This is a genomic window from Tsukamurella sp. NPDC003166, from assembly GCF_040611135.1.
Classification (GTDB): Bacteria; Actinomycetota; Actinomycetes; order Mycobacteriales; family Mycobacteriaceae; genus Tsukamurella.
The window spans coordinates 1-56,492 of the sequence record NZ_JBEXNL010000016.1; the positions used below are offsets into that span (position 1 = coordinate 1).

The following is a 56,492-nucleotide window of genomic DNA, read 5'->3' on the forward strand; positions in this document are numbered from 1 at the left end:
CGAGCGCGCTCCCCACCCCGCCCCGACCCCCCCCGCCGAGCCCCGCCGGTCACGCGCCGCCGGCGGGGCCCTCGGTCTGCCGCCGCCTGGCCCCGCCGGGCCCCCGCCGGCCCCCCCCCCGCGGGGCCCCCGCGTCCGAGTACTACCGGGTGCGCAGCTCGCGCTTGAGGATCTTTCCGGTGCCGCCCTTGGGCAGCTCGGCCAGGAGGTGGACCTCGCGCGGGTACTTGTACGCCGCCAGGCGCTCGCGGCTGAAGTCCGTCAGCGCCTCGGCATCGGCCGTCGCGCCCGGCCGGAGGACGACGAAGGCGACGACCTCCTCCCCCAGCCGGTCGTCGGGACGCCCGACGACGGCGGCCTCGACGACGTCGGGGTGGCTGTAGAGCACCTCCTCGACCTCGCGCGGGTACACGTTGTAGCCACCGCGGATCACCAGGTCCTTGAGCCGGTCGACGATGAAGAAGTAGCCGTCCTCGTCGCGGTAGCCCAGATCTCCGGTGTGCAGCCAGCCGTTCCGCAGCGCCTCCGCCGTGGCCTCGGGCCGCTTGTAATAGCCCTTCATCACGTTGTGCCCGCGGACCACGATCTCGCCGACGTTGTCGGCGCCGGGCGGGAGCTCGGCACCGTCGGGGTCGACGGCCCGCAGCTCGACGCCCCAGATCGGCTTGCCGATGGAGAGCACCTTGCGCTGTTCGGCGCTGATGTTGAAGGTCGCCGTGGACGCGGTCTCGGAGAGGCCGTAGCCCTCCAGGATCGCCAGTCCCGGGAACTTCTCCTCGAAGGCCCGGATCACGCCGCCCGGAATCGACGCACCGCCGGAGACGGCTGCGCGCAGGCTGCCCAGGTCGCGGCCCGCGGTGTCTTCGCCGAGGAGCGCCACGTACATCGTCGGGACGCCGGACAGCACCGTGACGCGACGCCGCTCGATCACGTCGACCACCGCGCCCGCCTCGAACCTCGGTACCAGGGCGACCGAACCTCCGGAGCGCACAGCAGCGTTGAGCACGCTCGACAGCCCGAAGACGTGGAACAACGGCAACGCGCCGAGCGCGACGTCGTCGTCGCGCATGCCGAACAGCTGCGGCGCGATGGTGCAGTTCATGTACAGCTCGAAGTGGGTGAGCTCGGCGCCCTTGGGGCGCCCCGTCGTGCCGGAGGTGTAGAGCAGCACGGCGGTGTCGTCGGAGCTCGTGGGGTGGATCTCCCCCGTGTCCGGCTCGGCCAGGAGCTCGGCGAAGGCCACGGCGCCCGACGGCGTCGGTGCGCCCAGCGACACCACCGCCACGTCGGCCACCCCGGCCTCCGCCGCGCCCGCCAGTGCGGCCTCGGCGGAGAAGTCGGAGGCGATGAGCAGCTTCGCGTCGCTGTCGCCCACGTGGTACGCCACCTCGCGGGCGGTGAACAGCGGGTTGAGCGGCACCATCGTCAGGCCGGCTTTGAGGATGCCGAAGTAGACCAGCACGAACTCCGGGAGGTTCGGGAGCTGCACGGCCACCTTGTCCCCCGGCGCGAGCCCGCGCGCCAGCAACGAGGCGGCGATCCGCCCCGACTGGTCGTCGACCTCGCGGTAGGTGATCTCGCGGTCGCCGAAGTACAGGGCCGGTGCATCGGGCGTCGCGGAAGCCGACTCGCGCAGCATGACCGCCAGGTTGAACGACATGTGCCTACTCCCCCGCCAGCACGCGACGCGGGACGTCGACCAGCATGGTGTCGATCTGCGCCTGCGTCACGCCGCGCTCGAGAACGTACGGGAAGACGTCCTCGAAGACGTGCGTGTAGTGCCACTGGAGCATGCCCGCCTTGACGTTCGGGTCGATCCAGTCGATGTAGCAGGACGCGTCCTGCGAGAGCACGATCTTCTCGGTGTAGCCACGGCGCACCATCTCGATGAGCGTGTCGTTGCGGGCCTCGAAGGTGGTCTCGAGGTTGATGCCGAACCGGTCGAAGCCCAGCGTGAAGCCGGCGTCGGCGAGTGCGGACAGGTGCTCGACGTCGGTGGAATCGCCGCTGTGCCCCAGCACGATCCGGCTCGGGTCCACGCCCTCCTCGTCGCACATCACCCGCTTGACCAGCAGGCCGGTCTCGGTCCCCGGGTGGGTGTGCACGGTGATCGGGACGCCTGTGGCATCGTGTGCCTTCGCCACCGCTCGCATCACTCGTTCCACGCCCTCGGTGAGTCCGTGGTGGTCGATCGCGCACTTGAGCATGCCCGCCTTCACACCGGTGTCTGCGATACCGCTCTCGATGTCGCGGACGAACATGTCCACCATGGGATCCGGGAAGTCGATCCCGGTCATCGCCGTCAGAGCCGGGCCGCGGTACATGAAGTACCGCGGCACATCGCGGTAGGTGTAGACACCCGTCGCCGCGACGATCCGCACGGGCGTGCGCTCCGCGATCCGTTGGATGCGCGGGATGTAGCGGCCGAGGCCCACCACCGTCGGATCGACGATGGTGCGCACCCCGGCGTCGTACGCCCTCTGCAACTGCGCCACCGCGTCGTCCGCGCGGGCGTCCTCGTCACCGAAGTCCTCGGGATAGTTCTGCTGGATGTCCGGGGTGAGCACGAAGACGTGCTCGTGCATCAGCGTGACGCCGAGGTCGGCGGCGTCGACGTCTCCGGTGACGGTGTGGACGGCTCCCATGGTTCCTACTTTCGACGGTGACTCGCGCTGGGGCTGGGCGGGTTTCGGTCAGGCGGGCAGGTCGATCAGGCCCGCGAGCGCGGCGCGGTGCCGGCCGGCGGTGCCCAGCCCGATCTGATCGGCCTTGGCGCGCTTGAGATACAGGTGCACCGGTGCCTCCCAGGTCATGCCGATGCCGCCGTGCAGCTGCACCGCCTCGTCCGCCGCACGCACGGCGAGGTCCGAGCAGTACGCGGCGGCCACGGCGACCGCGATGACACTCTCGGGATCCTCGGGCCCCAGTTCCGCCAGGGTGACCACGGCCGAACGGGCCGCCGCAGACGCGGACTCCACATCGGCGTACAGCTCGGCGAGCCGGTGCTTGAGCGCCTGGAAGCCGCCCACGACCCGGCCGAACTGCCTGCGCTCCTTGAGATACGCGACCGTGGTGCTCACGCACCAGCGCGCGACACCGGCCTGCTCGGCGGCCAGGAGCGCGGCTCCGGTGAGCAGGCCCGCGCGGATCGCGGCGGCACCGTCGGCCGTGAGCACGTCGCCCCGGGCTCCGTCGAGGACGACGTCGGCGAGCTGCCGCGTCATGTCCAGGGAGGAGACCGGCTCGATCCGGGTGTCCGAGGCCGGGACGGCGTACAGCGCACCGTCGGAGCCCGGAACGAGGAGCACCTCGGCACCGATCGCCCCGGCGACGGAGCGCACGGTGCCCGACAGCGCACCGTCGACGACCGGGACCGTCGGCGCCGGCCCGTGCGGGTCCGCGGAGAAGGGCACCACCAGCGCCGCGGAGCGCTCCCCGGTGGCGAGCCGGGACGCCAGGACCGACGCACCGGCGGCGAGCGCCGTCGCGGTGGCGATGCCCGCGGAGGTGAGGAAGTCCGTTGCCGCGCAGGCGGCCCCGAGCTCCTCCGCGGCGACGCCCGCCACGGCCGCACCGGCACCGGCACCGCCCAGGTCCTCGGGGACGAGCAGGCCGGCGACGCCCATCTCCGCGAGCTCGCCGTCGATCGCGGGGACCGGGGTCCCGTCGTACGCCGCGATGAGGTCCGACGGTGCCACCCGCTTCTCGAGCAGGTCGCGGACCGCGGCGCGCAGGTCGTCCTCGACATCGGTGTTCAGCAGTTGCGGTGTGAGGCTCACTTGGGCACGTCCTTCCACGGCAGGTCCTTGTCGACCCGGTGTTCCGGCGGCAGGCCCAGCACGCGCTCCGCCACGATGTTCTTGAGGATCTCGGAGGTGCCGCCCTCGATCGAGTTGCCCTTGGCTCGCAGATAGCGGTACCCCGCGTCGCGGCCGTAGAAATCGACCCGCTCGGGGCGGACCATCGCCCAGTCGCCGTACCGCAGGCCGTCCTCGCCGAGCAGCTCCAACTCCAGGCCGGAGAGCTTCTGGTTGAGCCGGGCGAAGGAGAGCTTCATCGCCGCGCCCTCCGGCCCGGGTTGCCCGGACGCGAGCTTCTGTCCCAGTCGCTGCGCCGTCACGCGAGCGACCTCGCTGTCCACCCACAGGCGGAGCAGGTCGTCGTGCAGGTCGGGCGTGCGCAGCTCGGGCCGCTCGCGCCAGGTCGTGGCGACGACGCCGATCATGCCGCTCTCGCGCCGCGACGCCCGGCCACCGATGGCGACCCGCTCGTTGTTGAGCGTGGCGTTCGCGACCTGCCACCCCTGCCCCACGGCGCCGAGGCGGTGGCCGTCCGGGATGCGGACGCCCTCGAGGAAGACCTCGTTGAACTCGGCCTCGCCGGTGATCTGCCGCAGTGGCCGCACGTCGATGCCCGGGTCGGACATGTCGCACAGGAAGTAGCTCAAGCCCTTGTGCTTCGGCAGATCCGGGTCGGTGCGGGCGACGAGGATCGCCCACTGCGCGTTGTGCGCACCCGAGGTCCACACCTTCTGGCCGGTGACGATCCAGTCGTCGCCGTCACGCACCGCGCGAGTGGCGAGGCCCGCGAGGTCGGAGCCCGCGCCGGGCTCGCTGAACAGCTGGCACCAGATCTCCTCGCCGGTCCACAGCGGCCGCAGGAAGCGGTCGATCTGCTCGGGCGTGCCGAAGGCCAGGATGGTCGGCGCGGCCATCCCGAGGCCGATCCCGTTGACGTGGCTGCGATTGTCGGGCGCGCCGGCCGCCGCGAAGCGGGCGTCCACCGCCTGCTGCAACGACCTCGACAGGCCCAGGCCGCCGCGCCCCTCGGGGTAGGCGACCCACGCCAGACCCGCGTCGTACCGGGCCCGGAGGAACTCGAGCGGATCCGTCGTGGCCGGAGGGTGCGCGGCGAGGAAGTCGTCGACCTTCCGGGCGAGTTCCTCCGGGCCCGGCGCCGTCACTGCGCCTTCTTGGCGGCGACGCGCTTGAGCTCCGCCCGGGCCAGCGAGTTCTTGTGCACCTCGTCCGGGCCGTCGGCGAATCGCAGGGTGCGGATCCCTGCGTACGCCTCGGCGAGCGAGAAGTCCTGCGAGAGACCGCCCGCGCCGTGCGCCTGGATGGCCTTGTCGAGGATCCACTGCACCGTCTGGGGGGTGGCGATCTTGATCGCCTGGATCTCCGTGTGCGCGCCACGGTTGCCCACGGTGTCCATCAGCCACGCGGTCTTGAGGACGAGCAGGCGCAACTGCTCGATCCGCACGCGGGACTCGGCGATCCAGTCGCGGATCACACCCTGCTCGGACAGCGGCTTGCCGAACGCGGTGCGCCCCGAGACCCGATCGCACATCATCTCGATCGCACGCTCGGCGACACCGATCGAACGCATGCAGTGGTGGATGCGGCCGGGCCCGAGGCGCGCCTGCGCGATGGCGAAACCGTCGCCCTCCTCGCCGATGAGGTTCGTCGCGGGGACGCGCACATCGGTGAACCGGAGCTCGGCGTGGCCGCCGTGGTTGTTGTCGTCGTAGCCGAACACCTGCATGCCGCGCAGCACCTCGAGGCCGGGGGTGTCTCGCGGCACGAGGATCTGCGACTGCTGGCGATGGCGCTCGGCATCGGGGGCGGTCTTACCCATGACGATGAAGACCGCGCAGTTCGGGTTCATCGCGCCCGTGATCCACCACTTGCGGCCGTTGATCACGTAGTCGTCGCCGTCGCGGACGATCGACAGGCCGATGTTGGTGGCATCGGAGCTGGCGACGTCGGGCTCGGTCATCGCGAAGGCGGAGCGGATGTCGCCGTTCAGCAGCGGCGTCAGCCACCTCTCCTTCTGCTCGGCGGTGCCGAATTCGTTGAGCACCTCCATGTTCCCCGTGTCGGGCGCGGCGCAGTTGAACACGGCGGGCGCGAGATGCAGGCTGCGGCCGGTGATCTCGGCGAGCGGCGCGTACTGCAGGTTGGTCAGGCCCGCACCGTTCTCGCCCGGGAGGAAGAAGTTCCAGAAGCCCCGGCTGCGGGCCTCGGCGCGCAGCTCGCCGAGCACCGGGACGCTGTCCCAGGCCCAGCGGTCATCCAGCTCGGCCAGCTGGCGGTGGAAGGTCTCCTCCGCCGGATAGACGTGGCTGTCCATGAAGTCGGCCACCTGCCCGATGAGCTCGGTGGTCTTGGCGTCGTACCCGAATTCCATGTCAGTTCTCCTTCAGTGCGTCGAGTCCGGCGTCGAGCAGCGGGTTCACGGCCTGCCCGGCCTCGGCGAAGCCCTCGCCCACGGTCTGGCCGTTGACGTAGCGGTAGTGGATGCCCTCGACGATGCCGGCGAGCTTGAAGCTCGCGAGGGCGATGTAGAAGCCGAGGTCGCCGAGGTCGCGGCTCGACCCGGCGGCGTAGCGGTCGATGATCTGCTGTTCGCTGAGGAAGCCCGGAGCCTCCGAGACATCGCTGACGGTGCCCGCGGAGATCTTCGCGAGCCGGCCGTAGACCAGCATCAGGGCGAGGTCGGTGAGCGAGTCGCCGATGGTCGCGAGCTCCCAGTCGACGACGGCGCCGGGCTCGTCCTGCGGGGTCACGAGCACGTTGTCGAGCCGGTAGTCGCCGTGCACGATTCCGGGCGTCGCGTCCGCGGGGACCCGAGCCTCGAGCGCCGAGAACAGCTCGTCGACCTTGGGCAGCTCGCGGGTGTGCGCGGCGGCGAACTGCTTGCGCCAGCGCTGCACCTGCCGGCCGAGGAAGCCCTCGGGGCGGCCGTAGTCGGCGAGACCGACGCTCGCCGGATCGACGTGGTGCAGCTCCACCAGGGTGTCCACGAGCCGCTCGGAGATCGCGCGGGTGCGGTCGGCGCCCAGCGCCTCGAGCTCGGACGCACGCCGGTAGGGCACACCGTCGATCTCGCTCATGAGGTAGAACCGAGCCCCGAGCACCTCGGGATCGTCGCAGAACGCGTACATCACGGGGACGGGCACGGCGGTACCGCCGAGCGCCGACATCATCCGGTACTCGCGGCCCATGTCGTGCGCCGTGGCCAACAGTTTGCCGACGGGCGGGCGGCGCAGGATCCAGGAGGAGGCACCGTCGGAGACGCGGTAGGTGAGGTTGGACTTGCCGCCCGCGATGAGAACGGCCGTCAGGTCCGAGCCCGCGCCCTGCACGTGCTGCGGGAGCCAGGAGCCGAGGACGTCGAGGTCGAGTCCGGGATGCTGCTGCGTCATCAGAACACCACCACCGAGACGATCTCGCCGACGCACGCCGGGCGGTCGCCGCCCTCGATCTCGATGGTCACCTTCGCGATCACCTGCTGGCCACCGCCGCCCGGGGTGACGGACAGCAGCTCGACGCCGGCGCGCACCCGGGACCCGACGGGCACCGGAGCCGGGAAGCGAACCTTGTTGCTGCCGTAGTTGACCCCCATCTTCGTGCCCTCGACGGTGTAGATCTGCCACGTCAGCATGGGGATCAGCGAGAGGGTGAGGTAGCCGTGGGCGATGGTCGTGCCGAACGGTCCGGCCTTCGCCTTCTCCGGGTCGACGTGGATCCACTGGTGATCGCCGGTCGCCTCGGCGAACATGTCGATGCGCTTCTGGTCGATCTCGACCCAGTCGCTGTAGCCGAGGTGCTCGCCAACGGCCGCCTGCAACTCCTCGAGTCCGTTGAGTACCCGCATGATGGTGTGCCCCTAGTCCTTCGGTCCGCCGGCGACGTAGACCACCTGGCCGGAGACGAAGCCTGCGCCCTCGCTCGCGAAGAAGCTGGCGGTGTGGGCGATGTCGGCGGGCAGGCCGACGCGCTGCACCGGGATCTCCTTGGCCGCAGCGGTCTTGAAGTCCTCGAACGAGACTCCCATGCGCTCCGCGGTGGCGGCGGTCATGTCCGTGGCGATGAAGCCCGGAGCGATCGCGTTGGCGGTGACGCCGAACCGACCCAGCTCCAGGGCGAGGGTCTTCGTCAGGCCCTGCATACCGGCCTTCGCGGCCGAGTAGTTGGCCTGGCCGCGGTTGCCGAGCGCCGAGGTCGACGACAGATTGACGATGCGGCCCCACCCCTCCTTGGTCTGGTACTTCTGTACCTCGCGCGACATCAGGAAGGCACCCCGCAGGTGCACGCCCATCACCGAATCCCAGTCGGAGACGGTCATCTTGAAGATCAGGTTGTCGCGGATGATGCCGGCGTTGTTGATGAGGATCGTGGGCGGGCCCAGCTCCTCGGCGACGCGGGACACCGCGGTGGTCACCCTCTCTTCGTCCGAGACATCGACGCCGACGCCGATCGCACGGCCGCCGGCGGCGGTGATCCGGTCGGCGACCTCCTGGCAGGCGGCCTCGTCGAGGTCGAGCACGGCGACGGCGTGGCCGTCGGAGGCGAGGCGGGCCGCGACCTCGGCACCGATGCCGCGGGCGGCTCCGGTCACGATGGCGATGCGCTGGGTCATGAGAACTCCTTCTGTGGGGACGTGCGGCGGGCGAGCGCGGGCACGAGGTCGGCCAGCGCGGCCCGGGTGGTTCCGGGGTCGGTGTGGAGTATTCCGACGATGCCGAGCGCTCGCGCACCGTCGAGGTTGGGCTGTGCGTCGTCGACGAACGCGGTGCGCGCCGCGGCGGCGCCGAGCCGGTCGAGGGCGACGCGATAGATCTCGGCGTCGGGCTTGCGCAGCCCCACCTCCTCCGAGATCACCACGGTCGAGAAGAGCTCCGCCAGCCGGTCGCGAGGGTACGCCGTGCCGCTCCCCCAACTGTTGGAGAGCAGCCCGACGGTGACACCCGCGTCGCGCAGGTCCGCCGCGAGCTCCCACATCGCCGGTTCCTCCCGCGCGCCGGCGAACATGCGCCGCAGCAGGCCGTCGGAGTCGACGGGGGCGCCGCTGCGGGTACTCAGTGCGGCGGCGAACAGGACGTCGAAGTCCGCCTCGGGCAGCGCCCCCGTCTCCAACCGGTGGATGGGGCTGTCCGCCCGGGCGTCCCGGCCGAGCCAGGCCTTGAGGGTCGCCGTGAACGACGCGGGCACGATGTCCTCCGCTGAGAGCCACGCCTGTATCGGGCCGCGCATGGGCACGGTCAGGACGCCGCCGAAGTCGAACAGGACGGCGTCGATCTCGCGTCCGGCGGCGGCGTCGACCTCGCGGCCGCTCACCGGTCCGCCTGGTAGACGACGCGGCCCACAGTGGTGCCGTCGGCGAGGCGCTGCAGCCCGTCGGGCACCTCGTCGAAGGAGAGCCGTTCGCTCACCAGCGGATTCACCAGCCCCTTGTCGGCGAGCGCGGTCAGCTCGGTATGGCACTGCTGGATGGCGGCGGGGTCGTACGCGTTGTACAACCCCCAGTGCAGCCCCACGATCGAGTAGTTCTTGATGAGGGCGTGGTTCAGCGCGGCCTCCTGGATGGTGCCGCCGGCGAAACCGATGATGAGGATCCGGCCCTCGAAGGCGATGCACTTGGTGGAGCGCTGGTACGTGTCGCCGCCGACCGGGTCGTAGATCACGTCGGCGCCGCGGCCGCCGGTCTCGGCCTTGACCACCTCCACGAAGTCCTGGGTGTGCCGGTCGATCACGATGTCGGCGCCCAGCGCGCGGGCGACCTCCGCCTTGGCCTCGCCGCCGACGACGCCGATGACCTTCGCGCCGGCCGCCTTGCCGAGTTGGATCGCCGCGCTACCGACGCCGCCGGCCGCCGCGTGGACCAGCAGCGTCTCACCGGGCTGCAGGTGCGCCCTGCGATGGAGGCCGAACCAGCCGGTCTGATAGCCGATGAACAGCGAGGACGCCTGCGCGTCGTCCAGCGATGCCGGGGCCGCGAAGGTCTGTGCTGCGTTCAACACCGCGTACTCCGCGAACCCGCCGGCGGGCAGCGCCGCGCCGCCGAGGACGCGGTCGCCCACGGCGAAACCGTCGACGCCCTCGCCGAGCGCGGTGATCTCGCCGCACAGCTCGACGCCCGGCGTGAACGGAAGGTCCGGCTTGACCTGGTAGAGGCCGCGACACATGAGCACATCGGGGAAGTTCGCCGCCGTCGCGAAGGTGCGCACCACGACCTGGCCCGCGGCGGGTGCGGGCGTCGGGAGGTCCGCCTCGCGCAGCACCGCGAGCGGCTCGCCCAGTTCCTGTACCTGCCAAGCCCTCATCGCTCGTTCTCCTTCGTCTCGAACCGCTGCTGCAGCTTGTTCATGCCGTGCAACCACTTGTCCGTGGCGGTCGCGCGGGCGGCGTAGTAGCCCGCCACCTCGGGGTGCGGGAGGATCAGGAAGTCGTCGCCGCCGAGCGCGTCGACGGCCAGGGTCGCGACGTCACCGGGGTCCAGCGCGCTGTCGTGGCTGAGCAGCTCCTCCAGTTCGCCGGAGCGCTCGAGCATTCCGGTGCGGACCCCCTGGGGGCAGATCGCCTGCACCACGACGCCCTGATGGCGGTAGGTCACCGACAGCCATTCGGCGAAGGCCACGGCCGCGTGCTTGGTGACCGAGTACGCGGGGGCACCGATCATCGTGAGCAGGCCCGCTGCCGAGGCGGTGACCACGAACCGCCCCTCGCCCGCAGCTACCCATTCCGGGACCAGCAGACGGGCGGCGCGCACGTGCGCCATCACGTTGACGTCGAGCGAGAGCGCCCACTCGGACTCGGGCGTGTCGAGACCGCGACCGCGATCCACGCCCGCGTTCGCGTACCAGGCGTCGATCGTGCCGAGCTCGCGACGGGCGGTCGCGATGAGAGCGGCGACGCCCTCCTCAGAGGCCGCGTCACCGGTCACGGCGTGCGCCGTGCCGCCGGCCGCCGCGATCTCGGCGACGGTGCGCGCGGCACCGTCCGCATCGATGTCGGAGGCCACGACGCGGGCGCCGCGGGCGGCGAGCTCCCGTGCCAGCGCCGCACCGATGCCGTTGCCGGCGCCGGTGACGACGACGCCGCGGCCGTTGGGATCGAAGGCGGGCATGGTCTAGACCCCCCCGGTGAGCAGGACGCCGCCGTCGACGGTGAGCGTCTGACCGGTCATCCAGGCGGCGTCGTCCGAGAGCAGGAAGGCGACGACCGAGCCGATGTCGTCGGGCACGCCGAGCCGCTTGAGCGGGTACGCCGCGGAGACCTGCTCCTCCCGGCCCTCGTACAGGGCCTCGGCGAAGCGGGTCTTCACGACGGCCGGCGCGACCGCGTTGACGCGGATGTCCGGGCCGAGCTCGACGGCGAGCTCCTCGGTGAGGTGGATGACGGCGGCCTTGGTGACGCCGTAGAAGGCGATGCCGGGCGCGGGGCGCAGTCCGGCGACCGAGCCGACGTTGACGATCGCGCCGCCGTGCTCCTTCTGCCACGCCGCGTAGACCTTCTTGGTCCAGGACAGGGTCGAGAGCACGTTGACCTCGAAGATCTTGCGCGCCGCGTCGGTGTCCAGGTCCATGAGCGGGCCGTAGACCGGGTTGATGCCGGTGTTGTTGACGAAGAAGTCCGCGCTGCCGAAGGTCTCGATCGCGGCGGCGATCGCCTGGTCCTGGTGCTCCGCGTCGTCGCCCGAGCCGGCCACCGCGACCGCGACCTCCGGGCCGCCCAGTTCGGCGACGGCGGCGTCGAGCGCCTCCCGCTTGCGGGCCGTGATGACGACCTTCGCACCGTCGGCCACCAGCCGCTGAGCGATGGCCAGGCCGATACCCCGGCTGGCTCCCGTGATGATTGCGGTCTTCCCGGCGAATCGGGTCATGCTGCACACCTTCCGTTCAAACTGACTAAGCGCTCGCTTAGTTTGTAGCTTAGGACACACCTCGCACGATGACGACCCCTCCGGAGTACGCAGCTCTGTGACTCTTCTCACACAGTACTGAACGCGCTCGCCGCAGGCCCCCGGAAACGACGGGGCGGCCCGCGCGAAAGGCACGGGCCGCCCCAGAGCGGTTCAGCGGCGGATCAGCTGAGCCGCTCGATGATCATCGCCATGCCCTGGCCGCCGCCGACGCACATCGTCTCGAGGCCGAACTGCTTGTCGTGCCACTGCAGCGAGTTGATGAGCGTGCTGGTGATCCGCGCACCCGTCATGCCGAACGGGTGACCGACGGCGATCGCGCCGCCGTTGACGTTCACCTTGTCGGCGTCGATGCCCAGGTCGCGGACCGACGGGATCACCTGCGCCGCGAAGGCCTCGTTGACCTCCATCAGGTCGATGTCGCCGATGGACAGGCCCGCGCGCTGCAGCGCCTGCTTCGACGCCTCGACGGGGCCCAGCCCCATGATCTCGGGCGAGAGGCCCGTGACGCCGGTGGAGACGATACGGGCGAGCGGCGTGAGGCCCAGCGCCTTGGCCTTGGTGTCCGACATGATCAAGACCGCGGCGGCACCGTCGTTGAGCGGGCAGCAGTTGCCGGCCGTGACGGTGCCGTCCGGACGGAAGACGGGCTTGAGCCCGGCGATGCCCTCGTAGGTGACGCCTGCACGCGGCCCGTCGTCGGTGCTGACGACGGTGCCGTCGGCGAGCGTGACGGGGGTGATGTCCTTGGCCCAGAAGCCCGAGGCGATGGCGGCCTCGGCGCGGTTCTGGCTGCGCACACCCCACTCGTCCTGGTCGTGGCGGCTGACGTTCTTGAACTGAGCGACGTTCTCCGCGGTCTGCCCCATGGCGATGTAGACATCGGGCAGGAGGCCGTTCTCGCGCGGATCGACCCAGGTCTGCCCACCGGCGGCGAAGGTCGCGGTGCGCGCCTCGGCGTCGGCGAACAGGGCGTTCTTGGTGTCCGGCAGACCGTCGGCGTTGCCCTTGATGTAGCGGCTCACGGTCTCGACGCCGCCCGAGAGGAAGACGTCCCCCTCGCCCGCCTTGATGGCATGGAAGGCCATCCGGGTGGTCTGCAGGCTCGAGCTGCAGTACCGGTTGACGGTGACTCCGGGCAGATGATCGAGACCGGCCTCGACGGCCACGACACGGGCGATGTTGAAGCCCGACTCACCGGCCGGCTGGCCGCATCCGAACATCAGGTCGTCGATGTCGCGCGGGTCCAGCTCCGGAACTTTGGCCAGCGCGGCACGCACCATCTGGACCGACAGGTCGTCCGGTCGGACATCCTTCAGGGAGCCCTTCGCGGCGCGGCCGATGGGCGACCGCGCGGTGGAGACGATGACGGCTTCGGGCATGTGAGACCTCCGAGTTCGAACCATAAGTAACTAAGCGCTCGCTTAGCGGTGTAGCATCCACTCTGCACCACTACGTCGCGAGCGTCAATCCGCCCGCCGCTGTGGTCCCGTTCACAATAGGCAGACCACTGCGCGGTGGCACACCCGGAAGGGAAGACGATGACCGAACCCGACGCACCGTCCCGCGCGGACGCCACCCGGGCCCGCCTGCTGGCGGCCGCCGCGGCCGCCTTCGCCGAACGTGGATTCCACGGCACCACCACCCGCGACATCGCCGCAGCGGCAGGCATGAGCCCCGCCGCCGTGTACGTGCACTACAAGTCCAAAGAGCAACTGCTACATCAACTCTCGAAGGTCGGACACCAGCGGATCATCGAAGCGATCGACGACGTCGACGACGCCGCGGACTCCCCCGCCGACCGGCTGGCCCGCGCCGTCCGCGCATTCGCCACCCACCACGCGACCGCGCACACCAGCGTGCGCGTCGTCAACTACGAACTCGACGCCCTCACCGAGGAGCACCGCGCCGAGATCGGCGCCCTGCGCCGCGAGATCACCCGGCGCATGCGCGCGATCGTGGACGCCGGCGTCGCCGACGGCTCGTTCGACACCCCCGATCCGCGGATGGCGACGATCGCCGTCCTGTCCAGCGGTATCGACATCGGCCGCTGGTACCACGACGGCGGCGAGATCACCCCGGAGCAGATCGGCGACTTCTACGCCGACCTGGCCCTGCGCACCGTCGGTGCAACGACACTGGACACACAGCAGTAGAACCGAAGGAGAACACCATGCTGCGCACCATCTACACCGAGGACCACGAGGCCTTCCGCGACACGCTTCGCTCGTTCATCGAGGCGGAGGTCGTTCCCCACTACGAGGAGTGGTACGCGAACGGGATCGTGCCGAAGGAGTTCTACCGCAAGCTCGGCGAGCTGGGCGTGTTCGGCATCGAGGTGCCCGAGGAGTTCGGCGGCGCCGGCGAGCACACCTTCAAGTACGAGGCGATCATCGCCGAGGAATGCGCCCGGGCGGGCGTGTCCTTCGGCGGCAGCGGTGTGCACGTCAACCTCTGCCTGCCCTACCTGATGAAGTACTGCACCCAGGAGCAGAAGGAGCGCTGGCTGCCCGGCTTCGTCGAGGGCACCAACATGTTCGCCATCGCCATGACCGAGCCCGGCACCGGCTCGGACCTGGCCGGCATGAAGAGCACCGCCAAACTGTCCGAGGACGGCACCCACTACGTGCTCAACGGCTCCAAGACCTTCATCACCGGTGGCGTCAACGCCGACCGCGTGATCGTGTGCGCACGCACCTCGCCCGCCACCGCGGAGGACCGCCGCTACGGCATCTCCCTGTTCGTGGTCGACACCACGCTGCCCGGCTACGAGGTGGGCCGCAAGCTCGACAAGTTGGGCCTGAAGGTCTCGGACACGGCGGAGCTGTCGTTCACCGATGTCAAGGTGCCTACCTCGGACCTGCTCGGCGAGGAGAACCAGGGCTTCGGCTACCTCGGCCAGAACCTGCCGCAGGAGCGCCTGTCGATCGCCAACGGCGCGTACGCCCAGGCCAAGGCCGCGATCGCGTTCGCGCAGGACTACACGCAGCAGCGCAACATCTTCGGCAAGCCGGTGGCCTCGTTCCAGAACACCAAGTTCGAGCTCGCGGCGTGCAAGGCGAAGCTCGACGCGATGGAATCCAGCGTGGACCGCGGCATCGAGCTGCACGACGCCGGCAAGCTGACCGCCGCCGACGCCGCCTCGCTCAAGCTGTTCTGCACCGAGGCCGCGTCCGACATCATCGACCGTTGCCTGCAGCTGCACGGCGGCTACGGCTACATGAACGAGTACCCGATCGCCCGCCTCTACGCCGACAACCGCGTCAACCGCATCTACGGCGGCACGTCCGAGGTGATGAAGACGATCATCGCCAAAGACATGGGGCTGTAGCGACGCCTGTGCGCCGCGGTGCTTGACTGAGCGCATGGACCTGCTGATCGGCCTGGTCGCGGTCGCGCTCTTCGGGGCCGCGGTGTGGAACGTGCGGCGTACCGGGCCGGGCTCCGAGCGCATGCTCGGCACCGCCCGGTACGCGCGCGCGTGGGTGCGGGCGAGTCCCGTCGCCGCCCTCATGTGGCTGGTCGTGATGGCCAACACCGTGATGCTGCTCGGGCTGCCGCGCAGCCTCGGCGAGCAGGTCCTCGAGGCCCACAGCACCAATCTCGATCAGTTCGGTTCGCACCCACTGCAGTCGCTGGTCACCTCCGCGCTGTGGATCGATCCCGTCGACATCCCGTTCGTCACGCTGATGACCCTGGTGGTGCTCGGCCCCGCCGAGCGGTGGCTGGGCCATGTGGGGATGCCCGCCGTGTACTTCGCCGGCAGCGCGACCGCCTCGCTGATCTCGGTACTGTCCGCGAACCGGCTTCTCGCGCACGGGATCATCACCGACGACCTCGACGTGCAGGGCATGATCGACGTGGGTGTGAGTTACGGCAGCCTCTGCCTGGCCGGGCTCATGGTCTACCGGATCACGGCGTGGCGCTGGCGCGCAGCGGCGATGGTCGCCCTACCGATCCTGGTGCAGCTGACCATGCCCTTCTTCGGGCTCTACTCCACCCTCGGGCACCTGCGCGCGGTCCTGCTCGGCTACCTGCTCTACCCCGTGACCCGGATCCCGTCGATCCGCCGCCGCACCGCGAACTGGACGTGGCGGTTCCGGGTCACCAGACCTTGACCCGGTCCTTCGGATCGAGCCACTCGCCGTCGCCCGCGCGGACCCCGAAGGTGTCCGCGAACGCGCCGACATTCTTGACCACCTGGTTCGACCGGAACTCGTTGGGCGCGTGCGGATCCGTCGCCAAGGACTGGATCGCCGCGGCCTGCCGGGCCTTGTTGCGCCAGATCCGTCCCCAGCTCAGGAACAGGGGCGTCAGGTCCGGCCCGGACGCCGGTGCCGCACTGCCCGACGGTGCCGCGCTCGGCCCCGCACTCGCCGACGGTGCGATGCTCGCCCTGGCGGCCCCCTCGGTCCCGGCGTCGCGGTTGGCGACGGCGATCCGGTAGGCGGCCACGGCGATCGACAGGCCGCCGAGGTCGGCGAGGTTCTCCCCCACCGTGAGCGACCCGTTGACCTTGTTCTCCGGCGGGAGGCCCGCCGGCACGAGTGCGTCGTACTGCGCGATGAGCGCCTTCGTCCGCTTCTCGAACTCCGTCCGGTCGGCCGGCTCCCACCAGTCCTTGAGGTTGCCGTCACCGTCGTACTTGGCCCCCTGGTCGTCGAAGGCATGACCGATCTCGTGCCCGATCACCGCGCCGATCCCGCCGTAGTTGACCGCGGGCTGCGCATCCGGGGAGAAGAACGGCGACTGCAGGATCGCCGCCGGGAAGACGATCTCGTTCATACCGGGGTTGTAGTAGGCGTTGACCGTCTGCGGCGTCATCAGCCACTCGCCCTTGTCCACCGGCTTGGCGAGCTTCGCGAGCTGGTAGGCGTTGTCGAACTCGCCGGACGCGCGGACGTTGTCGACGATCGATCTCGAGTCCGTCCTCAGGTCCGCGTAGTCGCGCCACTGATCGGGATAGCCGATCTTGGTGCGGATCTTCTCCAGTTTCGCCGCTGCGGCCCGCCGGGTGGCCGGCGTCATCCAGTCGAGGTCCTCGAAGCTGGCGCGGTAGGCGCTGCGCAGGTTGCCCACCAGCTGCTCGGCCTGCTTCTTCGCGTCGGCGGGGAAGTGCTTCTTGACGTACAGCTCCCCCAGCGCCTCGCCGAGGGCGCCCTCGACCACCGCCACGCCGCGCTTCCACCGATCACGCTGCTGCTCCACGCCGCTCAGCGCCGTCGAATAGAACTCGAAGTTGGCCGTCACGATCGGCGCGGCGAGATAGGCGGCGTAGGCCCGCACTACCTGGATCCGGGCGTGGTCCTTGAGGGTGCTCAGGTCGGTGTCCGCCCACAGCTTGGCCGCCGAGGTGAGGAAGCTCGGCTGCGCCACGACGACGTTCTTCGCGTCGTCGGCCTTGATCCCCACGGCCCTCTGCCACCGGTCCCAGTCGTACCCGGGCGCCAGCTTGCCCAGGTCCTGCCACGGGTGCGGGTTGTAGGTCGCGGTGGCGTCGCGGGACCGGACCCGGTCCCAATGCCCCTTGGCCACCGACGTTTCGAAGGCGAGCACGCGAGCGGCGATGCCGGGCGGGTCCGATAGGCCCGCCAGCGAGGCGACCTTCTCGAGATAGGCGCGGTACTTGTCGCGCACCTCGGCGTACTTGGCGTCCCGGTAGTACGCCTCGTCGGGCAGGCCGATGCCGGACTGCACCAGATTGAGCACGTACTTCGACGAGTCCTTCTGGTCGGTGTCGACGTAGTAACCGACGAGCCCGGCCACACCCTGCTTCTGGTGCGCGCCGCTCACGTCGAGCAGCGCGTCCTTGTCGGCGGCCTTGTCGATCGCCTCGAGATCGGGCTTGATCGGATCGGCGCCCGCCGCATCGATCCGGGCCGTGTCCATGAACGAGTCGTACACGTCGCGGATCTTCGCCTCGGCGCTGCGCGTGCGCGGATCCTTGATGCTCTCGATGATGGTCCTGAGCTGGTCGAGCGCCCGGTCGGACAGGTCGGTGAAGGTGTTGAACGATGCCTTGTCCGCCGGAATCGTGAAGCCCTCGTACCACGCGCCGTTGACGTGCCGGAACAGGTCGTCCTGCGGCCGTACGCCCGGGGCGACGCCCGAGAGATCCGGGCCGGTCAGGGGACGCGGCGGGGCGGCGGAGGTCGACGGTCCGCCGCCCGGCCCGGTGACGCCGCAGGCGGCGAGCACGCCGGCACCCGCCAGCACGCCGAACCCGGCGAGGAAGCGCCGGCGGTCGAACCCGGGCCGGCCGAACGGGTCCCGGTCCGTGCGATGCGGGTGGGCGTGATCGAAGGCATCGTCGCTACGCATACCCGCATCTAACCCGATCCCCCGCCAGGATGTGCGACGGACTAACCACCCGATCCGGTCTCGGCCGCCTGCGGACGCGCGTCCCGCGAGGTCACGACGATGGCGATCACGACGAGTGCGATTCCGACCGCCTCGATCCAGCCCGGGCGCTGGCCCAGCATCACCGCGCCGACGCCGGTCGCCGTGACCGGCAGCAGTGCGAGCAGCAACGCGAACCGCGCTCGGCCGACCCGTCCCAGCACCACCTGGTCCAGGACGTACGGGACCACCGAGCTGAGCAGGCCGAGGCCCAGCCCCAGGCCCCACACCTCCCAGTGCAGGAAGGATCCGGAGCGACTGAGCAGATCGGGGGCCAGACCGGGCACGGCCAGCACCACCGCACCGGCCGCCAGCCCCACGCCGAGCCCCTCGATGCCGCCGCCGGCGTCCGCGACGCGCTTGCCGATCACGATGTACCCGGCCCAGAGGGCCGCCGCGAGCAGCGCGAACCCGACGCCGACGGCACCGTCGGGTCCGGACACCGTACCGATGTTCACGCCCGCCACGCACACCACCCCGATCAGCGCCGCCGCGGCGGCGAGCAGGTCGACGGTGCGCCGCGACCCGGCGACGGCGACGGAGATCGGCCCGAGGAACTCGATCGCGACGGCGGTACCGAGGTCGATGTGCGCGATCGCCTCGTAGAAGGCCATGTTCATGAGCACCGTCACCGTGCCGAACAGGGCGGCGACACGCAGGCGCGCGGCGGACCAGTCCCGGCGGCGAGGTCGCAGCGCGACCAGCAGGATCACGCCCGCCCCCGCGCCGCGCAACCACGCCACCGCGACGGGCGAGAGCGTCTCGAACAGGCCGACGCCGAGCGATGCGCCCACGTACTGGCTGATCGCCCCGATCACGAACATCGCGGGGATCAACAGCGGCGTCACATCGCCCAGCCTAGGGGCCCGCTCAACCGGTTCTGTTCACCCTCGGAGAACATGCCGCCCACCTCCCGGATGCGGTGGAACAAATCGGTACCCTCGAACGTATAAAGAGATGTAAGAACGGTTCACCTAGGAACGGAGGAATCATGACGAACACTGTCACTTCAGAGGCCCCCGCGGGCGATGCCTTCGCTCCCCTCACCGCGTCCGATCGCTGCGATCGCTGCGCGGCGGCCGCCCAGGTCCGAGCGGTTCTCCCGTCGGGCTTCGAGCTGCTGTTCTGCGGCCATCACTTCACGGAGCACCGGGCGAAGCTCGATGCGCAGGGCGCGACCGTCGTCGGCGAGCCCCTCGCCGTGTAGTCGTCGCACCGGCCGAAGGCGCCGCGCATCCGCCCTACTTCCGAAGGCGCCGCGCATCCGCCCTACTTCCGGATGCGCGGCGCCTCCGTCGTTCCCGGGGTCACTTCCAGGTGCGCAGTGCTGCGATGCGCTCGCGCAGCTGATCGGCCGAGGCCATCGCGGTCACCGGGCCACCGAGCCTGCTACGCAGTTCGTTGTGCACCACGCCGTGGGGCTTGCCCGTGCGGTGGTGGTGCATGGCGACCAGCGAGTTGAGTTCGCGGCGCAGCGCCGAGAGCTGCGCGCCGGCGGTAGCCCGCTCCTCGGCCTCGGGCGGCGGCGCGGGCCGCTCCTCGGCCACCGACCGCCCGTCGACCTGTTCCTTCTGCCGCTGCTGCAGCAGCGCACGCATCTGCTCCGCGTCGAGCAGGCCCGGCAGCCCCAGGTAGTCGGCCTCTTCGTCGCTGCCGGCGAAGGTCGCGGTGCCGTACGAGGATCCGTCGTAGATGAGCTGGTCGAGCTCGGCGTCGGCGTGCAGCGAGACGAAGGCCTTCTCCTCCTCGCCGGGCTCGTCCTTCTGCTTGTTGGCGTCGATGAGCAGCGCGTCCTCGAGCCCGTCGGACTCCCGGTGCGGCTTGCCGAGCACGTGGTCGCGCTGCTCCTCCAGCTTGGCCGCGAGGTCGAGCAGGACGGGCACCGACGGCAGGAACACGCTCGCCGTCTCGCCGGGCACGCGCAGTCGCACGAAGCGCCCGATGGCCTGGGCGAAGAACAGCGGGGTCGACGCGCTCGTGGCGTAGACGCCCACGGCGAGCCGCGGGACGTCGACGCCCTCGGACACCATGCGCACGGCGACCATCCACTTGTCGGTGCCCTCGGAGAACGCCGAGATCCGCTTGGACGCCGTCGGATCGTCGGAGAGCACCACGGTGACCTTCTCGCCGCTGATCTCCTCGAGCAGCTCGGCGTAGTCGCGGGCGGTCGACTGATCGGTAGCGATCACGAGGCCGCCCGCGTCGGGCATCGCCCGACGGAGCTGATCGAGCCGGGTGTTCGCGGCCTGCAGCACCGCGGGGATCCAGTCGCCGTGCGGGTCGAGCGCCGTGCGCCAGGCGCGCCCCGTCTGCTCCTTGCTGAGCGGCTCGCCCAGTCGCGCCGTGAACTCCTCGCCGGCGCTGGTGCGCCAGCTGGCCTGGCCCGAGTAGGCCAGGAACACGACGGGGCGCACGACCCCGTCGGCGAGCGCGTCCGAATAGCCGTACACGTGGTCGGCCTTGGAGCGCTGGCCGCCGCCGACCTCCGGCTCGTAGGTCACGAACGGGATCGGGTTGTCGTCGCTGCGGAACGGAGTACCCGTCAGCGCGAGCCGCCGAGTGGCGCCCTCGAAAGCCTCGCGCACGCCCTCGCCCCAGCTCTTGGCGTCGCCCGCGTGGTGGATCTCGTCGAGGATGACCAGGGTCTTGTAAGCGGTGGTGCGCGCGTGGTGCTTGTACGGATGCATGCCGACCTGGGCGTAGGTGATCACCACCCCGTCGAAGTCCGACGAGGTACTACCGCCCGAGTTGGTGAAGTTCGGGTCGAGGTTGATGCCGCTCCGCGCGGCGGCCTCGGCCCACTGGTACTTCAGGTGCTCCGTGGGCGCGACCACCGTGACGCGCTCGACGGTGCGATCGGCGAGCAGCTCGGAGGCCACGCGCAGCGCGAAGGTCGTCTTACCGGCACCCGGCGTCGCCACGGCGAGGAAGTCCTGCGGCTTCGCGGACAGGTACTTCGTGAGCGCACGGCGCTGCCAGACACGAAGTGAAACCGCCATCGAGAAACGCACCCCTAAACCGCGAAGAGAAGCCCGCCCGGCAGGTGTTGCGAGCGCGGGCGGGTCGATCGTGAACCCTGAAGGAGTCTACTCGCAACACGCGCCGATCCCGGTTCCGGCGTGATCGGCCCCGGTGCGGAAGACTGGACCTCGATGGACGACGCAGAGGGACCGGCTCCGGGCCGGCAGCAGGGTCCCGCGCAGAACGCGGGGCCGGTCGATCCTGGGCCGCACACGCGTGACCTGGACCGGCCGCGGCGCGCCCCGCTGCACCTGCGCACGTGGGCCGTGGTGCGGGACATGCCCGCCGTGCTGTGGCGCACCGTCGTCAAGTCCTGGGACGATTCGATCGTCGGGCACAGCGCCCAGGCCGCCTTCTGGACCACGCTGTCGCTGGCGCCGCTGCTCCTGGCGCTGATGGGCCTCATCGGCTACGTCGCGACCTGGTTCGGGCCGGACACCATCGGCGTGATCCACGACCGGATCATCTCCTTCGGTCTGCGGGTGTTCACGCCCAACGTGGTCGACGAGATCATCCGCCCCATGGTCGACGGGGTGCTCCAACAGGGCCGCGGCGATGTCGCGTCGGTCGGCTTCATCCTGGCGCTGTGGGCCGGGTCGTCCGCGCTGTCCTCGTACGTCGACTCGATCAACATGGCCCACGACCAGCACACGGTCCGCAATCCCGTGTTCCAGCGGCTGTTCGCCCTGCTGCTCTACGTCGAGTTCCTGGTGATCGCGGTGTTCACGCTGCCGCTGGTGGCGCTGGGGCCGACCTTCATCGTCAAGTACATCCCGACGTCGTGGCATCCGGCGGTCGCACAGATCATCGACTTCGGGTACCTGCCCTTCGTCGTGCTGATGCTGGTCGGCGGGCTGGCGCTGCTCTACCGGCAGGCGCTTCCCCGCCCGCTGCCCTGGTACCGGCACCTGCCGGGGGCCGCGCTCGCCGCGCTCATCTTCCTGGTCGCATCGACGGGACTGCGGGTCTACCTGTCGTTCATCGCGTCGGGGCGGGGCATCTCGTACGGCGCGCTCGCGACCCCGATCGCATTCCTGCTATTCACGTTCTTCCTCGGCTTCGCCGTGATGGTGGGCGCCGAGTTCAACGCCGCGCTGCAGGACCGCTGGCCCGCGCGCGAGATCCGCACCGACCAGCTGCGCGACTGGGTGGTCGAACAGATCAAGGAGGTCGGCGCCGACCCCGGCAGGGTCGCCGCGGAGGGTCTGCGCCGCGCCACCGATCCGATCCGCCGGCGGCAGCGTCCCGATCCCGAGCCGGAGCGGCCCGCGCCGCCCCGCCCGGCGCCCCGGGTCGGGCCCCGCTGACAGGAGCGCTTCTCCGGGGGTTCGCGGGGCGGAGCCCCCGAGGGCTACTTCTTCATGCGGTCGTAGATCTTCTTGCACTCGGGACACACGGGCGAGCCGGGCTTCGCCGACTTGGTGACGGGGAAGGTCTCCCCGCACAGGGCCACCACGTAATTGCCCATCACGGCCGACTCCGCGATCTTGTTCTTCCGCACGTAGTGGAAGAACTTGGGTGCGTCGTCGTCGTTGCCGGTGTCGGCGTCGACATCGACGTCCGGCTTCTCCAGGGTCTTAGTGCTCATGACTTTCATTCTGCCAGGCGCGGTGGGACGATCGAAGGGTGGGAAATCAGGAGGACGGCACGTACGTCATCACCGACGCGGAGGAGTCGTACGAGGATCAGTACCGGCGCCGCGTGCGGCGCTACCTCATGATCATGGCCATCCGCATCCCCGCGCTCGTCATCTCCGCCTGGATCTACTCGGCGACCGGCAACTGGGTCGTCGCGCTCGCGGTGCTGGCCGGGTCGATCCCGATCCCCTGGATCGCGGTGATCCGCGCGAACGACCGGCCCCGCAAGCGCAAGGGCGCACCGGACCGGTTCACCCGCCGCAGGCTGGACCGCCTCGCGCTGCAGGGTCACCCGATCACGACGCTCCCGGGACACGGCGAGTAGGTGCACCTCTCCCCCGCCCTGGTACCCCTGTGCCGGCGGCTCGGCCCCGTGCTGGCCGCCGCCGACTTCGCGGAATCCACCGTCTCCCAGCGCCTGGGAGCGGCGTACGGCTGCCTCTCGCGGGGCGAGCCCGGCCCCGTCGAGGCCGCGGCGCCGGGCGACGCGCCCCTCGACGTCATGATCAGATTGTTCCTCGCCGCGGCGCCCGTGCCCCGTCCACAGGTCGACGGTGCCCTCACCCCGGTCACCGTCGACGAGGCGGTCGAGGCCGGGCTGCTCGAGCCCGACCCGGACGATCCGTCCCGCGTGCGCGCGGCGCTGAGCCTGCGGCCGCTGGACCTGCCGGACGGGCCGCAGTGGTTCGTCTCCGATCTCGACGGCCTGATGCGTCCGCACCCGCAGCACCGCGAGCACGTGCTCGGGGTGGGACACGCCTCCCAGTCCCTGCTGCGGGCCACGCCCCGCGGGCCCGTGGGCACCGTCCTCGACCTGGGGACGGGCTGCGGCGTGCACGCGTGCGCCGCCGCGCGGTTCGCGGGCACCGTGACGGCCACCGATGTCAGCGAGCGAGCCGCGGGTTTCGCCGCGGCGTCGGCGGCCTTGAACGGCGTCGACGTCGAGGTTCTGACCGGCGACTGGTTCGCGCCGGTCGCGGGGCGCACTTTCGACCTGCTGCTCGCGAATCCCCCGTTCGTCGTGGGCGAGGGCCGCGTCGACCACACCTACCGGGATTCGGGCCTCGACCTCGACGGCGCCTCCGAGCTGGTGGTGCGCGGCGCGCCGTCGCACCTGGCGGACGGTGGGACGGCCGCCCTGCTCGCGTCCTGGGTGCACCGTGACGACGAGGCCTGGCAGGCGCGCGTGGCGTCCTGGCTCCCGTCCGAGGGCGTCGCCGCGTGGGTGCTCCAGCGCGACGTGGCCGACCCCGCGCTGTACGTGGGCACCTGGCTCCGGGACGAGGGGCTCGACCCGCGGGTCGGCGAGGGCCGCGCGAAGTCCGATCGGTGGCTCGCGCACCTCGCGGACGCGGCGGTGACCGGCATCGGCTTCGGGTTCGTGTTCCTGCGGTCGATCGACGGCCCGTCCGAGGTGGTGTGCGAGGAGCTCTCGCATCCGTTCGACGATCCGCTGGGCGACGAGGTACCCGCACACTTCGCCCGGATGACGCGGCTCCGGGACCTCGATGTGGACGCCGCGCGACCGCTGCTCGGCGACGACGTGGCCCTCGAGCGCGTGTCCGTCAGCGGTGACGAGGGCTGGGACGAGGTGGCGGTGCGGGTCACCCGGATGTCGGGCCCTCGCTGGACCCACGAGATCGACGACGCCGGCGCCCGGCTGCTCGCGGGCTGCCGTGGGGAGCTCACGACCGAGGACCTGGTGATCCTGCTCGAGGCCGCTACCGGCGCGGACGATCTGGCCGAACCGGCCCGCCGCCTGCTCGCGGATCTCCACCGGCACGGCTTCGTAACCTTCCTCTAAGCAACTTCTCAGAACACCTCTGTGTTTTCGCAGGTCAGAGGATCCGGGCTCGGGAACTCTGCGCGCCCGCCGTCCGTTGAACCTCATGTACCGGCGAACAGGAGGCAGCCACATGGCACACCGCGTCAACACCGCTAGCACCGCCCGCCCCGCTGATCGGGTGCGGCCCCCGCTGACCGAGGCCGATCTCGATGCCCAGAGCCCCGCCGCGGATCTGGTGCGGGTGTACCTGAACGGCATCGGCCGCACCGCTCTGCTGACCGCGGAGGACGAGGTCGAGCTGGCCAAGCGGATCGAGGCCGGGCTCTACGCCCAGCATCTGCTGGCCACCAAGAAGCGGATGGCGGCGTCGAAGAAGCGCGACCTGGCGTTCATCGTCCGCGACGGGCAGTCCGCCCGCCAGCACCTGCTGGAGGCGAACCTGCGCCTGGTGGTGTCGCTGGCCAAGCGCTACACGGGCCGCGGCATGCCCCTGCTGGACCTGATCCAGGAGGGCAACCTCGGACTCATCCGCGCGATGGAGAAGTTCGACTACGCCAAGGGCTTCAAGTTCTCGACCTACGCCACGTGGTGGATCCGTCAGGCCATCACGCGCGGCATGGCCGACCAGTCCCGCACCATCCGCCTGCCCGTCCACCTCGTGGAGCAGGTGAACAAGCTGGCCCGCATCCGCCGCGAGCTGCATCAGCAGCTGGGCCGCGAGGCCACCGACGCCGAGCTGGCCGCAGAGTCGGGCATCCCGGCCGAGAAGATCGCCGACCTGATGGACCACTCGCGGGACCCGGTCAGCCTCGACATGCCCGTCGGCTCCGACGAGGAGGCGCCCCTGGGCGACTTCATCGAGGATGCGGAGGCCGCCTCCGCCGAGTCGGCCGTCATCTCGCGGCTCATGCACAGCGACGTCCGCTCCGTGCTCGCCACCCTCGACGAGCGCGAGCAGCAGGTCATCCGCCTGCGCTACGGCCTCGACGACGGTCAGCCGCGCACGCTCGACCAGATCGGCAAGCTGTTCGGCCTCTCCCGCGAGCGCGTGCGCCAGATCGAGCGCGAGGTCATGAGCAAGCTCCGCAACGGCGAGCGTGCGGACCGCCTGCGCGCGTACGCGAGCTAGGAACCAGCACGGAAGGAACCGCGTCGGCTGCTACAGCCGGCGCGGTTCCGCTTGTTGGGTGAGCATGTCGTCGGCGTGGCCGATGCGGACTAGACCGGAGAGCAGCGCGATGCCGTCGGGCGTCGCGAGGATCGGCTGGCAGTCGATGCTGCGGATCTCGGGAACCTCGTACGCGAGGGCGGCGAGCCGGATCAGGATGTCGGTCAGCGCGGCGACGTCCACGCCCTGCCCGCCCCCGTAACCCTCGAGGAGCGGCGCCGAGCGCGGCGCCGAGATCAGATCGTTCGCGGCGGCGTAGGTCAGCGGCAACAGGCGATAGGCGCGGTCGCCCAGCAGTTCCGGTACGGCGCCGCTGAGCCCGAAGGAGATCATCTGCCCCAGCCGGGCGTCGTTCTGGTAGCCGAAGGCGCACCCGATGCCCTTGGGCGCCATCCGCTGCACGTGCAGGGTGCTCTCCCCGGTCTGCTCCTGCAACGCGACGAAGGCCTCGGCCACCGCATCCGGCTTCCGGAGGTCGAGGCGCACCGCCGCGAGGTCCGCTCGCAGCCGCCAATGATCGCCCATCGCCTTGACCGCCACGGGATAACCCAGCCGCTCCGCGGCCGCGATCGCGTTCGCGGCGCTCGAGGCCACCTCGAAGGGCACCACATCGACTCCGTAGAGCGCGAGCAACTCCGCACTGCGTTCGAAGCTCAGCGTGACGGATCCGTGCTCGGTCTCATTGGACGGCAGCCACTCCCGGACGAGGGTGCGGGCGGCGTGGGAGTCGGTCCCCCACGGCCGGGCCAGATCCGAGTCGGGCCGCGCCCGCCATTGCGCGTACCGCCACCCGTGCGCGAGGACACGGGCGGCACGCTCCGGCTCGGGGTACGCCGGGACCGAGCCCCGGACCCGCCGACCGTCCTCGTCCGTGGCCGCGAGCAGTTCGGTGACGCCGTCGAACGCGAGGAAGGTCGAGACGATCGGCTTGATCTGCCGGCGCGATGCGTCCAGCAGAACCGCGGCGTGCGCCTCGGCCTGCGCCTCGACGGGCGGGACGAAGACGGCGATGATCGCGTCGACCGCGTCGTCATCGAGCGCCGCGTCGATCGCCGCCCCGAACTGCTCCGGCGTGGCGGCGGCACCGAGGTCGACCGGCTGCGCCACGTCGAGTCCCTCTCGTCGGCCGGTGTGCGTCGCGAGCACCCCGAGAGCGGTGGAGTTCCCGATCACCGCGACCTTCGGGCCGGCAGGCAAAGGCTGGTAGCCGAAGAAGGTCGCGCAGTCGAACAGTTCGGGGATCGAGTCCACTTGGACCACACCCGAATTCTCGAAGAGAGCCTCAGCGCCGCGCCGGCGCCGCTCGGGGTCGAGGCCGCCCTGATAGATGGCCACGATCGGCTTCTGCCGCGCGAGGCGGCGCGCGATCCTGCCGAACTTGCGCGGATTGCCGAAGCTTTCCAGGTAGAGCAGCACGACCTCGGTCTTGTCGTCGGTGTCCCAGTACTGCAGGACGTCGTTGCCGGACATGTCCGCGCGGTTGCCCGCGGAGACGAAGGTCGTGAGCCCGACGCCGCGCTTCGCCGCGGTGTCGAGGATCGCGATCCCGAGGGCCCCGGACTGGCAGAAGAAGCCCACGTTCCCGGCGCCCGGGACCACCGGCGCCAGGGTCGCGTTGAGCCGGACCTGGTCGTCGGTGTTGACCACACCGAGGGCGCTCGGGCCGATGAGCCGCATGCCGTGCGAGCGCACGGCCGTGCGGAGACGGAACTCGGCTTCACTTCCCGCGCGCCCGGCATCGGAGAAGCCCGTCGAGACGACCAGCAGCGTCCGCACGTCTTTCGCGAGGCAGTCGTCCAGGACCTGTTCGACGTTCTCCGCGGGCACCGCGACGACCGCGAGGTCGACCTGATCGGGGATGTCGCGCACCGACTGATAGGCGCGGACCCCCGCGACCGACCGGCGGTCCCGGTGCACCGGGAACACCGGGCCGGTGAAGCCACCGTCCAGCAGGTTCCGAAGCACGGCGTGGCCGACCTTCCCCGGGGTCGTGGACGCGCCGATCACCGCGATCGATGAGGGCTGCAAGGCGTTGCGGACGCTCCGCGCCTCCGAGGCCAGCTCCCGCGCATTGCGGACGGCGACCAGCGCCTCGGTCGGATCGATGTCGAACTCCACGTGCACGACGCTGCCGTCGAAGTTCCGGCTGAGCTCGTATCCCGCAGCCTTGAAGACGTTGACCATGTATCGGTTCTCGGCCAGCACTTCCGCCTCGAAGCGATGGAATCCGCACTCCGCGGCCGCGCCCGCCAGATGCTCGAGGAGGATCGGGCCCAGCCCTCGTCCCTGGTGCTCGTCGGCGACGACGAAGGCCACCTCCGCCGAAGTCGGCTTGCCCATCTCGGCGAGGCCCTCGTACAGGCCGACCGCGATGATCCTCCCGCCCAGGAGCGCCAGCAGACACACCCTGCTCTGATAGTCGACCGTGGTCATCCGTGCCACGTCGCGGGCCGGCATCACCGGGTAGGGGCCGAAGTACCGCAGGTACCGCGTCCGTTCGGACAGCCCGGCGTGGAACTCGACGATGGCGTCGGCGTCGTCGGGCACGACGGGCCGAAGGTGCACGACACCGCCGTCGGAGGCGAGCACGTCCGCGACCCAGTGCGCGGGGAACTCGTACGGCCCGGGCGCCTGCAGGACCGGTGCCGGGAAGGGATCGGTGGACGGTCCGGACGGGAACAGCGGGCTGTCGTCGGTCACGAGCATCCTCCGGGTCGAGGCGTGGCAGGGCGATGTGCGACGGGCATGAGGTCAGTCACGGGGATCCTCGGGGTCGAGTCCTGGAGCGGCGAAGAGCGGCAGGAGCGTCACGTCAGTCACGAGGATCCTCGGGGTCGAGTCCGTGGAGGGGGAATACAGCGGACCGCGCGCGGGCGATGAAGCGGTCGGCGGCAGCCTCCGTCGGCGCGACGCTGGGGTCGTACGAGGAGGGCTCCCACGGGGTGAAGGCGGTCGCCCCACCCTCGCCCATGGTCTCCGGTGGCGCACCGACGACGCCGACCTGGTCTCCTGGCACGTTCGCTGCGAGGTCCCGCCATTCCTGCGGGATCGGGGTCGCGGGGTCGATGTCGACGCCGACCACGGCTCCGATGAGGTGGGTCCACACGCGGGGCACGACGTCCACGAGCCGGTACCCGCCGCCGCCGACGGCGAGCCACCGGCCGTCGCACAGCTCGTCGGCGAGGTCGCGCATCGCGAGGATGGCGGCGCGCTGCCCGTCGACGGTGAGCGAGAGATCGGTGAGCGGGTCCGCCGCGTGCGAATCACAGCCGCACTGGCTCACGACGAGCTGAGGCCGGAACTCACGGAGGACGGAGGGGACGACGGCGTGGAAGGCGCGGAGCCACAGGCCGTCGGGACAGAAGGCGGGCACGGGGATGTTGACGACGGTGCCGCGGGCCTCGGGCCCGCCGAGCTCGGTCGGGTAGCCGGTGTTGGGCCACAGGTACTGGGGGTCCTCGTGCAGGGAGACGGTGAGCACGCGCGGGTCGTTCCAGAACTGGGCCTGCACCCCGTCGCCGTGATGGGCGTCCACGTCGATGTAGGCGATCCGGTCGAAGCCGTTGTCGAGCAGCCAGGAGATCGCGATGGCGGCGTCGTTGTAGATGCAGAACCCCGACGCGTGCGAGCGCATCGCGTGGTGCATCCCGCCGGCGATGTTGACGGCGCGCGTGGTGTGGCCGGAGGCGATCGCCTTGGCGCCGGTGAGGGTGGAGCCGACCAGGCTGGCCGCCGCCTCGTGCATGCGGAGGAAGATCGGATTGTCGTCGTTGCCGAGGCCGTAGCCGCTGAGGTCGATCCGCGAGCGGCCGGAGCCCGCGACGCGCACGGCCGCCAGGTAGTCGTCGGTGTGGGCGCGGCCCAGTTCGATCGGGTCGAAGCTCGCGGGCGTCACCACTTCGACGCCGTCGAGCACGCCGAGCATGCGCGAGAGCTCCATCGTCAGGCGCAGCCGCACCGGGTCCATCGGGTGGGAGTGGGAGAACCGGTAGTCGAGTACCGAGGGGTCCCAGACCACCTGGGAGTCGGGGAACCGTGCCATGAGTCACGACCCTAGTCGTTGCCCTCCTGCGCCGCTTCGAAGTTAGGTAACCTTAAGTACGGGGGACGGGAGCCCGTCTCGGCTAAGCTCAACGTTGACGAGAAGGAGCTGGACACGTGAACGATCTGGTGGACACCACCGAGATGTACCTGCGGACCATCTACGAGCTCGAGGAGGAGGGCGTCGTGCCTCTCCGGGCGCGGATCGCGGAGCGTCTCGAGCAGAGTGGTCCCACGGTGTCGCAGACCGTGCAGCGCATGGAGCGCGACGGGCTCGTCCGGGTGGCGGGCGATCGCCACCTCGAACTCAGCGAGAAGGGCCGGCAGCTCGCGATCGCGGTGATGCGCAAGCACCGGCTCGCCGAGCGGCTGCTGGTGGACGTCATCGGGCTGCAGTGGGAGAACGTGCACGCCGAGGCGTGCCGCTGGGAGCACGTGATGAGCGAGGACGTGGAACGCCGCCTGCTCGACGTGCTGGGCAACCCCACCACTTCGCCCTACGGCAACCCGATCCCGGGCCTGGCCGAGCTGGGCGTCACCGTCGGCCGGGAGCCCGTGCGGCCCGCGCGCCTGACCGACCTGCCGCAGGGCGGCCCGGCCGCCGTGGTGATCAAGCGGCTCGCCGAGCACGTGCAGGCGGACACCGACCTCATCGCACGTTTCCGCGAGGCCGGCGTGGTGCCGGACGCACGCGTCTCGGTCACCGTCCAGCGCGGTGCGGTCGTCATCTCGGTGGCGGGGCACGAGGACTTCGAGCTGCCCGACGAGATGGCTCACGCCGTCTTCGTCGAGGCGGTCTAGGCAGCCGTGCAGCTCCTGGTGACCGGCGGCGCCGGCTACGTGGGCAGCGTGTGCACGCAGGTGTTGCTCGAGCGCGGCCACGAGGTCACGGTGATCGACGACCTCAGCACCGGCAACCGCGACGCCGTGCCGGCGGGCGCGACCTTCGTCGAGGGCGACGTGGCGCAGGCCGCGCGCCCCGTGCTCGCCGACGGCGAGTTCGACGGTGTTCTGCACTTCGCCGCCAAGTCCCTGGTGGGCGAGTCCGTGTCGCATCCGCACATGTACTGGCAGGGCAACGTCGTGACCACCCTGTCGCTGCTCGACGCCATGCTGGCCGCCGGCGTGCCCCGCCTGGTGTTCTCGTCGACGGCCGCCACCTACGGCGAGCCGGAGACAGTCCCGATCACCGAGGACACCCGCACCGCCCCCACCAACACCTACGGCGCGACGAAGCTCGCGATCGACGCGGCGATCACGTCGTACGCCACCGCGTACGGTCTCGCGGCCGTCTCGCTGCGGTATTTCAACGTGGCCGGTAGCTACGGGGGGTTCGGCGAGAACCGCGAGGTCGAAACCCATCTGATCCCGCTCGTGTTGCAGACCGCGCTGGGCCAGCGCAAGGACATCGCGGTGTTCGGCGCGGACTACCCGACCGCAGACGGCACGGCGGTCCGCGACTACGTGCACGTCAAGGACCTGGCCGAGGCGCACCTGCTGGCGTTGGACCACGCGCGGCAGGGCGAGCACGACGTGTTCAACCTCGGTTCGGGCGCGGGCTTCTCGGTACGCCAGGTGATCGACACCTGCCGGGAGGTCACCGGCCGGGACATCCCCGAGGTCGCCGCGGACCGGCGTGCCGGTGATCCGGCGGTGCTCGTGGCGTCGTCGCAGCGCGCAGTCGACGAGCTGGGCTGGCGACCCCAACACACCGACCTGCGCGGCATCGTCGCCGATGCCTGGGCGTACACCCAGGCCCTGGGCGACCGTGCGCACGCGGCCCGCCGCGCCTGACGCTCACCCCGCCAGCGGGAACTCCGCGTCCCGCGGTGGCAGCTCGACGCCGAGCCGGCGGGCCATCGCGACCCCCAGTTCGGCCGCCTCGGACATCTCGGACGGGTGCAGTCCGGCTCCGAAGGCCGTCGCCAGCAACTGCGCGGCCCGGTAGCCACGGTCCGCGGCCAGCGCGGCGTCGAGCGCGATGCCCGTGAGGGGACCGTCGCCGCGGAGATAGCCCGATGCCGCGACGAGCGTGGCCGCGGCCGCCCGTGGCGTGCCGCGCAGCCGCCGTGCGAGTTCCGCGAACAGCAGCCGCGCTTCGTCGGCGATCACGGTGAGCGCCAACGCCATCGCGGCGTCGCGCACCTGCAGGTCGAGCAGCGCGCCGCCGAGTAGCGCGACATCGGCATCGGTGAGCTCGGTCGATCGTTGGCCCGTCGCCGCCGCGACGACCGCCGCGAGCAGTTCCCCGGGATCGTCGTCCGCCTCGAACGCTGCGGCGTCCCGGCATCGATCGGCGACCACGCCCGGCCCCTCCTCGGCGAGCAGATCGGTGAGCGCCGCCCGCGAGCGGTGCACCGTGCGGCCGTCGACCAGCGCGGCCAGCATCACCGGCGAGCTCTCCGGGTCCGGGACCGCGCCGCTCTCGCCGTGCCTGCACACCCAGCGCTCCCCCGCTGCCACCCGGGGCAGCAGCATCACGTCCTCGATCTCGAGGTCGGGCTCCGCGAGGCTCCGGGAGCGGGCGTGCTGCTGCAGCACCTGCAGGAGCGCGGGGGTGGCCCGGACCAGCGGTCGGTCGTCGACCACCACGCAGAACACGCGGTCGGCACCCTGGATCCGGAGCAGGCGCACCGCCTCCCCGAGGTGCCGGCGGCAGTCCTTGCGCAGATCACCGGCTCTGGTGAGCCCCAGGTCGATGCGTGCGGTGGCACCGATCCGCCCCGTCACCTCGTCGTGTGCGAGCAGCACCACCGAGCGGTCCGGATAGAACCCCAGGAGGGCGGGAATGGCGGCGAGCAGGTCGCCGACGGAGTCGATCTTCATGGCCGTGGTCGTGCGTTGATTCGTCATGCGGGGAATGCTCGCGGAGACCGGCGACGGGTTCCGGCACCCGCGCGGCACTGCTCCCCACTGTGGTTATGAAACGTTCCGTGCGCTGCGATTCGTCCACAGGACCGCCCGTACCGGACACCACCGGCCGGGCGACCGACACGCCGCATCCGAGCGGGCTACTGTGAACCGCGTGATCGGCTTACCGCGGTTCTCGGACCGCACCCGGGACTGGTTCCTCAGCGGCATGTCCGAACGGGCGGGAACGCACGTCGGCCCCCACGCGAGCGACGCGGAGCATCCGCAGCCGTGGTGGAAGGTCATGTGCTTGACCGGCGTCGACTACTTTTCGACCCTCGGCTACCAGCCGGCCATCGCGTTCATCGCGGCCGGCGTCGTCTCGCCGATCGCCACGCTCGTGCTGATCGCACTGACGCTGTTCGGCGCGCTGCCGGTGTACAAGCGGGTCTCGCGCGAGAGCTTCAACGGTTCCGGCTCGCTGGCGATGTTCGAGCGGCTCCTGCCCTGGTGGGGCGGCAAGCTGTTCGTGCTCGTGCTGCTGGGCTTCGCGGCCACCGACTTCATCATCACGATCACGCTCTCGTCCTCGGACGCCGCCGAGCACATCGTCGAGAACCCGCTCGTCCCCTCGTTCTTCCACGGCGCGAACATCCCGATCACGCTGGGCCTGGTATTCCTCCTGGGGCTGGTCTTCCTCAAGGGGTTCCGCGAGGCGATCGGCACCGCGGTGGTGCTGGTGACTGTTTACCTCGCACTCAACGTCGTGACGATCGTCGTCGCGCTGTGGCACGTCGCCGAGCGGCCGCAGCGGATCGTCGACTGGCAGGACCTGCTGTGGGCGCAGCACTCGAACCCGCTCATGGTGATCGCGGTGGCCCTGGTGGTGTTCCCGAAGCTCGCGCTCGGCCTGTCCGGGTTCGAGACCGGGGTCGCCGTGATGCCGCAGATCAAGGGCGACCCGAACGACGCGCCCGAGTACCCGGCGAAGCGCATCCGGGACACCGGACGCCTCCTCACCACCGCGGCCGTCATCATGAGCGTGCTGCTCGCGACGTCCAGTTTCGCGACCACGATCCTCATCCCGGCGAAGGAGTTCGAGCCCGACGGCAAGGCCAACGGCCGCGCCCTCGCCTGGCTCGCGCACGAGTACCTCGGCAACGGCTTCGGCACCGTCTACGACGTCTCGACGGTGGCCATCCTGTGGTTCGCGGGCGCGTCCGCGATGGCCGGCCTGCTCAACCTGGTGCCGCGCTACCTGCCGCGCTACGGGATGGCACCGCGGTGGGCCTCCGCCGTCCGGCCGCTGGTCGTGGTGCTCACGGTGATCGCCCTGGTCATCGTCCTGATCTTCGAGGCGGACGTGAACGCCCAGGGCGGCGCCTACGCGACCGGCGTCCTCGTCCTCATGACCTCGGCCGCCATCGCCGTGACGATCTCGGCCCGGCGCAAACGGCAGACCGTCGCGACCTGGGCCTTCGGGCTCATCTCCGCGGTCTTCGTCTACACGACGATCGACAACGTCATCGAGCGGCCCGACGGCGTGCGGATCGCGGCGCTGTTCATCCTCGCCATCGCGGTGGTCTCCATCGGCTCGCGCGTGCGCCGCTCGTTCGAGCTCCGCGCCTCGTCGATCACCTTCGACGAGAAGGCCCTCGAATTCATCCGCGACGACGCCGCCGCCCAGCACGCCATCCGCATCGTCTCGCACGAGCCCGACGTGGACACCAAGAAGGAGTACCGCGACAAGGTCCGCGCCGAGCGTAAGTTCGGCCACATCCCCGGCCGCTCGCGGGTGATCCTGCTCGAGGTGTGGCCGCGCGACTCCTCGGACTTCGAGGAGGACCTGGAGGTGCGCGGCATCGAGAAGTTCGGGTACCGCCTGCTCAAGGTCCGTTCGGGCAGCATCGCGAACACCGTCGCGGCCGTGCTCCTGTACATCCGCGACGAAACCGGCGTGGTGCCCGAGGTCTACTTCCAGTGGTCGGAGATGAACCCCGTGCTCAACATGGGCAAGTACCTCGTGGAGGGCTCGGGCGAGGTGGCCGCGGTCTGCCACGAGGTGCTCCGGCAGGCCGAGCACGACGCCAAGCGCCGCCCGACGGTGCACGTGTCGTAGGGCGGACCGGGGCGCCCGCGCCGCACATCGACCCCTCACGCCTCGTAGCGCGGACCGGGGCGCCCACGCCGCACATCGACCCCTCACGCCTCGTAGGCGGACCGGGGCGTCAGGGCCGGTAGGCGAAGGGCAGTTCGTGGTGCGACACGGGCAGCGTCTCGATCCGCATCCACGGGTAGCGCTGCCGCACGGTGCGAGCCAGGGCGGCACCGTCGTGGTACCGACTGCGCAGCGCGAGGACGACGGTGACCCCGCCGGGCAGGTCCTCGAGCGCACGCAGGTCGACGGGGCGCGGCCGCTTCGGCGGCGCGTACGCCGGTCGGGGGCCGTCGGCGGCGGCTGCTGCGAGCCGACCGAGCGCGGCGGTGGGCGGCCAGTGCCCGCGCGTCTCCCAGACCGCGTGCGCGCGCTGCCGGCCTCTCGACGGTGCCAACAGCACCGGTACCGCCCGGAGCAGGGCACTCGGCAGCATGCGGGCGAACACGTCGGTGGGGTCGAGCAGGGTCAGTGACCGGACGCTCTCCGGCCGGGCGAGCGCGCACGCCACGGCGATCTGCGCGCCGTAGGAGTGCGCCAGTACGTCCGCGGACGACGCCCCGACACCGTCGAGCACCTCGACGATCCAGCCCGGCCAGTCGCCCCGCGAGCGGAAGGCGCGCCGCTGCGTTCCGCCGGCGTCGCCCGGCAGGTCGGGGGCGATCACCCGGAACCGCCGCGACAGATCCGCGGCCTGCGCGAACCAGACGGCCGCGGTGTCGCCCCCGCCCGGCAGGCACAACAGCGGCGGCGCATCGTCCGGCCCGCAGGTCAGCACCCGGGTCCGGGCCAGCGCACCGTCGACGGTGACCCGCCGCACCGGCACTCCCCAGTCCCGGACCACCGCGTCGTACGCGGCCTCGAGGTCGTCGCCCACGACATTCCTCTCGATCATCGAGATACTTCACGATCAAGCTACCTGATAGATTCGCGCCGTGAGCGACAACGAGCACCTCGTGCACGCCCTGCGCGCCGCGGCAGTGCGCTGGGACGACGAGATCTCGGCCTTCGGCGCGCGGCACGCGCTGGGCGGCACCGACGTGCGCGCCCTCGTCACGCTGCTAGACCTCGAACGCGCAGGAGAATCCGCCACTCCGGGCATCCTCGGGTCCCACCTGGGCCTGAGCTCGGCGGCGTGCACCGCGCTCGTCGACCGGCTCGCCGCGGCGCGCCTCGTCGCCCGCACGCCGGACCCGACGGACCGGCGCCGCGTGCGGCTCGCAGTCACCGATCGAGCGCGCACACTCGGGGAGGGGTTCTTCGGTGCCTTCCTCGGCCCGATCCGGGCCGCGGCCGCCGCCCTCTCCCCCGCCGAGGCCGAGGTGGTGGCGCGTTTCCTGGCGTCGACGAATCCGCCGTGAGCAGAAACACGCGACGGCGGGGAATCGGGACAACTGTCGGGAAGTTGTTCCTCTGTGAAAAACTGATGGTTCCTCCTGGCGGAGGAGCACGGTGACGGAGGTAGTGGCATGGACGAGCAGTCCCACATGTACGAGCTGGAGTTCCCGGGTCCCACGGTGTCGGACACCGACGGCAACGGGCCCGTGCTGGTGCACGCGCTGGACGGCTACGCCGACGCGGGGCACGCCCTGGGGCTGCTGCGCAAGCACCTCAAGCAGAACCTCTCCGCGGAGCTGGTCGCGTCCTTCGACGTCGACGAGCTGATCGACTACCGCTCGCGCCGCCCCTCCATGACCTTCGAGGACGGATTCACCGGCGTCGAGGAGCCCGAGCTCAATCTCTACGCGATCCGCGACACCGCGGGCAAGCCCTTCCTGCTGCTCGCCGGCGCCGAGCCGGACCTGCGCTGGAACGGCTTCGTCGGCGCCGTCGCGGGTCTCGCCGAGCGATTCGGCGTGCGCACCGTCGTCGGGTTGCACGCGATCCCCATGGCGGTCCCGCACACCCGTCCGGTGCCGGTCACGGCGCACGGCAACAACCCCGACCTGCGCGAGGGGCTGCGGTCCTGGGACGGCACGATGCGCCTGCCCGGAAGCGCCGCCGGCATGCTCGAACTGCGGATGGCCGACAAGGGATACGACACCGTCGGCCTGTCGGTCCACGTGCCGCACTACTTGGCGCAGAACGACTACCCGGAGGCCGTGCTCGGCATGCTGGGCGCGCTGCGCAGTACGGTCGGGCTCGACCTGCCCGACGGTGACCTCCCCGTCGAGGCCGCCGGGCTGCGCGAGCAGATCGACGCGCAGGTCTCGTCCAGTGCCGAGATCTCGTCGGTCGTGGAGACCCTCGAGCAGCAGTACGACGAGGCCGTCGCGCAGCCGCGCGAGTTGCTCATCGCCGACGGCGAGGCGATCCCGACGGGTGACGACCTGGCGAGTGAGTTCGAGGCCTTCCTCGCGGAGCAGGCCGGCGACGAGGGCGAGAACGGCACGAATCCGTGACCGCGGTGCGCCGGCGGACGGCGCTGATCCATGGTCACCGTCGGGCGTACCGGATGGGCGGCAGCGGGCCCGCGCTCCTGCTGATCCACGGCATGGCCGACAACTCCTCGACCTTCGAGCCGCTGTTCGAGCGGCTCGCCGAGCACTACACCGTGATCGCTCCCGACCTCCTCGGGCACGGGGACTCCGACCGGCCGCGCGCCGACTACTCGCTGCCCGCGTTCGCCAACGCGATGCGCGATCTCCTGCTCTACCTGGGCGTCGAGCGGGCCACGCTGGTCGGCCACTCCCTCGGCGGCGGGATCGCCGGCCAGTTCACCTACCAGTTCCCGGAGATGGTCGAACGGCTCGTCTTCGTCAACACCGGCGGCGTGACCCGATCGGTCTCCCCGGTACTGCGCGCGGTCTCGCTGCCGCTCTCGGAGGTCGCGATCCGCTCGCTGGCGCTGCCGGGAGTGCTGCCGGTCACCAATGCGGCCCTGGGGCTCCTCGGCCGGGTCCCGCTGAAACTGTTCGTCGACAACGCGGAATGCGCCCGGGTCCTCACGGGCCTGCCGCACGCGGGGACACCGCGCGCCTTCGCGCGCACACTGCGGGCGGTCGTCGACCCGTCGGGCCAGGTCGTGACGATGCTGGACCGTACCTACATCGCGGATTCGGTGCCCGTTCTCGTGGTGTGGGGTTCCGACGACCCGATCATCCCCGTCGACCACGCGCACCTACTGCACGCCGCGCTGCCCGCCTCGCGCCTGGAGGTGTTCGACGGTGCCGGCCACTTCCCGTTCCGCACGGATCCGGAGCGGTTCGTGCGCGTCCTCACCGAGTTCGTCGATTCGACGGTGCCCGCCCGCCTCACGCAGGACGACCTGCAGACCGCGCTGCGCCGCGACCGCGACCTCGACGCCGAGGTCCAGATCGAAACGCCCGCGTAACCGGCGACGCCGCCGCGCGTAACGCGGGCGGCGCACACTTCACAGCGCAGTGCAGTCGCTGTGAGGAGGCCGTGATGAGTCCAGAGATCCTGCCGTTCCGGGCGCGTCCGTACGCGCCCGACCTGTGCTTCGCCACGATCCACGGGCACCGTCGGGCCTACCGGATAGGCGGCAGCGGCCCCGCGCTGCTGCTCCTGCACGGCATCGGGGACAACTCCCTGGTCTGGGAACCGGTGATGGGCCGATTGACCGACCGGTTCACCGTGATCGCACCGGACCTGTTGGGGCACGGCCTCTCCGACCGGCCGCGCGCAGACTACTCGGTTGCCGCGTTCGCCAACGGGATGCGGGACCTGCTGTGCTACCTGGGCATCGACCGGGTGACGATCGTGGGCCACTCCCTGGGCGGCGGTGTGGCCGGCCAGTTCTCGTACCAGTACCCGGAGATGGTCGAGCGGATCGCGTTCGTGGCGCCCGGCGGTGTGGATCACGACGTCTCGCCGCTCCTGCGCCTGCTGTCGCTACCGTTCGCCGAGCAGGTCGTCGCACTCACCGCCCTTCCGGGCGCGAAGCAGGTCCTGGCAGGCGTGCTGCTCGCGACCGCCGCACTGCCGGGCCCCCTGCGCGCCGACGCGGTGCAGCTACGTCGCGCCCTCGACCGGATGCCGAACACCGCCTCCCCGCACGCCTTCTCGCGCACGCTGCGGTCGGTGGTCGACCTCCGCGGTCAGGTCGTCACGATGCGCGATCGGTGCTACCTGACCGCACGGGTACCCACCCTGATCGCCTGGGGCGCGGACGATTCGATCATCCCGTCGGCCCACGCCGAGGTGCTGCGCGCGGCGCTGCCCGAGGCACGGGTGGAGGTGTTCGACGGCGTCGGGCACTTCCCGATGACGGAGGCACCGGACCGGTTCCTCGACGTGCTCACCGACTTCCTGGCATCGACCGAACCCGCCCGCCTGGCGCGGGCGCACCTCCGCGACGGCCTGCGGGCGGCGGCGGGCGTCACCGTCGTCCCGCCCGCGCGGGAGCTGGGCTGAACAGCCGCGATGACGGTCCGTAGAATCAGATGAGTGAACCTCACCGACCTGCTCCCGTCCGACCCGACGGCGGATGCGGTCTTCGAGGCCTTCCTCGACTGGACCACCGGCCGTGGCATCGAGCTCTACCCCGCGCAGGAGGAGGCGCTGATCGCGGCATGCTCCGGTGCGAACGTCATCGTCGCCACTCCCACCGGTTCCGGGAAGTCCCTGGTCGCAATGGGCGCCCAGTTCGCGGCGCTCGCGCAGGGCCGGCGCACGTACTACACCGCGCCGATCAAGGCGCTGGTCAGCGAGAAGTTCTTCGCCCTCTGTGAGGTCTTCGGCACCGAGAACGTGGGCATGGTGACCGGCGACGCCGCAGTCAACGCCGACGCGCCGATCGTGTGCGCCACCGCCGAGATCGTGGCGAACCTCGCGCTGCGCGAGGGGAAGGACTCGGACATCGCGCAGGTGGTGATGGACGAGTTCCACTACTACTCGGAGCCCGACCGCGGCTGGGCGTGGCAGGTGCCGCTGATCGAACTGCCGCACGCGCAGTTCGTCCTCATGTCGGCGACGCTCGGCGACACGTCCTTCTTCGAGGAGGACCTCACGCGCCGTACCGGCCGGGAGACCGTGCTCGTCGCGGGTGCGGAACGCCCGGTACCGCTGCACTTCTCGTACTCCACCATGGCGATCCAGGACCAGATCGTCGAGCTGGTCACCACGCACCAGGCGCCGGTCTACGTGGTGCACTTCACGCAGCAGGCCGCGGCCGAACGTGCACAGGCACTGATGTCGTTGCCACTGGCGAGCAAGGAGCAGAAGGCGGAGATCGCGGAGGCGATCGGCGACTTCCAGTTCACCACGGGCTTCGGCAAGACCCTCTCGCGCCTGATCCGGTCCGGTATCGGGGTGCACCACGCGGGCATGCTCCCCCGCTACCGACGCCTCGTGGAGAAGCTCGCCCAGGAGGGCCTGCTCAAGGTGATCTGCGGCACGGACACGCTCGGTGTCGGCATCAACGTGCCGATCCGCACCGTCTACCTGACGGGCCTGACCAAGTTCGACGGTACGCGGACCCGCCACCTGCGCGCCCGCGAGTTCCACCAGATCGCCGGCCGCGCGGGCCGCGCCGGCTACGACACGATGGGCACCGTCGTGGTCGCGGCACCGGATCACGAGATCGAGAACGCGCGCCGCGAGGCGAAGGCCGGCGGGGATCCGGCGAAGCTCAAGCGCGTTCAGCGCCGCAAGCCGCCGGAGGGCTTCGTCTCCTGGGGGAAGGCCACCTTCGAGAAGCTGGTCGCCGCGGATCCGGAGCCGCTCACTTCCCGCTTCTCCGTGACCAATTCGATGCTGCTCAACGTGATCGCGCGGCCGGAGAACTGCTTCTCCTCGATGCGGCACCTGCTGGAGGACAACCACGAGTCCCGACGGAATCAGTTGCGCCACATCCGCACCGCGATCACCCTGTTCCGCGGGCTCCAGTCCGGCGGCGTGGTGGACAAGCTCGCCGAGCCCGACGAGTTCGGCCGGCACGTGCGGCTCACCGTCGACCTGCAGCCCGATTTCGCGCTGAACCAGCCCCTTGCGCCCTTCGCGCTCGCCGCACTGGAGCTGCTCGACCCCGAGGAGTCCGACTACGCCCTCGACGTCATCTCAGTGATCGAGTCGGTGCTCGACGATCCGCGGCCCGTGTTGCGCGCTCAGCAGAACGCCGCACGAGGCGCGGCCGTCGCGGAGATGAAGGCGGACGGTATCGACTACGACGAGCGGATGGCGCTGCTCGAGGACGTGACCTACCCGAAGCCCCTCGAGGACGTGCTCGTGCCCGCGTTCGCGACCTACGCGGCGGGCCACGCGTGGGTGACGCAGTTCGAGCTGTCGCCGAAGTCCGTGGTGCGCGAGATGATCGAGCGCGCGATGACCTTCAACGACCTGGTCTCGAAGTACCAGCTCGGCCGCTCCGAAGGGGCCGTGCTCCGGTACCTGTCGGACGCCTTCAAGACGCTGCGGCACACCGTCCCGGAGGCGGCGCGCACGCCGGAACTCGAGGACTACATCGCCTGGTTGGGCGCCCTCGTACGGTACGTGGACAGTTCGCTCGTCGACGAGTGGGAGGAGATGACCTCGCCGGATCCGGTGAAGGCGCACGCCTCCGCGCCGGAGATCGGACGGTCCACCTCGCTGACCGCCGACGAGCGCGCCTTCGCGGTCATGGTGCGCAACGCCCTGTTCCGGCGCGTGCAGCTCGTCGCCGAGGAGGAGTACGACCTGCTGGACGCGATGGACCCCGGCGTCGACTGGTACGCCGCTTTCGACGACTACTACGAGGACTACGACGACATCGAGACGGGCGCCGACGCCCGTGGGCCGCAGCTGTTCTCGCTCGACACCTCCATGCCCCGCGCGTGGAAGGTGCGGCAGACGATCGCCGATCCCGACGGCGACCACGGCTGGGCCATCACCGCCGTCGTCGACCTGCCGGCGTCCGACGAGCGCGGCGATGTCGTGCTCGTGGACGTCGAGGTCGTCTCGGGCTGAGTCAGAGCGCACCCAGGTATCGCAGCACGGCGAGCACCCGCCGGTGGTCGCTGTCCGCGGGCGGTAGGTCCAGCTTCGCAAGGATGCTGTTGATGTGCTTGGCGACGGCGCGCTCCGTGATCACGAGCGATGCCGCGATCCCGGCGTTCGAGCGCCCACTCGCCATCTGCTCCAACACCTCCCGCTCACGCGGCGTGAGCCGGGTCAGTGGATCGCGGTCGCGCCGCACCAGCAGCTGCGCGACGACCTCGGGGTCGAGGGCCGTTCCGCCTGCGGCGACCCGGCGCAGCGCCTCGGCGAACTCCTCGACGTCCGCCACGCGCTGTTTGAGCAGGTACCCCACACCCGCGGTCTCGGTCGCCAGGAGCTCGCCCGCGTAGCGCTCCTCGACGTACTGGGACAGCAGCACGACCGCGGTGCCGGGCAACTCGCGCCGGATCTCCAGGGCTGCGCGGACCCCCTCGTCGCGGAAGCCCGGAGGCATTCGCACGTCGACGACGGCGATGTCGGGCCGATGCCGCTCCACGGCTGCGATCAGCGCCGCCCCGTCGCCGACCTCGGCAACGACATCGAATCCCGCGTACCCGAGCACCTGCACCAGGCCCACGCGCAACAGGACCGAGTCCTCGGCGATCACCGCGCGCACGGGAGCTCCGCCCGCACCGTGGTCGGGCCGCCCGGTGGGCTGGTGACGCGCAGGTGCCCGTCGACCGACGCCGTCCTCCGGGCCAGCCCTGCCAGCCCGGTCCCGCGGGACGGGTCCGCGCCGCCGACGCCGTCGTCCTCGACAGTCACGACGATCGCCTTCGGGCCGCCGTCGACGACGACACCCGCGCGGGTGGCGTGCGCGTGCTTGATCACATTGGTGAGGGTCTCGGAGACCACGAAGTAGGCGACCGCCTCGACCGCCGGAGTGGGCCGGTACGGCAGCCGCACCGTCAGGTCGACGGGGATCGCCGCGGTCCCGGCGAGTCCGGACAGCGCGGCGTCGAGGCCGCGGTCCTCGAGGACCGGCGGGTGCAGGCCGCGCACGAGGTGCCCGAGCTCGGCGATCGCGAGCTTCGCCTGGTCGTGCGCGTCGTCGAGGACCACTCGGGCAGGCTCGGATAGGTCGGCCAACGTGGCGCGCGCGACGCCGAGGTTCACGGCGAGGGAGACGAGGCGCTGCTGCACACCGTCGTGCAGGTCCCGTTCGAGTCGCCGGCGTTCGGCGTCGGCGGCCTCGACCACGCCCGCCCGGCTCTCGGTGAGGTCTTCCACGCGCCTGCTGAGCCGCTCGCCGCTACCGGGGCCGAGAAGGACTGCCGCACAACGGGCATCGACGACGGGTAGCAACGGCGTCGCCCACCACAGCAGCGCGCCGCCGGCGGCAGCGGCGACCGTCCACGCGCACGCCTCCCAGACGGTGTGCGGGAGCCCGCCGGCGGGACGCACCCACATCCAGAGCAGGCTCGTACCGCCGACGACCACGAGCAGCCACCCGACGATCACGGCGAGCAATGCCAGCAGGAGCAGCGGACCGACCACGACGTGGTGGGCCAGCTGCCGCACCCGCGCCGCGGATCGCCACACCCGCTCGTCGCGCGACGGCGGGATCACGACGCCGACGCGGGCGAGCCGGGACCGGTGCACGCGGGTGAGGACGGGCGAGGCGATCACCGGCGCGACGACGGGGACGGACAGGAGTGCAACGGTGACGACCGGCAGCTCCGCGGGGAGCGATACCCAGGGGGCGACGACCACGGTCACCACCGCGGCGTGCAGCGGCATCGCGGCGGCGGTGTTGAGCCAGGCGGAACGGGACATGACCTCACCGTATGTCCGCCGCGGCGACCGCGACCAGCATGCTGGCATCCCAGTTCCGGAGGACGCGGGCGTCACCGTCGAGAGGCGTACTGGCACCGGCGAGATCCGGCGCTCCCACGGCGAGGCTGGGGGGACAGTCGTTTCCGTCGAAGGAGCCATATCGTGATCACCCCGTCCACGACCCGGAGCCCCGCCACCAGCACGCCCGTCCGCATCGCGCCCGTTCGCGTCCGCCCCCGTGGACGTGGGGTCGCCGCCGTCCTGCTCGCCGCGGGTGCCGCGCTGACGCCGTGGCTGATCGTTCTCGGCGCGACTCTGCCGGCCACCATCACGGTGCGGCACTGGCCACTCGCGTGGGTGGGTCTCGACGCGCTGGAGGCCCTGGGACTGCTGACGACGGGCGCGCTCCTGCTCCGCGGCGCCTCGCGTGCGCGGCAGGCCGCCGCGGCGACGAGCACGCTCCTCGTCGCCGACGCCTGGTTCGACGTGACGACCGCGGCCGCCGGGAGTGAGTTCGCCGTCGCGCTCGCGATGGCGGCGTGCGCGGAACTCCCGCTCGCCGCGGTGTGCGCCGGGATCGCGGTGCGGCGCGGCGACACCTATCCGGAGATGTGCCGGTCCAGTGCCTCGAGCGACTGATCGAGGTACTCCGGCGGGAAGGGTGGCATCGGGACCTGGTCGCGGAAGGCCTGCGGAGTATCGGTCCAGTCGTAAGTGAGCGTCACGTCGGTACCCGCCCCCGACGGTGCGAGGTCGTAGCGCCACCACCAGCCGCCGGCCTGCCACTGCCCCTCCCGGCTGGTGCCGGGCGACCACCCGATACTGCGGTCGCGCTCGAACGCGTCGACCCGGTTCTCGATGACGTAGTCGCCGCCCGCGAGGTCGAGGTACATGTTCATCGCGAACATCTGACCTGCGTGGTCGATCGGCGCGGTGTCGATCGCGTCACGGACCCAGTCGGTCGGCTCGGCGTGCTGGTGCGCGGTCGGATCCGCCAACACGGCGAACACCCGCTCGGGCGGCGCGGCGAAGGTACGGGTGCGGGAGAAACGTTCGGTCATGATGCGCCCACTCTCTGCAGGATTGCTCGGCGCGCGACGGCCTCACGCGTCATGTTCACAGCGTACACATGGCGCGTCGGGGCCGCAGGCGTTCGACCGACGAATCCGGTCGAGTTCAGTCGCGGCGGGCGCGATCCTCGTGCAGCGACTTCACACGCCGCTCCTCACGCAACACGACCTGGTAGCTCGCGCGTTCCGTCGCGAGCCACTCCGGGGCCGCCGCGATGATCGCGTCGATCTGCGCGGTGGTCAGCGCGTCCTCGACCCCGCTCCGCGCCAGGCCGGCGATCGACACGCCCAGCTTGGCCGCGACCAGATTCTTGGGATGCGGGCCGTGCTTGCGCAGATCGGTCAGCCACTGCGGCGGATCCGCCTGCAGCGCAGCGAGCTCCGCACGGGTGATGGACGTCTCCTGGAACGCCGGCGGCGTCGCGGGCAGGTAGACGTCCAACTTCTTCGCCGCGGTCGCCGGTTTCATGGACTGCGCGTTCTGCCTGCTCATGACCGTCAGCCTATCGGTAACCTCCTTGCGTGACCTCCTCGCTCCCGCCGGTCCTGCGGCTCGGCTACGTCCCCGGCGCCACACCCGCCAAATGGGCCCGCATCTGGGGCGAGCGCCGCCCGGACGTCCGGCTCGAGCTCGTGCCCGTCGAGGCGGGGAGCGCAGCGGACGCGGTGCGGGAGGGCATCGTCGACCTGGCGCTGCTGCGCCTGCCCGCCGACACGACCGGGCTCTCCGTGATCGCTCTCTACGAGGAACAGGTGGTCGCGGTCGTGCCGCAGGAGCACCACACCGCGGCGGCCGACGAACTCACCGCCGCCGACCTCGACGGTGAGCCGACCCTTCTGCCGCTCGACGACGCGCTGTGCTGGGACGGCGCCCCCGGCGCGCCGATCGAGCACCGGCCCGAGACCACCGCGGACGCCGTCGAACTCGTCGCTGCCGGCCTGGGCGTGCTGATCGCGCCGCAGTCATTGGCGCGTCTGCACCACCGCAAGGACCTGACCTACCGGCCCATCGCGGACGCCCCGCCCTCCCCCGTCGTGCTGGCCTTCCCCGCCGGCGAGCAGCCCGACGCGGTCGCGGAGTTCATCGGCGTCGTCCGCGGCCGGAGGGCGGGTTCCTCACGGGGACAGGCGGAACCCGCTCCCAAGCGCACGGCCCGGGAGAAGACGCTGGCCAAGCAGGCGGCGCGCGCAGCCGCCGGGAAGAAATCGACGGGGTCGAAGGGCAAGCCCGGCAAGCGGACCCGCCGCTGAGCTCAGTCCAGGGCCTCGATCCACTCATCGACGGTGACCACCTCGGCCTGCCGCGGGAACACCTTGCGCATGAGCACGCGGTGCACTTCCGGATCGTGATCGGCGCAGGCGTCGAACAATACCGTCAGGCCGTAGTCGAGGTCCCCGGCGTAGCGGACCGTCGAGAGGACGACGCCGCTGGTCGAGATGCCCGCCAGCACCAGGTGATCGGCCTGCAAGCCGCGCAGCACCACGTCGAGGTCGCTGCCGCTGAAGGCGCCGAACCGCCGCTTGATCACCACCGGCTCCCCCGGCAGCGGCGCCACCTCGGGGACGATCGCCGTGAGCGGTGACACCTCCGTCATGGAGTCGCCGCCCTCGCGGATCATCGCGAAAGCCCGGTTGGTGGGCGGGATCTCGGGATAGTCGGGCCGGAACGCGACTCGCACGTGGACCACCGGGATGCCCCGGTCCCGCGCAGCGGACAGGGCCCGCGCGGCCGCGGCGACCGCGCCCTGGCCCGCCCGCTCGGCACCGTCGACGATGCCTCTCTGAAAGTCCATGAGGATGAGGACGGAGCGCTGGTTCACCATGGGCCCAGGCTAGCGCTCAGCGCAGCGCCTCGAGGTCGACGGTGACCGGGAACGGCGCCGTCGCGCCGAAGACGCCGGTGACCTCCGAAGCCTCGTACGCACCGTCGACCAGGGTGAGTGCCTCGATCCGCACGACGTCATCGGCGAGATCGACGATCCAGTAGTGCGCGATCCCCGCCTCGGCGTACTCGTGCCGCTTCATCACCCGGTCGGTGCGGCGCGTACCCGGCGAGAGCACCTCGACGGCGAGTACGACATCCGCGCCGGAGATCCTGGCGGTCACCCCGGCGCGCACCACGACCACGTCGGGGGCGCGCACCGTTGCCGGAGTGCGTGCATCGAGCACCACGTCGACCTCCGGATAGACGTCGAACCGCTCCGGCGCCGCGGCGTCGAGCGCTGTGAACAACCGCCCACCCGCACGTTGATGGGCGGGTACCGGCTTCGGCGACACGATCAGGACCCCCTCCTGAAGCTCCGCGTGCGACGTCGAGTCCTCCCCCAAGGCGTCCCACTCCGCCAACGAGAGGAGGTGCGGGCGGGTCGCAGCGGTCATCGCCCGATCCTACGCCCGGTCGTGCGATGTCACGGGGCCGATTCTCCCGCCGAGCGGGCGATCTCGGCGAGCCGCGTGAATCCCTCGGTCTTGGCACTGGAAGCCCGGTAGGCGAGGCCGATCCGCCGCCCCGGGGCCGGCGCGGCGAAGCGCGCGACGGCCAGGTCCGTGCCCCGGAGCTCGACGGCGACCGCGGGCTCCGGCAGCAGGGTGACGCCCAGGCCGCCGGACACGCACTGCACGATCGTGGCCAGCGAAGCGGCCCGCGTATCGCCGATGACGCCGACGCCGGACTCGGCCTGGCGGCACAGGTCGAGCGCCTGATCGCGCAGGCAGTGCCCCTCGTCGAGCAGCAGCAGCGGCAGGCCGGAAAGGTCGTCCGCCGTCAGGTCGTCGCGGCCGGCGAGCGGATGCCCGGGCGGCACGACGAGGACGAACTCCTCGTCGTAGAGCGGGATCTCGGCGATCGACGCGCTGTGCACGGGGAGCGCCACCACGGCCACGTCGATGCGGCCGGACCGCAGCGCGTCGAGCAGCCGGGCCGTCTGGTCCTCGACGACGGTGACCGCCAGCTCGTCGGTCTCCGCGCGCAGCAGCGGCAGCAGACGGGGCAGGCGGTAGGGCGCCACCGTCGGGATCATGCCGATGCGCAGCGTGCCGCGCAGTTCCCCGGTGAGCCCCGCCGCCGAACTCACCAGCTCCGCCGCGGAGGCGACGATCCCGGAGGCCTGCTCCAGCAGCGCCATACCGGCCTCGGTGATGAGCACCTTGCGGGTACTGCGCTCGACCAGCTGCACCCCGAGGCCCGCCTCCAGCGAGGCGAGCGCCTGCGACAGCGAGGGCTGGCTCACGCCCAGCGACGTGGCGGCCGTACCGAAGTGACGCGAACGCGCCACCGCGACGAAGGCACGCAGCTGCGCGAGGGTCGGCTGATAAGGCTGATCGGACATACCTATCAGTCTACGGCCGTCCATCACCTTTGCCTTCACACCCCGGACGCCCTGACGTCACGGCCGCCACGCGCCCGCCTGCTGGCGCGTCGCATGGTTGAGTCGGTTCCAGAGGTTGATCTGTCCGATCGCGAGCACGAGACCCGCGAGCTGGGCGGCGTCGAACTCGTCGGCCGCGGCCTCCCAGAGCTCGTCCGGGACCGCGTCGGACGCCCCGGCGAGCGCCGTGAGCTCCTCGGTCATCTCCAGGGCGATCCGCTCGGCGTCCGAGAAGTACGGCGTGTGCCGCCAGGCGCCGACGGCGAACAGCTTGTCGTCCGACGCGCCGTGCTTGCGTGCCGTGCGCCAGTGCCCGTCGAGGCAGGTGCTGCACCCGTTGAGCTGGCTGGCGCGCATGTTGACCAGCTCCAGTAGCTCCGGCGACAGCCCCGTCTCAGCCACCACCGCGCCGAGCTTCATCAGCGCGTCCATCGCTCCGGGCAGCGCCATCGCGGGGTTCGTCATCCGTGCGGTCATGATGTTCTCCTTCGGTCGCTCACAATCGGGGCGATCGCCCCGTCATCCCTATGACGAACCGACCACGAAGGATGTGACAGATGGACGCCGACGACTTCGAAACCGCCCGGCCGAGGCTCGTGGCGGTGGCCACCCGGATGCTCGGCTCGGCCGCCGACGCCGAGGACGCCGTGCAGGAGGCGTGGCTGCGGGCCGACCGCGCCGACGGCACCGTCGACAACCCGACCGCATGGCTGACCACCGTGGTCTCCCGGATCTGCCTCGACCGCCTGCGCGCCCGGCGCGACACGGCGCCGCTCGACGAGGTGGAGCCGGCGGATCCCGCGCCGGGGCCCGACGCGCAGGCGGAACTCGCGGAGTCCGTCGGCGCCGCCCTGGGCGCCGTCCTCGACGACCTCGCTCCCGCCGAGCGGGTCGCCTTCGTCCTGCACGACGTGTTCGCCGTGCCCTTCGACGATGTGGCGGCGGTCCTCGGCAAGAGCCCGGCGGGAACCCGCCAGCTGGCCAGCCGGGCGCGCCGCCGGGTGGCCGGCGCTCCCCGGCCCGACGCCGCCCGCGCGGACGCCGTCCGTGCCTTCCTCGCGGCGTCGCGCGACGGGGACTTCACCGCGCTCGTCGACCTGTTGGACCCGGACGCGGTGTTCCGGACCCACGCCGACGACGCCCCCTCGACGGTGCTGTCGGGCGCGCCCGCGATCGCCGAGGCCTTCCTGTTCAAGGCGAAGACGGCGCTCGTCGCGCTGGTGGACGGCCTCGTCGGGTACACCGTGCGGCTGCCCGGTGCGCCCGGCTACCTCCTGCTCGGGGACGTGACCTTCACCGCCGAGGGCCGCATCGCCGCCCTCGACGTCACGCTGCGCGCCGACGAGGTGGCGGGCAGCGAGGTCGTCCCCCTCTGACCCGGATACGACGGTGCCCGCCCCCGAAAGCCGGGGACGGGCACCGTCGAACGCGTGAACCTAGTGGTCGATGGCCTTCTCGACACCGACACCGGTGAGCGAGCGCACCTCCATCTCGACCGCCTTGTCCGTGAGATCGGCGTCGGGCTTGCCGAGGAAGGTACCGATGATCGCGAGGCCGAAGCCGATCGGAATGGAGATCAGGCCCGGGTTCGAGAGTGGGAACCAGTGGAAGTCGAGCGACTTGAACATCGACTTATCACCGGCTCCTGAAACCGCTGGCGAGAAGATGATCAGGACGATGGCCGAGATCAGGCCGCCGTACATCGAGAGCACGGCACCGGTCGTGTTGAACTTCCGCCAGAACAGCGAGAAGAGGATCGTGGGCAGGTTGGCCGACGCCGCGACGGCGAATGCGAGCGCCACGAGGAAGGCGATGTTCTGCCCCATCGCACCGATGCCCAGGATGATCGACGCGATGCCGATGACGACCACCGTGATGCGCGAGACCCGCACCTGCGCCTCCTCGGAGGCCTTGCCGCGCTTGATGACGCCGTTGTAGATGTCGTGGGCGAGGCTCGCCGAGGCCGTGATCGCGAGGCCCGCGACCACCGCGAGGATGGTGGCGAAGGCGACCGCCGAGATGACGGCCATCAGGATCGTGCCGCCGAGCGAATAGGCCAGCAGCGGCGCGGCGGCGTTCTCCCTGCCGGGCGCCTTCGCGATCACGTCCTGGCCGACGAACGCCGCGGCGCCGAACCCCAGGACCAGGGTGAAGATGTAGAACGCGCCGATCAGGCCGATCGCCCAGGTGACCGAGCGGCGGGCCTCCTTGGCGGTGGGCACGGTGTAGAAGCGCATGAGCACGTGCGGCAGGCCGGCGGTACCCAGGACGAGCGCCAGCGCGAGCGAGATGAAGTCGAGCTTGGTGGTCTCGGTCTTGCCGTACTTGAGGCCGGGCTCGATGATCTTCTCGCCGACGGCCTCCTTCGCGCCGGTCTTGGCGTTGGTGACGGTGCCGTCCATGGCCTTCTGCAGCAGGTCCGAGAAATTGCCCTTCACCGCGGCCAGCACCATGAGGGTCATGAGCAGGGCGCCGCCGACGAGCAGGACGGCCTTGACCATCTGCACGTACGTGGTGCCCTTCATGCCGCCGACGAGCACGTAGACGATCATCAGCACGCCGACCACCGCGACAACGACGGACTGGCCGGTGGTGCCCTTGATGTTGAGCAGGAGCGAAACGAGGCCGCCCGCGCCCGCCATCTGCGCGATCAGGTAGAACAGCGACACCGTCAGCGTCGCGAGGGCGGCGGCCATGCGCACGGGCCGCTGCTTGAGCCGGAAGCTCAGCACATCGGCCATGGTGAACTTGCCGACGTTGCGCAGCCGCTCGGCGACCAGCAGCAGCGCGACGAGCCACGCGACGAGGAAGCCGATCGAGTAGAGGAAGCCGTCGTAGCCCTGGACGGCGATGGCGCCGCAGATGCCGAGGAAGCTGGCGGCGGAGAGGTAGTCGCCGGCGATGGCGAAACCGTTCTGCGGTCCGGTGAACGTGGCACCGCCGGTGTAGAAGTCGGTGGCCTTCTTGGTGGTCCGGCTGGCGCGGATAACCAGGCCCATCGTCAGGCCGATGAACAGCAGGAAGATGATGATGTTGAGCGTGGTCGAGCCGACCTGCTGGCCGACCTCGATCTTCCGGGGATCGAACGCGAGGATATCGGTCACTTCGACTCTCCCTTGTCCAGCGCGACGCCGCCGCCGTCGCCCTTGAGGTCGGCCTCGATGTGCTGACGGAGATCCGTCGCGATCGGGTCGATGGTCCTGTTCGCGAACCGCACGTACGCCCAGGTGATGGCGAAGGTGGTGACGAACTGGCCGAGCCCCATCACGAGCGCGACATTGATGTTGCCGAACAACTTCTGGCTCATGAAGCCGTGCGCGTAGGTGGCCAGCAGCACGTACAGGACGTACCAGAGCAGGAAGGCCACGGAGATCGGGATCACGAACGACGCCAGCCTGCGGCGGAGTTCGCGGAATTCCTTGCTGTCGTAGGCGCGCTGATAGACCGCAGCCGTATCCTCTTCGTTCACGAGCGGAAGTGTGTCATGGACCACATTCATCAGGGGTTTGAATGGTCAACAAACCGCAATGCAACCCCCTGCAACCCGCCATCGGTGGATCACCGCTCCGTCAGGCGTCGAGGGCCCTCCGCGTTGCGGCCGCGATCTCGGCGACCTGCTCGTCGGTGGTGACGAAGGACGGCGAGTACTGGAGCGTGCCGAGCCCTGCCGCTCGACCCGACACGCCCTGGGCGCGAAGCTTCTTCACCATCGCCATCGCCTCCGCGGGTTCGTGCAACTGCACACCCGCCACGGCGCCGACGCCGCCGCGGACCTGCTCGACCTTCGGGTGATCGGCGAGCGTCGAGAGCTCGCGGAGCAACGTGTCCTGCAGGCGCAGCGCCTCGGCCACGAGGTTCTCCCGCTCCATGATGTCGAGGACCGCCATCGCGGCGGCCGCGGCGGCCGCGTGCCCGCCGTAGGTGTACCCGTGGCGCCACCACACCCCACCGGCGTAGAAGGGCTCCGCCACGTGCGGAGCGACGAACAGCGCGCCCATCGGGATGTAGCCGCTGGTGAGCCCCTTCGCCGTGGTCATCAGGTCCGGCTGCAGGTCGAACCGGCTCGACGCGAACCACGCGCCGCCGATCCGGCCGAAGCCCGTGATCACCTCGTCCGCGATGAACAGCACGTCGTGCTCGCGGCAGATGTCCCGGACCTCGCGCAGGTAGCCCTCCGGCGGCGGGAGCAGGCCACCGGCGCCGATCACCGGCTCCGCGACGAAGGCCGCGATCGAGTCCGCACCCACCCGTTCGATGAGCCCGAGCAGTTCCTTCGCATCGTCCCACGCGATCGTCGCGGTGTCGTCGAACAGCACGCCGCCGTAGCCCTCGGCGTTCACCGGAATGCCGCCGAGCGAGGTGCCTCCGACGTGCATGCCGTGATAGGCGTTCGACCGCCCGACGATGAGCTTCTTCTCGGGCCGGCCCTTCTCCTGCCAGTACCGCCGAGCGAGCTTGATCGCCGAGTCCACCGAGTCGGAACCGCCGGAGGTGAAGAAGACCTTGCTCTCCGGCACCGGCGCGAAGTCCTGCAGGCGATCGGCCAGCGCCACCGTCGTGTCCGTGGCTGCGTCGCCGAACCCGGTCACGTGCGCGACCTTGAGCAGCTGCTCGCGCACCGCGTCGGCCACCTCGGCGCGTCCGTGCCCGACGTTGGCGAACCACAGGCCCGCGGTCGCGTCGAGATAGCGATTGCCGTCGGTGTCGAAGACGTACGAGCCCTCGCCGCGGGCGAAGACGAACGCGCCGTCGCGCTGGACGGCGCCCATGTCGGCGAAGCCGTGCCAGAGTGCCGATGAGGTCGTGGGTCCCTGTCCGCTCATAGGCATAAACTAGAGCAAATGAGTGAACGGGAGACGCGTACGGCACCATGCGGCGCAGACGAGGCGCAGCTCCGCCCTTCCACGAAGCGCGACCTGTACGCCGCCCTCGGCACCGACGCCGCGCCCGCCGTCACCCTCCGGGACGAGACGCGGCTGCGGGGCAAGCTGAAGCGCGCCAAGGACTCCGACCTCCCACGGCTGGCGCGCGACGTGGACGCCGCACGGGAGCGGTACGCGGTCCGCGCCGCGGCCGTCCCCGCGATCGTCTACCCGGAGAACCTGCCGGTCAGCGCCCGCCGCGACGAGATCGCGAGGGCCATCGCCGAGAACCAGGTGATCATCCTGGCCGGCGAGACCGGCTCGGGGAAGACCACCCAGCTCCCGAAGATCTGCCTCGAACTCGGCCGTGGGGTGCGCGGCATGATCGGCCATACCCAGCCCCGGCGCCTCGCCGCCCGCTCCGTCGCCGAGCGCATCGCGGCGGAGACGGGGACCGAGCTGGGCGACACCGTCGGGTACGCCGTCCGGTTCACCGACAAGGTCTCGCCGAAGACCTCCGTCAAGCTCATGACCGACGGCATCCTGCTGCGCGAGCTCACGCGCGACCGGCTGCTGCGCGACTACGACACGATCATCATCGACGAGGCGCACGAGCGCAGCCTCAACATCGACTTCCTGCTCGGCTACCTGCGGCAGATCCTCCCCCGCCGGCCCGATCTCAAGGTGATCGTCACGTCCGCGACCATCGAGCCCGAGCGGTTCGCCACCCACTTCGCGGGGCCCGACGGTGCGCCCGCCCCCGTCATCGAGGTCAGCGGCCGCACCTACCCGGTGGAGATCCGGTACCGGCCGCTCGAGGACCTCACGGACGAGGGGGACGAGCCCGCCGATCAGGTGACCGGCATCGTGCACGCCGTCGACGAGCTGTCACGGGAGGCGCCGGGCGACGTGCTGGTCTTCCTTTCCGGCGAGCGCGAGATCCGCGACGCCGCTGAGGCGCTGCAGGCGAGATACGGTCCTGGCGGTTCCGCCGGTCGACACGGCTCCGCCGTGGAGATCCTGCCGCTCTACGCGCGGCTGTCCTCCGCCGAGCAGCACCGAGTGTTCGCCCCGCACACCGGACGCCGGATCGTGCTGTCCACCAACGTCGCCGAGACCTCGCTCACTGTGCCCGGCATCAAGTACGTGGTGGACACCGGCACCGCGCGCATCTCCCGCTACTCGACGCGCACGAAGGTCCAGCGGCTGCCGATCGAGCCGGTCTCGCAGGCCTCGGCGCAGCAGCGCTCCGGCCGTTGCGGCCGCACGTCGGACGGCATCGCGATCCGCCTGTACTCCGAGGACGACTTCGACGCACGCCCCGTCTACACCGATCCCGAGATCCTCCGCACGAACCTCGCATCGGTCATCCTCTCGATGACAGCGCTCGAGCTCGGCGAGGTCTCCGCCTTCCCGTTCGTCCAGCCGCCGGACGAGCGTGCGGTCCGCGACGGGACGGCCCTGCTCGACGAGCTGGGAGCGCTCGAGGACGCCGCCCCCGGGCACAAGAAGCTCACGACGGTGGGCCGGCAACTGGCCGACCTCCCGGTCGATCCGCGGATGGCCCGGATGCTGGTGGCCGCCCGCGAGTTCGGCGTGCTGGCTGAGGTGCTGGTCATCGTCGCGGGCCTGTCGATCCAGGACGTGCGGGAACGGCCCGCCGAGCACCGTCAGGCGGCGGACGCCCAGCACGCCCGCTTCGCCGATCCCACCTCCGATTTCCTGTCCTACCTGAACCTGTGGCGCCACCTCGGTGAGCGCCGCGCCGAGCTGAGCTCGAGCGCGTTCCGCCGCGAGTGCCAGCGCGAGTTCCTGCACTACGTGCGGATCCGCGAATGGCAGGACCTGCAGGGTCAGCTCCGGCAGATCTGCCGCGACCTCGGCTGGAAGCTGGACTCGCTGGGGCGCGAGCCGGCACCGTCGCCGGACCTGATCCACCAGGCGATGCTGGCCGGCCTGCTGTCCCAGATCGGGCTGCGCGAACCGGACGGCAGGGAGTTCCTGGGCGCACGGGGCGCGAAGTTCCTCGTCTTCCCCGGATCGGCGCTGTCGAAGAAGCCGCCCCGGTTCGTCATGGCCGGCGAGCTCGTGGAGACCTCGCGATTGTTCGCGCGGACCGTCGCCAAGATCGAGCCCGAGTGGGCCGAGAAGCTGGCCGGGCCACTCGCCAAGCACCACTACTCCGAGCCGCACTGGTCCACCAAGCGGGAGGCCGTACTGGCCAAGGAGCGGGTCACGCTCTTCGGCGTGCCGCTGGTCGCCGACCGCACCGTGAACTACGGCCGGATCGACCCGGTCGTGGCCCGCGACCTGTTCCTGCGGCACGCGTTGGTCCAGGGCGAATGGCGCACCCGGCACCGGTTCTTCGCACGCAACCGCGCGCTGCTCGACGACGCCGAGTACCTCGAGGACAAGGCGCGCCGCCGCGACCTCGTGATCGACGAGGACGGGCTGTTCGCCTTCTACGACCGCAGGGTGCCGGAGGGCATCGTCTCCGCCCGCCACTTCGATGCGTGGTGGAAGAAGGCCTCGCGCGCCGATCCCGCTCTGCTCGACTTCACCGCGGAGGACCTGCTCGCCGACGGCGCCGCCGAGGTCACGGCCGACGCGTACCCCACGACGTGGTTGCAGGGCCGCGTCGAGGTGCCGCTGAAGTACCGCTTCGAGCCGGGCGCCACCGACGACGGAGTGACGGCGCGGATCCCGGTCAAGGATCTGGCGACGGTGCGCGCAGACGGCTTCGAGTGGCTGGTGCCCGCGATGCGCGAGGAGCTCGCGACGGCGCTGATCAAGTCGCTGCCGAAACAGCTCCGCCGCGAGGTCGTGCCCGCGCCCGATTTCGCCGCGGCCGCCCTCGCGCGACTCACCCCGCGCGCGGAGCCGCTCGCCGACGGGCTCGCGCGGGAGCTGACCCAGTTGTCCGGCACGGTGATCCGTGCCGAGGACTTCTCCCCTACCGCATTGCCGGACCACCTGCGGGTGACCTTCGTGGTGATCGGTGATGACGGCCGCGAGCTCGGTTCCGGCAAGGACCTCGACGCGCTCAAGCGACGGCTCGGGGCGGCCGTGCAGGAGGACCTGTCGAGCCGCGCGGGCGCCTACGAGCGCGCTCCCGCCCGGGAGTGGACCGCGGCCACGCTCGGCGACGTTCCGCGCACCATCGACACGGAACTCCGGGGCAGCCGCGTGACCGGGTTCGGCACCCTCTATCCCGACGGTGACCGCGCCGGCGTCCGGGTGGTCGCCAACGAGCCGGACCAGCTGGCCCTGATGGGGGCGGGCCTCGACGTGCTGCTGTCGAACGCGCTGCCCACGGCGCACAAGTCGGTACTGCAGTCGGTCGGGCAGCGGGACCGGCTGGCGCTGTCGCAGAGCCCGTATCCGACGCCGATGGACCTGGTGGCCGACTGCCGCCGGCGCGCCATCAGCGATCTCCGGGCGCGCGCGGGCCTCGCGTGGACCCCCGAGGAGTTCACAGCCCTGACCGCGTCCGTGCGCGCCGACCTGGGCGCCACGGTGCAGCAGTACTTCGCGGACGTCGCGGCGGCCGTGGCGACCGCGACGGAGGTGCGCGGCGCGATCGCCTCGGCACCGCCCGCGCTCCGCGATGCCGCAGACGACATCGCCGAGCAGTTGGACGGGCTGCTGTTCCCCGGCTTCGTGGCCGCGACGCCCGGCGTGCATCTGCGGCACCTGCCTCGGTACACGGCCGGGGCC

The 56,492-nt window shown here is 70.9% G+C and carries 52 protein-coding genes (1 of these 52 running past the window's edge); 20 read left to right on the top strand and 32 right to left on the bottom strand.

Annotated features, from left to right (window positions below; all coding sequences use genetic code 11):
* Window positions 1-142 precede the first annotated feature (142 nt).
* The 13 genes from ABZX10_RS17080 to ABZX10_RS17140 form a co-directional block, all read right to left on the bottom strand.
* Window positions 143-1,660, bottom strand: coding sequence for a long-chain fatty acid--CoA ligase (locus tag ABZX10_RS17080; RefSeq protein WP_355542293.1), 1,518 nt, complete (start codon window positions 1,658-1,660; stop codon window positions 143-145).
* Between the two features lie 4 nt (window positions 1,661-1,664).
* Window positions 1,665-2,645, bottom strand: coding sequence for a phosphotriesterase-related protein (locus tag ABZX10_RS17085; protein ID WP_355542296.1), 981 nt, complete (start codon window positions 2,643-2,645; stop codon window positions 1,665-1,667).
* 48 nt (window positions 2,646-2,693) lie between these two features.
* The gene (locus ABZX10_RS17090) at window positions 2,694-3,779 is read right to left on the bottom strand and encodes an acyl-CoA dehydrogenase family protein (protein ID WP_355542299.1); all 1,086 of its coding nucleotides are present in this window, start codon (window positions 3,777-3,779) and stop codon (window positions 2,694-2,696) included.
* Window positions 3,776-4,963, bottom strand: a complete 1,188-nt coding sequence (locus ABZX10_RS17095) for an acyl-CoA dehydrogenase family protein (protein ID WP_355542302.1) — start codon at window positions 4,961-4,963, stop codon at window positions 3,776-3,778. The genes ABZX10_RS17090 and ABZX10_RS17095 overlap by 4 nt, the downstream gene beginning before the upstream one ends.
* Window positions 4,960-6,189, bottom strand: a complete 1,230-nt coding sequence (locus ABZX10_RS17100) for an acyl-CoA dehydrogenase family protein (RefSeq protein WP_355542305.1) — start codon at window positions 6,187-6,189, stop codon at window positions 4,960-4,962. Before ABZX10_RS17100 ends, ABZX10_RS17095 begins: the two co-directional genes overlap by 4 nt.
* Window position 6,190: 1 nt before the next feature.
* Window positions 6,191-7,207 carry a phosphotransferase family protein gene (locus ABZX10_RS17105; protein ID WP_355542308.1) on the bottom strand — a complete coding sequence of 339 codons (1,017 nt, stop codon included), beginning with the start codon at window positions 7,205-7,207 and terminating at the stop codon, window positions 6,191-6,193.
* Entirely contained in the window at window positions 7,207-7,659 is a 453-nt protein-coding gene (locus ABZX10_RS17110) for a MaoC family dehydratase (RefSeq protein ID WP_355542311.1), read from the bottom strand. The genes ABZX10_RS17105 and ABZX10_RS17110 overlap by 1 nt, the downstream gene beginning before the upstream one ends.
* Before the next feature lie 12 nt (window positions 7,660-7,671).
* Entirely contained in the window at window positions 7,672-8,424 is a 753-nt protein-coding gene (locus tag ABZX10_RS17115) for an SDR family oxidoreductase (RefSeq protein WP_355542314.1), read from the bottom strand.
* Complete coding sequence (locus ABZX10_RS17120) at window positions 8,421-9,122, bottom strand: HAD family phosphatase (RefSeq protein WP_355542317.1); 702 nt, start codon at window positions 9,120-9,122, stop codon at window positions 8,421-8,423. Before ABZX10_RS17120 ends, ABZX10_RS17115 begins: the two co-directional genes overlap by 4 nt.
* Window positions 9,119-10,108, bottom strand: a complete 990-nt coding sequence (locus ABZX10_RS17125) for an NADPH:quinone oxidoreductase family protein (RefSeq protein ID WP_355542320.1) — start codon at window positions 10,106-10,108, stop codon at window positions 9,119-9,121. The genes ABZX10_RS17120 and ABZX10_RS17125 overlap by 4 nt, the downstream gene beginning before the upstream one ends.
* Window positions 10,105-10,911 (bottom strand): SDR family oxidoreductase, encoded by an 807-nt coding sequence (locus ABZX10_RS17130; RefSeq protein ID WP_355542323.1) that lies wholly within the window; start codon window positions 10,909-10,911, stop codon window positions 10,105-10,107. Before ABZX10_RS17130 ends, ABZX10_RS17125 begins: the two co-directional genes overlap by 4 nt.
* Before the next feature lie 3 nt (window positions 10,912-10,914).
* The gene (locus ABZX10_RS17135; protein ID WP_355542326.1) at window positions 10,915-11,667 is read right to left on the bottom strand and encodes an SDR family oxidoreductase; all 753 of its coding nucleotides are present in this window, start codon (window positions 11,665-11,667) and stop codon (window positions 10,915-10,917) included.
* Window positions 11,668-11,870: 203 nt separating this feature from the next.
* The gene (locus ABZX10_RS17140; RefSeq protein WP_355542329.1) at window positions 11,871-13,088 is read right to left on the bottom strand and encodes an acetyl-CoA C-acetyltransferase; all 1,218 of its coding nucleotides are present in this window, start codon (window positions 13,086-13,088) and stop codon (window positions 11,871-11,873) included.
* A 159-nt stretch (window positions 13,089-13,247) separates the two neighbouring features.
* On the opposite strand from ABZX10_RS17140, the gene ABZX10_RS17145 reads away from it, so the two are divergent.
* From ABZX10_RS17145 to ABZX10_RS17155, 3 genes are read left to right on the top strand one after another with little or no spacing between them, the layout of a single operon-like run.
* Window positions 13,248-13,862 carry a TetR family transcriptional regulator gene (locus ABZX10_RS17145; RefSeq protein ID WP_355542332.1) on the top strand — a complete coding sequence of 205 codons (615 nt, stop codon included), beginning with the start codon at window positions 13,248-13,250 and terminating at the stop codon, window positions 13,860-13,862.
* Window positions 13,863-13,879: 17 nt separating this feature from the next.
* Window positions 13,880-15,037 (top strand): acyl-CoA dehydrogenase family protein, encoded by a 1,158-nt coding sequence (locus ABZX10_RS17150; RefSeq protein WP_355542335.1) that lies wholly within the window; start codon window positions 13,880-13,882, stop codon window positions 15,035-15,037.
* A 34-nt stretch (window positions 15,038-15,071) separates the two neighbouring features.
* Complete coding sequence (locus ABZX10_RS17155) at window positions 15,072-15,824, top strand: rhomboid-like protein (RefSeq protein ID WP_355542338.1); 753 nt, start codon at window positions 15,072-15,074, stop codon at window positions 15,822-15,824.
* On the opposite strand, the gene ABZX10_RS17160 is transcribed toward ABZX10_RS17155, so the two are convergent.
* Window positions 15,811-18,027, bottom strand: a complete 2,217-nt coding sequence (locus ABZX10_RS17160; RefSeq protein WP_355542341.1) for a M13-type metalloendopeptidase — start codon at window positions 18,025-18,027, stop codon at window positions 15,811-15,813. The two genes, ABZX10_RS17155 and ABZX10_RS17160, sit on opposite strands and share 14 nt — an antisense overlap.
* Before the next feature lie 41 nt (window positions 18,028-18,068).
* Window positions 18,069-18,953, bottom strand: a complete 885-nt coding sequence (locus ABZX10_RS17165) for an EamA family transporter (RefSeq protein ID WP_355542344.1) — start codon at window positions 18,951-18,953, stop codon at window positions 18,069-18,071.
* A gap of 143 nt (window positions 18,954-19,096) precedes the next feature.
* On the opposite strand from ABZX10_RS17165, the gene ABZX10_RS17170 reads away from it, so the two are divergent.
* On the top strand, window positions 19,097-19,312 hold the full coding sequence (locus ABZX10_RS17170; RefSeq protein ID WP_355542348.1) for a hypothetical protein: 216 nt from the start codon (window positions 19,097-19,099) through the stop codon (window positions 19,310-19,312).
* A gap of 100 nt (window positions 19,313-19,412) precedes the next feature.
* Here ABZX10_RS17170 and ABZX10_RS17175 read toward each other — a convergent pair whose 3' ends face one another.
* Window positions 19,413-21,104 carry a DEAD/DEAH box helicase gene (locus tag ABZX10_RS17175; protein WP_355542351.1) on the bottom strand — a complete coding sequence of 564 codons (1,692 nt, stop codon included), beginning with the start codon at window positions 21,102-21,104 and terminating at the stop codon, window positions 19,413-19,415.
* A 153-nt stretch (window positions 21,105-21,257) separates the two neighbouring features.
* Between ABZX10_RS17175 and ABZX10_RS17180 the strand changes: the two genes are divergently transcribed.
* Window positions 21,258-22,433 (top strand): YihY/virulence factor BrkB family protein, encoded by a 1,176-nt coding sequence (locus tag ABZX10_RS17180; RefSeq protein ID WP_355542354.1) that lies wholly within the window; start codon window positions 21,258-21,260, stop codon window positions 22,431-22,433.
* Between the two features lie 44 nt (window positions 22,434-22,477).
* Here the strand turns inward: ABZX10_RS17180 and ABZX10_RS17185 are convergent, their stop codons facing one another.
* Entirely contained in the window at window positions 22,478-22,714 is a 237-nt protein-coding gene (locus ABZX10_RS17185; protein WP_068572741.1) for a DUF3039 domain-containing protein, read from the bottom strand.
* 38 nt (window positions 22,715-22,752) lie between these two features.
* On the opposite strand from ABZX10_RS17185, the gene ABZX10_RS17190 reads away from it, so the two are divergent.
* From ABZX10_RS17190 to ABZX10_RS17200, 3 genes are all read left to right on the top strand, one after another.
* Window positions 22,753-23,088 (top strand): DUF3099 domain-containing protein, encoded by a 336-nt coding sequence (locus ABZX10_RS17190; protein WP_355542358.1) that lies wholly within the window; start codon window positions 22,753-22,755, stop codon window positions 23,086-23,088.
* Complete coding sequence (locus ABZX10_RS17195; protein WP_355542361.1) at window positions 23,089-24,567, top strand: methyltransferase; 1,479 nt, start codon at window positions 23,089-23,091, stop codon at window positions 24,565-24,567.
* Between the two features lie 112 nt (window positions 24,568-24,679).
* A complete protein-coding gene (locus tag ABZX10_RS17200; RefSeq protein ID WP_355542364.1) occupies window positions 24,680-25,678 on the top strand; it encodes a sigma-70 family RNA polymerase sigma factor in 999 nt (332 codons plus the stop codon).
* A 30-nt stretch (window positions 25,679-25,708) separates the two neighbouring features.
* On the opposite strand, the gene ABZX10_RS17205 is transcribed toward ABZX10_RS17200, so the two are convergent.
* Window positions 25,709-28,354, bottom strand: a complete 2,646-nt coding sequence (locus tag ABZX10_RS17205; RefSeq protein ID WP_355542582.1) for a GNAT family N-acetyltransferase — start codon at window positions 28,352-28,354, stop codon at window positions 25,709-25,711.
* Between the two features lie 175 nt (window positions 28,355-28,529).
* Window positions 28,530-29,759 carry an acetoin utilization protein AcuC gene (locus ABZX10_RS17210; protein ID WP_355542367.1) on the bottom strand — a complete coding sequence of 410 codons (1,230 nt, stop codon included), beginning with the start codon at window positions 29,757-29,759 and terminating at the stop codon, window positions 28,530-28,532.
* Window positions 29,760-29,875: 116 nt separating this feature from the next.
* Between ABZX10_RS17210 and ABZX10_RS17215 the strand changes: the two genes are divergently transcribed.
* Complete coding sequence (locus tag ABZX10_RS17215) at window positions 29,876-30,559, top strand: iron dependent repressor, metal binding and dimerization domain protein (protein WP_355542370.1); 684 nt, start codon at window positions 29,876-29,878, stop codon at window positions 30,557-30,559.
* Window positions 30,560-30,565: 6 nt separating this feature from the next.
* Window positions 30,566-31,552: a UDP-glucose 4-epimerase GalE gene (gene galE, locus ABZX10_RS17220; protein ID WP_355542373.1), complete on the top strand. Its 987-nt coding sequence runs from the start codon at window positions 30,566-30,568 to the stop codon at window positions 31,550-31,552.
* Window positions 31,553-31,555: 3 nt separating this feature from the next.
* Here the strand turns inward: galE and ABZX10_RS17225 are convergent, their stop codons facing one another.
* Complete coding sequence (locus ABZX10_RS17225; RefSeq protein WP_355542376.1) at window positions 31,556-32,611, bottom strand: DUF4192 domain-containing protein; 1,056 nt, start codon at window positions 32,609-32,611, stop codon at window positions 31,556-31,558.
* A 226-nt stretch (window positions 32,612-32,837) separates the two neighbouring features.
* Between ABZX10_RS17225 and ABZX10_RS17230 the strand changes: the two genes are divergently transcribed.
* Entirely contained in the window at window positions 32,838-34,727 is a 1,890-nt protein-coding gene (locus tag ABZX10_RS17230; RefSeq protein ID WP_355542585.1) for an amino acid transporter, read from the top strand.
* A gap of 109 nt (window positions 34,728-34,836) precedes the next feature.
* Here the strand turns inward: ABZX10_RS17230 and ABZX10_RS17235 are convergent, their stop codons facing one another.
* Window positions 34,837-35,658: an alpha/beta fold hydrolase gene (locus ABZX10_RS17235; protein ID WP_355542379.1), complete on the bottom strand. Its 822-nt coding sequence runs from the start codon at window positions 35,656-35,658 to the stop codon at window positions 34,837-34,839.
* A gap of 40 nt (window positions 35,659-35,698) precedes the next feature.
* Between ABZX10_RS17235 and ABZX10_RS17240 the strand changes: the two genes are divergently transcribed.
* The 5 genes from ABZX10_RS17240 to ABZX10_RS17260 all read left to right on the top strand — a co-directional run bounded on the left by ABZX10_RS17240 (window position 35,699) and on the right by ABZX10_RS17260 (window position 41,669).
* Window positions 35,699-36,124 (top strand): MarR family transcriptional regulator, encoded by a 426-nt coding sequence (locus ABZX10_RS17240; RefSeq protein ID WP_355542382.1) that lies wholly within the window; start codon window positions 35,699-35,701, stop codon window positions 36,122-36,124.
* 108 nt (window positions 36,125-36,232) lie between these two features.
* On the top strand, window positions 36,233-37,165 hold the full coding sequence (locus ABZX10_RS17245; RefSeq protein WP_355542385.1) for a PAC2 family protein: 933 nt from the start codon (window positions 36,233-36,235) through the stop codon (window positions 37,163-37,165).
* Between the two features lie 53 nt (window positions 37,166-37,218).
* Window positions 37,219-38,097 carry an alpha/beta hydrolase gene (locus ABZX10_RS17250; protein ID WP_355542588.1) on the top strand — a complete coding sequence of 293 codons (879 nt, stop codon included), beginning with the start codon at window positions 37,219-37,221 and terminating at the stop codon, window positions 38,095-38,097.
* 74 nt (window positions 38,098-38,171) lie between these two features.
* Window positions 38,172-39,140, top strand: coding sequence for an alpha/beta hydrolase (locus ABZX10_RS17255; RefSeq protein WP_355542388.1), 969 nt, complete (start codon window positions 38,172-38,174; stop codon window positions 39,138-39,140).
* Window positions 39,141-39,173: 33 nt separating this feature from the next.
* A complete protein-coding gene (locus ABZX10_RS17260; RefSeq protein WP_355542391.1) occupies window positions 39,174-41,669 on the top strand; it encodes a DUF3516 domain-containing protein in 2,496 nt (831 codons plus the stop codon).
* A gap of 1 nt (window position 41,670) precedes the next feature.
* On the opposite strand, the gene ABZX10_RS17265 is transcribed toward ABZX10_RS17260, so the two are convergent.
* Together ABZX10_RS17265 and ABZX10_RS17270 are read right to left on the bottom strand one after the other, a co-directional pair.
* Window positions 41,671-42,315: a response regulator transcription factor gene (locus ABZX10_RS17265; protein WP_355542394.1), complete on the bottom strand. Its 645-nt coding sequence runs from the start codon at window positions 42,313-42,315 to the stop codon at window positions 41,671-41,673.
* The gene (locus tag ABZX10_RS17270) at window positions 42,303-43,475 is read right to left on the bottom strand and encodes a histidine kinase (protein ID WP_355542397.1); all 1,173 of its coding nucleotides are present in this window, start codon (window positions 43,473-43,475) and stop codon (window positions 42,303-42,305) included. The genes ABZX10_RS17265 and ABZX10_RS17270 overlap by 13 nt, the downstream gene beginning before the upstream one ends.
* A 162-nt stretch (window positions 43,476-43,637) precedes the next feature.
* On the opposite strand from ABZX10_RS17270, the gene ABZX10_RS17275 reads away from it, so the two are divergent.
* Complete coding sequence (locus tag ABZX10_RS17275) at window positions 43,638-44,114, top strand: hypothetical protein (protein ID WP_355542400.1); 477 nt, start codon at window positions 43,638-43,640, stop codon at window positions 44,112-44,114.
* On the opposite strand, the gene ABZX10_RS17280 is transcribed toward ABZX10_RS17275, so the two are convergent.
* Both ABZX10_RS17280 and ABZX10_RS17285 read right to left on the bottom strand, forming a co-directional pair.
* The gene (locus tag ABZX10_RS17280; protein ID WP_355542403.1) at window positions 44,075-44,536 is read right to left on the bottom strand and encodes an SRPBCC family protein; all 462 of its coding nucleotides are present in this window, start codon (window positions 44,534-44,536) and stop codon (window positions 44,075-44,077) included. The genes ABZX10_RS17275 and ABZX10_RS17280 overlap by 40 nt on opposite strands.
* A gap of 115 nt (window positions 44,537-44,651) precedes the next feature.
* Window positions 44,652-45,038, bottom strand: coding sequence for a DUF5997 family protein (locus tag ABZX10_RS17285; protein ID WP_355542406.1), 387 nt, complete (start codon window positions 45,036-45,038; stop codon window positions 44,652-44,654).
* A 29-nt stretch (window positions 45,039-45,067) separates the two neighbouring features.
* On the opposite strand from ABZX10_RS17285, the gene ABZX10_RS17290 reads away from it, so the two are divergent.
* Window positions 45,068-45,796 carry a LysR family transcriptional regulator substrate-binding protein gene (locus ABZX10_RS17290; RefSeq protein ID WP_355542409.1) on the top strand — a complete coding sequence of 243 codons (729 nt, stop codon included), beginning with the start codon at window positions 45,068-45,070 and terminating at the stop codon, window positions 45,794-45,796.
* A gap of 2 nt (window positions 45,797-45,798) precedes the next feature.
* Here the strand turns inward: ABZX10_RS17290 and ABZX10_RS17295 are convergent, their stop codons facing one another.
* The 4 genes from ABZX10_RS17295 to ABZX10_RS17310 are packed head-to-tail and all read right to left on the bottom strand — an operon-like array spanning window position 45,799 to window position 48,390.
* Window positions 45,799-46,368 carry a cysteine hydrolase gene (locus tag ABZX10_RS17295; RefSeq protein ID WP_355542412.1) on the bottom strand — a complete coding sequence of 190 codons (570 nt, stop codon included), beginning with the start codon at window positions 46,366-46,368 and terminating at the stop codon, window positions 45,799-45,801.
* A 16-nt stretch (window positions 46,369-46,384) separates the two neighbouring features.
* Window positions 46,385-46,924: a Uma2 family endonuclease gene (locus ABZX10_RS17300; protein ID WP_355542415.1), complete on the bottom strand. Its 540-nt coding sequence runs from the start codon at window positions 46,922-46,924 to the stop codon at window positions 46,385-46,387.
* Between the two features lie 29 nt (window positions 46,925-46,953).
* Window positions 46,954-47,874: a LysR substrate-binding domain-containing protein gene (locus tag ABZX10_RS17305; protein WP_355542418.1), complete on the bottom strand. Its 921-nt coding sequence runs from the start codon at window positions 47,872-47,874 to the stop codon at window positions 46,954-46,956.
* 57 nt (window positions 47,875-47,931) lie between these two features.
* Window positions 47,932-48,390: a carboxymuconolactone decarboxylase family protein gene (locus ABZX10_RS17310; RefSeq protein ID WP_355542421.1), complete on the bottom strand. Its 459-nt coding sequence runs from the start codon at window positions 48,388-48,390 to the stop codon at window positions 47,932-47,934.
* Window positions 48,391-48,470: 80 nt separating this feature from the next.
* Here ABZX10_RS17310 and ABZX10_RS17315 point away from each other — a divergent pair, with 80 nt between their 5' ends.
* Window positions 48,471-49,289: a sigma-70 family RNA polymerase sigma factor gene (locus ABZX10_RS17315; RefSeq protein WP_355542424.1), complete on the top strand. Its 819-nt coding sequence runs from the start codon at window positions 48,471-48,473 to the stop codon at window positions 49,287-49,289.
* Window positions 49,290-49,349: 60 nt separating this feature from the next.
* Here the strand turns inward: ABZX10_RS17315 and ABZX10_RS17320 are convergent, their stop codons facing one another.
* The 3 genes from ABZX10_RS17320 to ABZX10_RS17330 form a co-directional block, all read right to left on the bottom strand.
* Complete coding sequence (locus tag ABZX10_RS17320; RefSeq protein ID WP_355542427.1) at window positions 49,350-51,017, bottom strand: cation acetate symporter; 1,668 nt, start codon at window positions 51,015-51,017, stop codon at window positions 49,350-49,352.
* Entirely contained in the window at window positions 51,014-51,382 is a 369-nt protein-coding gene (locus ABZX10_RS17325) for a DUF485 domain-containing protein (RefSeq protein ID WP_355542430.1), read from the bottom strand. The genes ABZX10_RS17320 and ABZX10_RS17325 overlap by 4 nt, the downstream gene beginning before the upstream one ends.
* Window positions 51,383-51,482: 100 nt before the next feature.
* Complete coding sequence (locus ABZX10_RS17330; RefSeq protein WP_355542433.1) at window positions 51,483-52,736, bottom strand: aminotransferase class III-fold pyridoxal phosphate-dependent enzyme; 1,254 nt, start codon at window positions 52,734-52,736, stop codon at window positions 51,483-51,485.
* A gap of 18 nt (window positions 52,737-52,754) precedes the next feature.
* On the opposite strand from ABZX10_RS17330, the gene hrpA reads away from it, so the two are divergent.
* Window positions 52,755-56,492, top strand: the 5' portion of a protein-coding gene (hrpA, locus tag ABZX10_RS17335) for an ATP-dependent RNA helicase HrpA (RefSeq protein WP_355542436.1). Its footprint extends 249 nt past the window's final position; the window shows 3,738 of its 3,987 coding nt (coding positions 1-3,738); its start codon is at window positions 52,755-52,757; its stop codon lies off the right edge, out of view.

What these genes read in the sequence shown, in the direction of transcription:
- ABZX10_RS17115 (WP_355542314.1), bottom strand. Translation starts at nt 8,424, where the DNA reads ATGACCCAGCGCATCGCCATCGTGACCGGAGCCGCCCGCGGCATCGGT.
- ABZX10_RS17185 (WP_068572741.1), bottom strand. Translation starts at nt 22,714, where the DNA reads ATGAGCACTAAGACCCTGGAGAAGCCGGACGTCGATGTCGACGCCGAC.
- ABZX10_RS17255 (WP_355542388.1), top strand. Translation starts at nt 38,172, where the DNA reads ATGAGTCCAGAGATCCTGCCGTTCCGGGCGCGTCCGTACGCGCCCGAC.
- ABZX10_RS17250 (WP_355542588.1), top strand. Translation starts at nt 37,219, where the DNA reads ATGGGCGGCAGCGGGCCCGCGCTCCTGCTGATCCACGGCATGGCCGAC.
- ABZX10_RS17300 (WP_355542415.1), bottom strand. Translation starts at nt 46,924, where the DNA reads ATGACCGCTGCGACCCGCCCGCACCTCCTCTCGTTGGCGGAGTGGGAC.
- ABZX10_RS17100 (WP_355542305.1), bottom strand. Translation starts at nt 6,189, where the DNA reads ATGGAATTCGGGTACGACGCCAAGACCACCGAGCTCATCGGGCAGGTG.
- ABZX10_RS17315 (WP_355542424.1), top strand. Translation starts at nt 48,471, where the DNA reads ATGGACGCCGACGACTTCGAAACCGCCCGGCCGAGGCTCGTGGCGGTG.
- ABZX10_RS17200 (WP_355542364.1), top strand. Translation starts at nt 24,680, where the DNA reads ATGGCACACCGCGTCAACACCGCTAGCACCGCCCGCCCCGCTGATCGG.
- ABZX10_RS17130 (WP_355542323.1), bottom strand. Translation starts at nt 10,911, where the DNA reads ATGCCCGCCTTCGATCCCAACGGCCGCGGCGTCGTCGTCACCGGCGCC.
- ABZX10_RS17295 (WP_355542412.1), bottom strand. Translation starts at nt 46,368, where the DNA reads ATGGTGAACCAGCGCTCCGTCCTCATCCTCATGGACTTTCAGAGAGGC.
- ABZX10_RS17310 (WP_355542421.1), bottom strand. Translation starts at nt 48,390, where the DNA reads ATGACCGCACGGATGACGAACCCCGCGATGGCGCTGCCCGGAGCGATG.
- ABZX10_RS17110 (WP_355542311.1), bottom strand. Translation starts at nt 7,659, where the DNA reads ATGCGGGTACTCAACGGACTCGAGGAGTTGCAGGCGGCCGTTGGCGAG.
- ABZX10_RS17150 (WP_355542335.1), top strand. Translation starts at nt 13,880, where the DNA reads ATGCTGCGCACCATCTACACCGAGGACCACGAGGCCTTCCGCGACACG.
- ABZX10_RS17140 (WP_355542329.1), bottom strand. Translation starts at nt 13,088, where the DNA reads ATGCCCGAAGCCGTCATCGTCTCCACCGCGCGGTCGCCCATCGGCCGC.
- ABZX10_RS17105 (WP_355542308.1), bottom strand. Translation starts at nt 7,207, where the DNA reads ATGACGCAGCAGCATCCCGGACTCGACCTCGACGTCCTCGGCTCCTGG.
- ABZX10_RS17145 (WP_355542332.1), top strand. Translation starts at nt 13,248, where the DNA reads ATGACCGAACCCGACGCACCGTCCCGCGCGGACGCCACCCGGGCCCGC.
- ABZX10_RS17270 (WP_355542397.1), bottom strand. Translation starts at nt 43,475, where the DNA reads ATGTCCCGTTCCGCCTGGCTCAACACCGCCGCCGCGATGCCGCTGCAC.
- ABZX10_RS17280 (WP_355542403.1), bottom strand. Translation starts at nt 44,536, where the DNA reads ATGACCGAACGTTTCTCCCGCACCCGTACCTTCGCCGCGCCGCCCGAG.
- ABZX10_RS17245 (WP_355542385.1), top strand. Translation starts at nt 36,233, where the DNA reads ATGGACGAGCAGTCCCACATGTACGAGCTGGAGTTCCCGGGTCCCACG.
- ABZX10_RS17125 (WP_355542320.1), bottom strand. Translation starts at nt 10,108, where the DNA reads ATGAGGGCTTGGCAGGTACAGGAACTGGGCGAGCCGCTCGCGGTGCTG.
- ABZX10_RS17180 (WP_355542354.1), top strand. Translation starts at nt 21,258, where the DNA reads ATGGACGACGCAGAGGGACCGGCTCCGGGCCGGCAGCAGGGTCCCGCG.
- ABZX10_RS17285 (WP_355542406.1), bottom strand. Translation starts at nt 45,038, where the DNA reads ATGAGCAGGCAGAACGCGCAGTCCATGAAACCGGCGACCGCGGCGAAG.
- ABZX10_RS17080 (WP_355542293.1), bottom strand. Translation starts at nt 1,660, where the DNA reads ATGTCGTTCAACCTGGCGGTCATGCTGCGCGAGTCGGCTTCCGCGACG.
- ABZX10_RS17210 (WP_355542367.1), bottom strand. Translation starts at nt 29,759, where the DNA reads ATGGCACGGTTCCCCGACTCCCAGGTGGTCTGGGACCCCTCGGTACTC.
- ABZX10_RS17170 (WP_355542348.1), top strand. Translation starts at nt 19,097, where the DNA reads ATGACGAACACTGTCACTTCAGAGGCCCCCGCGGGCGATGCCTTCGCT.
- ABZX10_RS17235 (WP_355542379.1), bottom strand. Translation starts at nt 35,658, where the DNA reads ATGATCGAGAGGAATGTCGTGGGCGACGACCTCGAGGCCGCGTACGAC.
- ABZX10_RS17225 (WP_355542376.1), bottom strand. Translation starts at nt 32,611, where the DNA reads ATGACGAATCAACGCACGACCACGGCCATGAAGATCGACTCCGTCGGC.
- ABZX10_RS17135 (WP_355542326.1), bottom strand. Translation starts at nt 11,667, where the DNA reads ATGACCCGATTCGCCGGGAAGACCGCAATCATCACGGGAGCCAGCCGG.
- ABZX10_RS17330 (WP_355542433.1), bottom strand. Translation starts at nt 52,736, where the DNA reads ATGAGCGGACAGGGACCCACGACCTCATCGGCACTCTGGCACGGCTTC.
- ABZX10_RS17230 (WP_355542585.1), top strand. Translation starts at nt 32,838, where the DNA reads ATGTCCGAACGGGCGGGAACGCACGTCGGCCCCCACGCGAGCGACGCG.
- ABZX10_RS17160 (WP_355542341.1), bottom strand. Translation starts at nt 18,027, where the DNA reads ATGCGTAGCGACGATGCCTTCGATCACGCCCACCCGCATCGCACGGAC.
- ABZX10_RS17175 (WP_355542351.1), bottom strand. Translation starts at nt 21,104, where the DNA reads ATGGCGGTTTCACTTCGTGTCTGGCAGCGCCGTGCGCTCACGAAGTAC.
- ABZX10_RS17085 (WP_355542296.1), bottom strand. Translation starts at nt 2,645, where the DNA reads ATGGGAGCCGTCCACACCGTCACCGGAGACGTCGACGCCGCCGACCTC.
- ABZX10_RS17155 (WP_355542338.1), top strand. Translation starts at nt 15,072, where the DNA reads ATGGACCTGCTGATCGGCCTGGTCGCGGTCGCGCTCTTCGGGGCCGCG.
- ABZX10_RS17305 (WP_355542418.1), bottom strand. Translation starts at nt 47,874, where the DNA reads ATGTCCGATCAGCCTTATCAGCCGACCCTCGCGCAGCTGCGTGCCTTC.